Annotated in this window: 51 protein-coding genes, 1 pseudogene and 1 riboswitch (2 of these 53 running past the window's edge); of the genes and pseudogenes, 35 read left to right on the plus strand and 17 right to left on the minus strand. The window is 65.7% G+C overall.

What is annotated here, in order from left to right:
* Positions 1-113, plus strand: partial view of an adenosylmethionine decarboxylase gene (gene speD, locus LDL32_RS14410; RefSeq protein WP_233068034.1) — the 3' portion only. The gene continues 352 nt to the left of window position 1, outside the view; 113 of the gene's 465 nt are visible here — the last part of the coding sequence; its start codon lies off the left edge, out of view; the stop codon is at positions 111-113.
* A 130-nt stretch (positions 114-243) separates the two neighbouring features.
* Positions 244-1,104 (plus strand): polyamine aminopropyltransferase, encoded by an 861-nt coding sequence (gene speE / locus LDL32_RS14415; protein WP_233068035.1) that lies wholly within the window; start codon positions 244-246, stop codon positions 1,102-1,104.
* Between the two features lie 88 nt (positions 1,105-1,192).
* Here the strand turns inward: speE and LDL32_RS14420 are convergent, their stop codons facing one another.
* Complete coding sequence (locus tag LDL32_RS14420) at positions 1,193-1,504, minus strand: antibiotic biosynthesis monooxygenase family protein (RefSeq protein ID WP_233068037.1); 312 nt, start codon at positions 1,502-1,504, stop codon at positions 1,193-1,195.
* Positions 1,505-1,630: 126 nt separating this feature from the next.
* A riboswitch (glycine riboswitch) is annotated at positions 1,631-1,720 on the plus strand.
* Between the two features lie 262 nt (positions 1,721-1,982).
* On the opposite strand from LDL32_RS14420, the gene gcvT reads away from it, so the two are divergent.
* The 6 genes from gcvT to LDL32_RS14450 all read left to right on the plus strand — a co-directional run bounded on the left by gcvT (position 1,983) and on the right by LDL32_RS14450 (position 9,339).
* Positions 1,983-3,116 (plus strand): glycine cleavage system aminomethyltransferase GcvT, encoded by a 1,134-nt coding sequence (gene gcvT / locus LDL32_RS14425; protein ID WP_233068039.1) that lies wholly within the window; start codon positions 1,983-1,985, stop codon positions 3,114-3,116.
* A 48-nt stretch (positions 3,117-3,164) separates the two neighbouring features.
* Positions 3,165-3,530 (plus strand): glycine cleavage system protein GcvH, encoded by a 366-nt coding sequence (gene gcvH, locus LDL32_RS14430; protein WP_233068040.1) that lies wholly within the window; start codon positions 3,165-3,167, stop codon positions 3,528-3,530.
* A 30-nt stretch (positions 3,531-3,560) separates the two neighbouring features.
* A complete protein-coding gene (gene gcvP / locus LDL32_RS14435) occupies positions 3,561-6,455 on the plus strand; it encodes an aminomethyl-transferring glycine dehydrogenase (protein WP_233068042.1) in 2,895 nt (964 codons plus the stop codon).
* A 69-nt stretch (positions 6,456-6,524) separates the two neighbouring features.
* Positions 6,525-7,592 (plus strand): ABC transporter substrate-binding protein, encoded by a 1,068-nt coding sequence (locus LDL32_RS14440; protein ID WP_233068044.1) that lies wholly within the window; start codon positions 6,525-6,527, stop codon positions 7,590-7,592.
* Positions 7,593-7,645: 53 nt separating this feature from the next.
* The gene (locus LDL32_RS14445) at positions 7,646-8,611 is read left to right on the plus strand and encodes an iron ABC transporter permease (RefSeq protein ID WP_255673947.1); all 966 of its coding nucleotides are present in this window, start codon (positions 7,646-7,648) and stop codon (positions 8,609-8,611) included.
* A complete protein-coding gene (locus LDL32_RS14450; RefSeq protein ID WP_233068047.1) occupies positions 8,608-9,339 on the plus strand; it encodes an ABC transporter ATP-binding protein in 732 nt (243 codons plus the stop codon). Before LDL32_RS14445 ends, LDL32_RS14450 begins: the two co-directional genes overlap by 4 nt.
* Before the next feature lie 116 nt (positions 9,340-9,455).
* Here the strand turns inward: LDL32_RS14450 and LDL32_RS14455 are convergent, their stop codons facing one another.
* The 3 genes from LDL32_RS14455 to LDL32_RS14465 all read right to left on the minus strand — a co-directional run bounded on the left by LDL32_RS14455 (position 9,456) and on the right by LDL32_RS14465 (position 12,595).
* The gene (locus tag LDL32_RS14455; protein WP_233068944.1) at positions 9,456-9,803 is read right to left on the minus strand and encodes a hypothetical protein; all 348 of its coding nucleotides are present in this window, start codon (positions 9,801-9,803) and stop codon (positions 9,456-9,458) included.
* A gap of 111 nt (positions 9,804-9,914) precedes the next feature.
* Entirely contained in the window at positions 9,915-11,801 is a 1,887-nt protein-coding gene (locus LDL32_RS14460; protein WP_233068049.1) for a hypothetical protein, read from the minus strand.
* A gap of 149 nt (positions 11,802-11,950) precedes the next feature.
* Positions 11,951-12,595, minus strand: a complete 645-nt coding sequence (locus LDL32_RS14465) for a class I SAM-dependent methyltransferase (RefSeq protein WP_233068051.1) — start codon at positions 12,593-12,595, stop codon at positions 11,951-11,953.
* 90 nt (positions 12,596-12,685) lie between these two features.
* Between LDL32_RS14465 and LDL32_RS14470 the strand changes: the two genes are divergently transcribed.
* The 4 genes from LDL32_RS14470 to ftsY all read left to right on the plus strand — a co-directional run bounded on the left by LDL32_RS14470 (position 12,686) and on the right by ftsY (position 16,239).
* Positions 12,686-13,087 carry a VOC family protein gene (locus LDL32_RS14470; protein WP_233068053.1) on the plus strand — a complete coding sequence of 134 codons (402 nt, stop codon included), beginning with the start codon at positions 12,686-12,688 and terminating at the stop codon, positions 13,085-13,087.
* A gap of 74 nt (positions 13,088-13,161) precedes the next feature.
* Positions 13,162-13,986 carry a diaminopimelate epimerase gene (gene dapF / locus LDL32_RS14475; protein ID WP_233068954.1) on the plus strand — a complete coding sequence of 275 codons (825 nt, stop codon included), beginning with the start codon at positions 13,162-13,164 and terminating at the stop codon, positions 13,984-13,986.
* Positions 13,983-15,230 carry a tRNA (N(6)-L-threonylcarbamoyladenosine(37)-C(2))-methylthiotransferase MtaB gene (gene mtaB, locus LDL32_RS14480; protein WP_233068055.1) on the plus strand — a complete coding sequence of 416 codons (1,248 nt, stop codon included), beginning with the start codon at positions 13,983-13,985 and terminating at the stop codon, positions 15,228-15,230. The genes dapF and mtaB overlap by 4 nt, the downstream gene beginning before the upstream one ends.
* A gap of 1 nt (position 15,231) precedes the next feature.
* Positions 15,232-16,239, plus strand: a complete 1,008-nt coding sequence (gene ftsY / locus LDL32_RS14485; protein WP_233068057.1) for a signal recognition particle-docking protein FtsY — start codon at positions 15,232-15,234, stop codon at positions 16,237-16,239.
* 149 nt (positions 16,240-16,388) lie between these two features.
* Here ftsY and LDL32_RS14490 read toward each other — a convergent pair whose 3' ends face one another.
* From LDL32_RS14490 to LDL32_RS14500, 3 genes are read right to left on the minus strand one after another with little or no spacing between them, the layout of a single operon-like run.
* Positions 16,389-17,612 carry a phosphoglycerate kinase gene (locus tag LDL32_RS14490; protein ID WP_233068058.1) on the minus strand — a complete coding sequence of 408 codons (1,224 nt, stop codon included), beginning with the start codon at positions 17,610-17,612 and terminating at the stop codon, positions 16,389-16,391.
* A complete protein-coding gene (gene gap, locus LDL32_RS14495) occupies positions 17,612-18,634 on the minus strand; it encodes a type I glyceraldehyde-3-phosphate dehydrogenase (protein ID WP_233068060.1) in 1,023 nt (340 codons plus the stop codon). The genes LDL32_RS14490 and gap overlap by 1 nt, the downstream gene beginning before the upstream one ends.
* Positions 18,635-18,667: 33 nt before the next feature.
* Positions 18,668-20,599 carry a transketolase-like TK C-terminal-containing protein gene (locus LDL32_RS14500; protein WP_233068062.1) on the minus strand — a complete coding sequence of 644 codons (1,932 nt, stop codon included), beginning with the start codon at positions 20,597-20,599 and terminating at the stop codon, positions 18,668-18,670.
* A gap of 132 nt (positions 20,600-20,731) precedes the next feature.
* On the opposite strand from LDL32_RS14500, the gene LDL32_RS14505 reads away from it, so the two are divergent.
* Positions 20,732-21,196 (plus strand): hypothetical protein, encoded by a 465-nt coding sequence (locus tag LDL32_RS14505; protein ID WP_233068064.1) that lies wholly within the window; start codon positions 20,732-20,734, stop codon positions 21,194-21,196.
* 182 nt (positions 21,197-21,378) lie between these two features.
* Positions 21,379-22,665 carry a 5-aminolevulinate synthase gene (gene hemA, locus LDL32_RS14510; RefSeq protein WP_233068066.1) on the plus strand — a complete coding sequence of 429 codons (1,287 nt, stop codon included), beginning with the start codon at positions 21,379-21,381 and terminating at the stop codon, positions 22,663-22,665.
* A gap of 151 nt (positions 22,666-22,816) precedes the next feature.
* On the opposite strand, the gene LDL32_RS14515 is transcribed toward hemA, so the two are convergent.
* Positions 22,817-23,599, minus strand: a complete 783-nt coding sequence (locus LDL32_RS14515) for a DsbA family protein (RefSeq protein WP_233068068.1) — start codon at positions 23,597-23,599, stop codon at positions 22,817-22,819.
* Positions 23,600-23,845: 246 nt separating this feature from the next.
* Between LDL32_RS14515 and LDL32_RS14520 the strand changes: the two genes are divergently transcribed.
* From LDL32_RS14520 to LDL32_RS14530, 3 genes are all read left to right on the plus strand, one after another.
* Entirely contained in the window at positions 23,846-25,267 is a 1,422-nt protein-coding gene (locus tag LDL32_RS14520; protein ID WP_370636776.1) for a gamma-glutamyltransferase, read from the plus strand.
* A gap of 179 nt (positions 25,268-25,446) precedes the next feature.
* Positions 25,447-26,493, plus strand: a complete 1,047-nt coding sequence (gene recA / locus LDL32_RS14525) for a recombinase RecA (protein WP_233068072.1) — start codon at positions 25,447-25,449, stop codon at positions 26,491-26,493.
* A gap of 123 nt (positions 26,494-26,616) precedes the next feature.
* Positions 26,617-26,985, plus strand: a complete 369-nt coding sequence (locus tag LDL32_RS14530) for a hypothetical protein (RefSeq protein ID WP_370636777.1) — start codon at positions 26,617-26,619, stop codon at positions 26,983-26,985.
* Here LDL32_RS14530 and LDL32_RS14535 read toward each other — a convergent pair.
* Positions 26,982-28,304: a glycerate kinase gene (locus LDL32_RS14535; protein WP_233068077.1), complete on the minus strand. Its 1,323-nt coding sequence runs from the start codon at positions 28,302-28,304 to the stop codon at positions 26,982-26,984. The two genes, LDL32_RS14530 and LDL32_RS14535, sit on opposite strands and share 4 nt — an antisense overlap.
* Before the next feature lie 298 nt (positions 28,305-28,602).
* On the opposite strand from LDL32_RS14535, the gene coaA reads away from it, so the two are divergent.
* Complete coding sequence (gene coaA, locus LDL32_RS14540; RefSeq protein WP_233068079.1) at positions 28,603-29,580, plus strand: type I pantothenate kinase; 978 nt, start codon at positions 28,603-28,605, stop codon at positions 29,578-29,580.
* 240 nt (positions 29,581-29,820) lie between these two features.
* Here coaA and aldA read toward each other — a convergent pair whose 3' ends face one another.
* The 3 genes from aldA to LDL32_RS17885 all read right to left on the minus strand — a co-directional run bounded on the left by aldA (position 29,821) and on the right by LDL32_RS17885 (position 32,161).
* Positions 29,821-31,269, minus strand: coding sequence for an aldehyde dehydrogenase (gene aldA / locus LDL32_RS14545; protein WP_233068080.1), 1,449 nt, complete (start codon positions 31,267-31,269; stop codon positions 29,821-29,823).
* Positions 31,270-31,417: 148 nt separating this feature from the next.
* Positions 31,418-31,981 carry a bacterioferritin gene (locus tag LDL32_RS14550; protein ID WP_233068081.1) on the minus strand — a complete coding sequence of 188 codons (564 nt, stop codon included), beginning with the start codon at positions 31,979-31,981 and terminating at the stop codon, positions 31,418-31,420.
* Positions 31,982-32,035: 54 nt separating this feature from the next.
* Positions 32,036-32,161, minus strand: a complete 126-nt coding sequence (locus tag LDL32_RS17885) for a hypothetical protein (RefSeq protein WP_255673822.1) — start codon at positions 32,159-32,161, stop codon at positions 32,036-32,038.
* A gap of 65 nt (positions 32,162-32,226) precedes the next feature.
* Between LDL32_RS17885 and LDL32_RS14555 the strand changes: the two genes are divergently transcribed.
* Positions 32,227-32,901, plus strand: a complete 675-nt coding sequence (locus tag LDL32_RS14555) for a GntR family transcriptional regulator (protein WP_233068082.1) — start codon at positions 32,227-32,229, stop codon at positions 32,899-32,901.
* Between the two features lie 30 nt (positions 32,902-32,931).
* On the opposite strand, the gene minE is transcribed toward LDL32_RS14555, so the two are convergent.
* The 3 genes from minE to minC form a co-directional block, all read right to left on the minus strand.
* A complete protein-coding gene (minE, locus tag LDL32_RS14560) occupies positions 32,932-33,207 on the minus strand; it encodes a cell division topological specificity factor MinE (protein ID WP_233068083.1) in 276 nt (91 codons plus the stop codon).
* A complete protein-coding gene (gene minD, locus LDL32_RS14565; RefSeq protein ID WP_233068084.1) occupies positions 33,207-34,019 on the minus strand; it encodes a septum site-determining protein MinD in 813 nt (270 codons plus the stop codon). The genes minE and minD overlap by 1 nt, the downstream gene beginning before the upstream one ends.
* 107 nt (positions 34,020-34,126) lie before the next feature.
* Positions 34,127-34,861 (minus strand): septum site-determining protein MinC, encoded by a 735-nt coding sequence (gene minC, locus LDL32_RS14570; protein WP_233068085.1) that lies wholly within the window; start codon positions 34,859-34,861, stop codon positions 34,127-34,129.
* A 180-nt stretch (positions 34,862-35,041) separates the two neighbouring features.
* Between minC and LDL32_RS14575 the strand changes: the two genes are divergently transcribed.
* From LDL32_RS14575 to LDL32_RS14605, 7 genes and pseudogenes are all read left to right on the plus strand, one after another.
* Positions 35,042-35,710 (plus strand): glutathione S-transferase family protein, encoded by a 669-nt coding sequence (locus LDL32_RS14575; protein ID WP_233068086.1) that lies wholly within the window; start codon positions 35,042-35,044, stop codon positions 35,708-35,710.
* A 4-nt stretch (positions 35,711-35,714) separates the two neighbouring features.
* Positions 35,715-36,948: pseudogene (locus tag LDL32_RS14580) on the plus strand (NAD(P)/FAD-dependent oxidoreductase).
* Positions 36,948-38,321 (plus strand): MBOAT family protein, encoded by a 1,374-nt coding sequence (locus LDL32_RS14585; protein WP_233068088.1) that lies wholly within the window; start codon positions 36,948-36,950, stop codon positions 38,319-38,321. Before LDL32_RS14580 ends, LDL32_RS14585 begins: the two are co-directional and overlap by 1 nt.
* 274 nt (positions 38,322-38,595) lie before the next feature.
* Positions 38,596-39,984: a replication-associated recombination protein A gene (locus tag LDL32_RS14590; RefSeq protein ID WP_233068090.1), complete on the plus strand. Its 1,389-nt coding sequence runs from the start codon at positions 38,596-38,598 to the stop codon at positions 39,982-39,984.
* On the plus strand, positions 39,981-40,961 hold the full coding sequence (locus LDL32_RS14595; RefSeq protein ID WP_233068092.1) for an RluA family pseudouridine synthase: 981 nt from the start codon (positions 39,981-39,983) through the stop codon (positions 40,959-40,961). The genes LDL32_RS14590 and LDL32_RS14595 overlap by 4 nt, the downstream gene beginning before the upstream one ends.
* Positions 40,962-40,995: 34 nt before the next feature.
* On the plus strand, positions 40,996-43,488 hold the full coding sequence (locus tag LDL32_RS14600) for an AsmA family protein (RefSeq protein ID WP_233068093.1): 2,493 nt from the start codon (positions 40,996-40,998) through the stop codon (positions 43,486-43,488).
* Positions 43,485-44,252: an ATP12 family chaperone protein gene (locus tag LDL32_RS14605; RefSeq protein ID WP_233068094.1), complete on the plus strand. Its 768-nt coding sequence runs from the start codon at positions 43,485-43,487 to the stop codon at positions 44,250-44,252. The genes LDL32_RS14600 and LDL32_RS14605 overlap by 4 nt, the downstream gene beginning before the upstream one ends.
* Positions 44,253-44,401: 149 nt before the next feature.
* Here LDL32_RS14605 and ispF read toward each other — a convergent pair whose 3' ends face one another.
* Positions 44,402-45,571: a 2-C-methyl-D-erythritol 2,4-cyclodiphosphate synthase gene (gene ispF, locus LDL32_RS14610; protein ID WP_370636779.1), complete on the minus strand. Its 1,170-nt coding sequence runs from the start codon at positions 45,569-45,571 to the stop codon at positions 44,402-44,404.
* Positions 45,572-45,805: 234 nt separating this feature from the next.
* Between ispF and dusB the strand changes: the two genes are divergently transcribed.
* The 8 genes from dusB (at position 45,806) to LDL32_RS14650 (ending at position 55,819) form a co-directional block, all read left to right on the plus strand.
* Positions 45,806-46,882, plus strand: coding sequence for a tRNA dihydrouridine synthase DusB (dusB, locus tag LDL32_RS14615; RefSeq protein ID WP_233068096.1), 1,077 nt, complete (start codon positions 45,806-45,808; stop codon positions 46,880-46,882).
* Entirely contained in the window at positions 46,879-48,021 is a 1,143-nt protein-coding gene (locus LDL32_RS14620) for a nitrogen regulation protein NR(II) (RefSeq protein ID WP_233068097.1), read from the plus strand. Before dusB ends, LDL32_RS14620 begins: the two co-directional genes overlap by 4 nt.
* Before the next feature lie 33 nt (positions 48,022-48,054).
* Positions 48,055-49,503, plus strand: coding sequence for a nitrogen regulation protein NR(I) (gene ntrC, locus LDL32_RS14625; RefSeq protein WP_233068098.1), 1,449 nt, complete (start codon positions 48,055-48,057; stop codon positions 49,501-49,503).
* Positions 49,500-51,767, plus strand: a complete 2,268-nt coding sequence (locus tag LDL32_RS14630) for an ATP-binding protein (RefSeq protein ID WP_370636709.1) — start codon at positions 49,500-49,502, stop codon at positions 51,765-51,767. Before ntrC ends, LDL32_RS14630 begins: the two co-directional genes overlap by 4 nt.
* Positions 51,757-53,148 carry a sigma-54 dependent transcriptional regulator gene (locus LDL32_RS14635; protein ID WP_233068100.1) on the plus strand — a complete coding sequence of 464 codons (1,392 nt, stop codon included), beginning with the start codon at positions 51,757-51,759 and terminating at the stop codon, positions 53,146-53,148. Before LDL32_RS14630 ends, LDL32_RS14635 begins: the two co-directional genes overlap by 11 nt.
* 126 nt (positions 53,149-53,274) lie before the next feature.
* Positions 53,275-53,559, plus strand: coding sequence for an RNA chaperone Hfq (gene hfq / locus LDL32_RS14640; protein WP_233068101.1), 285 nt, complete (start codon positions 53,275-53,277; stop codon positions 53,557-53,559).
* Positions 53,556-54,866 carry a GTPase HflX gene (gene hflX, locus LDL32_RS14645; protein ID WP_233068104.1) on the plus strand — a complete coding sequence of 437 codons (1,311 nt, stop codon included), beginning with the start codon at positions 53,556-53,558 and terminating at the stop codon, positions 54,864-54,866. Before hfq ends, hflX begins: the two co-directional genes overlap by 4 nt.
* Positions 54,867-54,982: 116 nt before the next feature.
* A complete protein-coding gene (locus tag LDL32_RS14650) occupies positions 54,983-55,819 on the plus strand; it encodes an inositol monophosphatase family protein (protein ID WP_233068109.1) in 837 nt (278 codons plus the stop codon).
* Positions 55,820-55,948: 129 nt separating this feature from the next.
* Here the strand turns inward: LDL32_RS14650 and mazG are convergent, their stop codons facing one another.
* A complete protein-coding gene (gene mazG / locus LDL32_RS14655; RefSeq protein WP_233068112.1) occupies positions 55,949-56,737 on the minus strand; it encodes a nucleoside triphosphate pyrophosphohydrolase in 789 nt (262 codons plus the stop codon).
* A gap of 98 nt (positions 56,738-56,835) precedes the next feature.
* Between mazG and argC the strand changes: the two genes are divergently transcribed.
* On the plus strand, positions 56,836-56,849 hold the beginning of the coding sequence (gene argC, locus LDL32_RS14660) for an N-acetyl-gamma-glutamyl-phosphate reductase (RefSeq protein WP_233068114.1). 922 nt of this gene lie beyond the right edge of the window; only the first 14 of its 936 coding nucleotides appear in the window; it begins with the start codon at positions 56,836-56,838; its stop codon lies beyond the right edge, outside the window.

Below are 56,849 nucleotides of genomic sequence, written 5' to 3' on the forward strand. Positions count from 1 at the left end.
TCTTCATGTGTGGGGCATGTGATCCCCATCTCGCGATCCCGGTCATGCAGCGCCTGTTCCAGGCGGGCCGGATCGAGGTGGACGAGCAGCGTCGCGGGCGCGTGCAGCCCTGACGGGCTGTTGCCGGGGCGTGGCTGTGCGCGGCCCCGGCATGTCTTTTCAGAATTACGAAGTGCCGGGCCGGATTGATTTCCGGCCCGTGCTTTTTCATGTGCATTGATTAGGACGGAAAGGGAGATCGCAATGTCCCGTGAGTGGATCAGCGAGGGCCTGTACGAAGGCTGGCGGCAGGAACTGCGGGTGGACCGGATGCTGGCGCGCACCAAAAGCGCGTTCCAGGATATCGCCGTGTTCGAGAACGTCGATCTTGGCCGCGTGCTGATGCTTGATGGCGTGGTCCAGATCACGGAACGCGATGAATTCGTCTATCAGGAAATGCTGACCCATGTGCCGCTGCTGGAACATGGCGATGCGAAGCGCGTGCTGATCATCGGCGCGGGCGATGGCGGCGTGCTGCGTCGCGTGCTGGAACACGCCACGGTGGAAAAGGCCGTGATGGTCGAGATTGATGGCGATGTCATCGACCTGTCCAAAAAGTTCCTGCCCGGTATTGCGGGCGATGCCTGGACCAGTCCGCGTGCCGAGGTGATCGTGGGGGACGGGATCGAATATGTCACCAACGCTGCCGATGGGTCATTTGACGTGATCATTGTCGACAGCACCGACCCGATTGGCGTGGGCGAAGTGCTGTTTACCGATTCGTTCTACAAGCACTGCGCACGCATCCTCAGCGCCAGCGGCATTATCGTGAACCAGTGCGGCGTGCCGTTCATGCAGGCGGACGAACTGCGGGACACCAGCGCGCGCCGGGCGCAGTTTTTCGATCATGTCTCGGCCTATGTCGCGGCGGTGCCCACCTATGTCGGCGGGTTCATGACGCTGGGCGTCGCGGCAAAAGGCGGTGTTCCGGGCAGGCAGCCGGTGGACGTGATCCGCGCGCGCGCGCAGAAGGCGGGCATCAGGGACACGCGGTACTGGACACCGGAAATGCACGTCGCATCCTTTGTCCTGCCGCCCTATATCGCCAGCAACCTGCCGCGCTGAGCGCATGCGGGGGCGGACATGCGCATGAAAAAAGGCCGGGGGGCATCCGCTCCCCGGCCTTTTGCGTTATCCGGCGTGGGCCGCCCGTTCAGGCAACGGGGGCCATGCGCGCGGTCTTGCGCAGGCTGACCAGTTCCGCGCCCAGTTCCTTCACCCCGACTTCGAAGACCTTGAAATGGGGGGTGGAAAGATGGGATTCGAATGCGGCTTCATCATCATAGACTTCCAGCAGGATGATGGTCTGCGGGTCGTCCATCGGGCTTACGGCCTCAAAGCGCTGGCAGCCTCTTTCATCCGCCACGGAATGCGCGCTGTCATAGGCGCAGAGTTCAAGGAAGTGATCACGATTTTCCGCTGGAATGCGGAATTCGGCCACGATGGTCAGCGGGCTTGTGGTCATGGCTGGGCTTTCCCTTTCAGGGTGCGGTAACGGAACATATTGCCTGCATGGCATGGGCGGCGGCGCCCGTGCAGCAGGGGGTGATTTTCATGGATTGACTTGGCCTGTCGGGTCATGTCAAGTCGACAGTGTCGATACGGGAGAGACCAGTCTTGCGCTGGCGCCGAAGGAGCAACCGCCCCGGAAACTCTCAGGCCAAAGGACCGGTCGGCCAAGACTTCTGGAAAGAGGCATCCCGTACCGGATGCCCGCCGACGGGATAGCGATCTCAGGCACAGGCGACAGAAGGGGCACTTAAGGATCCATCCGGGTCTGACAGGAGTCCTGATATGTCCACACCGTTACCCGCACCCGTTCCGGTCTTGTCGCCATTTTCCCTTCCCCGTTCCGCTGGCGCGCATCGTGCCATGTTGCCCGCATGCCGCGCATGCGGGGCTGGCTGCGCGCATGCGGACCCGCACAACAAGGTCCTGCCCGCATGAACCAGCCATTGCTGCGCACCCCGCTCCATGACCTGCATCTTGAACTTGGTGCCCGCATGGTACCGTTTGCAGGCTATGACATGCCGGTGCAGTACCCCGCCGGTGTCATGGCCGAACACCTGCATACCCGGGCAAAGGCGGGGCTGTTCGATGTCTCGCACATGGGGCAGGTGCGCATCCGCGCGCGTTCGGGGCAGGTGGCGGATGCCGCCCGCGCGCTGGAAGCCCTGGTGCCTGCCGATGTCGTGGCCCTCAGGCCCGGCCGCCAGCGCTACGGCCTGTTCACCACGGCGGATGGTGGCATAAGCGATGACCTGATGATCACCCATATGGGTGAATGGCTGCTGCTGGTGGTCAATGCGGCGTGCAAGCAGGCGGATTTCGCCCATGTGCAGAAGGCCCTGGAGCAGACCTGCACGGTGGAGATGCTCGATGGCCGCGCGCTGATCGCACTCCAGGGACCGGCGGCGGAAGCGGCCCTTGCCAGCCTCGACCCCAGAGCTGCCGACATGCGCTTCATGGATGTGGCGGAACTGGACCTGGCGGGCGTGGCCTGCATCGTCTCGCGTTCCGGCTACACGGGTGAGGACGGCTATGAGATCGGCATGGCCGACAGGGATGCCGTAACGGTGGCCCGCGCCCTGCTGGCCTGCCCCGATGTTGCCCCTGCCGGGCTTGGTGCGCGCGACAGCCTGCGGCTGGAAGCCGGGCTGTGCCTGTATGGTTCCGATATCGACCTGACCACCACCCCGGTCGAGGCCGCCCTTGAATGGTCCATCCAGAAAAGCCGCAGGCCCGGTGGCGCGCGCGCGGGCGGCTATCCGGGTGCCGCGATCGTGGCTGACCAGCTGGCCGATGGCACCACGCGCCGCCGCGTCGGCCTGCGCGCCGAAGGCCGTGCGCCGGTGCGCGGCGGGACCGACCTGTTTGCCGACGAGACGGGTGTCACCCCTGTCGGCCACGTGACATCCGGCGCATTCGGCCCCAGTGCGGGTGGTCCCGTGGCCATGGGTTATGTCGCGGCCGACCATGCGGTGGTGGGCACGCGGCTTTTTGCTTCCGTGCGCGGGCGGCTGCTGCCGGTGCAGGTCAGCGCCCTGCCGTTCGTTGCCCCCACGTTCAAACGCTAGGGGCGCCGTTTTTCAGGACCGCAATTCAAGAGCAATGGAGTGATCGAGATGACTGTCTATTACACGAAGGAACATGAGTGGCTGCGCGTCGAGGGTAATGTCGCGGTGGTCGGCATCACCGCGCATGCGGCGGGCGAGCTGGGCGAACTGGTATTTGCCGAATCCCGTGATCCCGGCACCACGGTCGAGCAGGGCGACAGCGTGGCCGTGGTCGAGTCCGTCAAGGCGGCATCCGACATCTATGCGCCGGTCACGGGCGATGTGCTGGCCTTCAACGATGCGCTGACCGATGATGCCGCACTGGTCAACCGTGACCCCGAGGGCGAGGGCTGGATCGTACGCATGACCGTGGCCGATGCCTCCCAGCTCGAGGGCCTGCTGGACCACGCCACCTACACCGCGCTGGTTGGCTGACCCTTCCCCCCTTTACCCTCTTTACGGAGTATGCTGGCCGTGACGTCTTCCTCCCGTGGTTCTTCTTCCCTGTGGCATGGTCTGGGTGATGATGGCGGCGCGTTCTGCGCCCGCCATGTCGGGCCCGATGCACGTGACGTGGCCGACATGCTCCGCGTGGTGGGAGCCGACACGCTTGATACCCTGATCGAGCAGACGGTGCCGGGCAGCATCCGCCTGGATGGGGCGATGGGTCTTGGCGCGGGCCTGTCCGAACACGCGGCCCTTGCGCGCCTGCGTGCCATCGCGGGCGAGAACCGCGTGCTGACCTCGCTCATCGGGCAGGGCTATTACAACACGATCCTGCCCGGCGTGATCCAGCGCAACGTGCTGGAAAACCCGGCCTGGTACACGGCCTATACCCCCTACCAGCCCGAGATCAGCCAGGGGCGGCTGGAATCGCTGCTCAATTTCCAGACACTGGTCATCGAACTGACCGGGCTGGACGTGGCCAATGCCTCCCTGCTTGATGAAGGCACGGCCGCCGCCGAAGCCATGGCCATGGCGCGGCGCGTGGCGAAAAGCAGGGCAAACGCCTTTTTTGTCGATGCCGGCTGTCACCCGCAGACCATCGCGGTCATCCGTACCCGGGCCGAGCCGATGGGCTGGCAGGTCGTGGTGGGGGACCCCGCAACCGACCTGGATGCGGCGGCGGTATTTGGCGCGGTATTCCAGTATCCCGGGTCGACAGGGGAAATCCGTGACCCGCGCGCGTGGATCGAGGCGCTGCACGGTGCTGGTGCGGTCGCCGCCATGTGTGCCGACCCGCTGGCACTCATGCTGCTGCAGAGCCCCGGCGCGCTGGGGGCGGATATTGCCGTAGGCTCCATGCAGCGTTACGGCATGCCCATGGGGGCCGGTGGGCCGCATGCCGCGTACATGGCGGTGCGTGATGCATTCCGCCGCAACATTCCCGGCCGCATCGTGGGCGTGTCCATCGATGCGCGCGGCAGGCCCGCCTACCGTCTGGCGCTGCAGACGCGCGAGCAGCATATCAGGCGCGAGAAGGCGACCTCGAACATCTGCACCGCCCAGGCGCTGCCGGCCATCGTGTCCTCCATGTACGCGCTGTACCATGGGCCCGTGGGGCTGAAGGCCATTGCCACACGTGTGCACGGGCTTGCCGGCATCCTTGCCGCCGGGCTGCGCGCACTGGGCGCCGATGTGGTGACGCAGGCGTTCTTTGACACGGTCACGGTCCGCACGGGCAGCCAGACCGATGCCGTCATGGCGCGTGCGCTGGCGGCAGGCATGAACCTGCGCCGTGTTGATGATGCGCATGTGGGCATCAGCCTGGATGAAACCACCGTGCCCGAGACCGTGCGCGCCATCTGGACCAGCGTGAGCGGGAATGCCGCGCATGTGGCCGCCATGGAATCCGGCCTGGCGGATGTGCCCGACACCATTCCCGCAGGCCTTGCCCGCACGGGTGACCTGCTGGCCCAGCCGATCTTCTCCGCCTGCCGGTCCGAGACCGACATGCTGCGCTATCTGCGCCGCCTGGCGGACCGTGACCTGGCGCTGGACCGCTCCATGATCCCGCTTGGCTCGTGCACCATGAAGCTGAACGCCACGGCGGAAATGCTGCCGATCACATGGCCGGAATTCTGTGACATCCATCCCTTTGCACCAGCGGACCAGATGCGCGGCTATGCCTGCCTGTTTGCCGAACTGGAGCGCATGCTGTGCCAGATCAGCGGATATGCCGCCGTTTCGCTCCAGCCCAATTCCGGTGCGCAGGGTGAATTCGCGGGGCTCATGGCCATTCGTGGCTACCACCGCGCGCGGGGGGACGGGGCGCGCGATGTGTGCCTGATCCCGGCTTCCGCGCATGGCACCAACCCCGCCTCTGCCCAGATGGCGGGCATGAAGGTGGTGGTCGTGGCATGCGATGCGCAGGGCAACGTGGATATGACGGACCTGAAGGCCAAGGTCGCGAAACATGCCGACCAGCTTGCCGCGATCATGATCACCTATCCCTCCACCCATGGCGTGTTCGAGGAGAACGTGCGCGAGATCTGCCAGCAGGTCCATGCGGCGGGCGGGCAGGTTTATGTGGATGGCGCCAACCTGAACGCGCAGGTCGGCCTTGCGCAGCCGGGCGTGTATGGCGGGGATGTCAGCCATTTCAACCTGCACAAGACCTTCTGCATCCCGCATGGCGGTGGTGGCCCCGGCATGGGGCCGATCGGGGTGGGCGCGCATCTGGCGCCCTACCTGCCGGGCGTGCCGCAGCTTGGGGGTGCGAATGCCATTTCTGCAGCCCCCTTCGGTTCGGCCGATGTGCTGCCCATCTCATGGATGTACATGGTCATGATGGGGGATGCGGGGCTGAAGCGTGCGACCGAGGTTGCGATCCTGAACTCCAACTACATTGCCGCCAGGCTGTCGGATCATTATCCGGTGCTCTATCGCGGGGCGAACGGGCGGGTGGCGCATGAATGCATCATTGACCTGCGCCCGCTCAGGGATGCCACGGGCGTTACGGTGGATGACATTGCCAAACGCCTGATCGACCATGGCTTCCATGCGCCTACCGTCAGCTTCCCGGTGGCGGGGACGTTCATGATCGAACCCACGGAATCCGAAAGCCGGGCCGAACTGGATCGCTTCTGCGATGCGATGATCGCCATCCGCGCCGAAATCGGCGCGGTGGAAAAGGGCGCACTGGATATCGAACAGAGCCCGCTGCGCCATGCCCCGCACACCGTGCGTGACCTGACCGACCCGGACTGGGCGCGGGCCTATGACCGTGCGGCCGCCTGCCTGCCCGGCAACGTGCATCCGGCCAGCAAATACTGGTCGCCCGTCAACCGGCTGGATAACGCCTATGGGGATCGCAACCTGATCTGCTCATGCCCGGACATGAGCACCTATACCGACTAGGGGCTGATTGCGCCCCCGTGGTTCATGTATATATCTGACACGATATAATATGGACCATATGGGGGCAGCATGGTGAACAGGGTTGTGGGGCGTGTGGGGATCGGGGCGCTGGCCTGTGTCATGGCGGCCGGCCTGTCCGCCCGCCATCCCGCCATGGCGCGTGACGTGACCGACATGGCGGGCACGGCCCAGTCCGTGCCGGACCAGCCGGCACGGATTGCCGACCTGTGGTTTGCCCATAATGAACTGGTGCTCATGCTGGGTGGCGCACGGCAGATCGTCATGACCGTTGACCGCCCGCAGGCGCGGCCGTGGATGTACACCGTCTTTCCCGCGCTGTTCCAGGCGCGTGCCGTCAACGGCCCGCAGGTCAATGCGGAATCCCTGCTGCGTGACCATGTGGATCTTGTATTCGTGCCCGATGCCACGGCCACCATCGCGGCCTTCCGGGGGGTGGGGGTGCCGACGCTTGTGGCATCCTTCCGCGATGTGGCGGGGCTGCTGCGGGTGGTGGACATGACCGCGACGGCACTGGGCACGCCGCAGGCGCACGACACGGCCACACGTTACCGTCAGATGATGACGCAGACGGTCGATGACGTGCGCGACCGCCTGACGCATGTCACGGCAGCGGCAAGGCCGCGCGTGCTGCATGTGCAGTCGCTCCATCCGCTGCGGGTGGACGGGACGGACAGCATTGTCGATGAATGGATCACGCTTGCCGGTGGCCGCAACGCGGCGCAGGGCATAAGCGGGAACATGAAGCCCGTCTCCATCGAGCAGGTGGTGGCATGGGACCCGGATGTCATCATCCTCGGCCCCGATTGCGGCGCACTGGACACGGCGGCGGACGCTACATGGCGGCAGTTGCGGGCAGTACGCGCGGGGCAGGTGCACCAGAACCCCGCCGGTGTCTTCCCATGGGACCGGTACGGCAGTGAACTGCCGCTCCAGATCCGCTGGGCAGCGAAGATCCTGCATCCCGACCTGTTTGGCGATGTGGATCCGGTTGCCATGACACAGGAATTCTACCGTAACTGGTTTCATTATGACCTGGGCACGGCACAGGCGCGGCAGATCCTTGCGGCCGGACCACCACAACCCCTTCCGCAGGCACCGGATGGTCAGCACCCGTGAGCCTGCGCGCGCTGCTTGTGACGGGGCTGTGCAGTGGCGGGCTGCTTGTGCTGATGGTGGTGTCGGCCTGCGTCGGGCGGTTCCCGCTGCCCGTGGGGCAGGTACTGCACACGCTGCTGGCGGCGGCAGGCATGGTGCGGCATGCCACCGGCGGGCGTGCCGACATGGTGCATACCATCGTGTTTGGCGCGCGCCTGCCGCGTATTGGCGGGGCGGTGTGCGTGGGGGCCGCGCTGTCGGTGGCGGGGGCTGCGTATCAGGCCGTGTTCCGCAACCCGCTCGTCTCTCCCGGTCTGCTGGGGGTGCTGGCGGGGGCGGGTACCGGGGCGGCGCTGGGCATTGTCTGGAATCTGGGGCATGGGGGCGTGGCCGGGCTGTCCTTTCTTGGCGGTCTGGCTGCCGTGGGGTTCGGGGTTGGCATTGCGCAGGTGTTTGACGCCACATCCATGATGATGCTGGTCTTTGGCGGGCTGATCAGTTCGGCGCTGTTCACGGCGCTGCTGTCACTGCTCAAATATGTGGCGGACCCGCAGAACCAGTTGCCCGACATCGTATTCTGGCTGCTGGGCAGCCTGACGCAGGTCACGCCGGGGGCGCTGGGCGTGCTGGCCGGGCCGGTGGTGGCGGGGATCGTGCTGCTTTCCGCCTGCGGCCGTATGCTGGATGGGCTGGCCATGGGGGATGAGGAAGCGCGCACGCTGGGCATTCCGGTCGTGGCCCTGCGCTACGGGGTGATCGGTGCGGCCACGGTGCTGGCGGCGCTGACCGTATCGGTGGCGGGCATGATTGGCTGGGTTGGCCTGGTGGTGCCGCATGTGGCGCGTCTGCTGGTGGGGCCGTGCAACATGCGGGTGCTGCCGGTTAGCGCGTGTCTTGGCGCGATGTTCCTGCTGTCCTGTGATGACCTGGCGCGCACCCTGTCTGCCGAGGAGATACCCGTGGGCCTGATTGCCGACCTGCTGGGGGTCGTGGTGTTCATATCCGTGCTGCCGCTGCTGCGGCGGGGGTGGCGGGCATGAGCGGGGCCGATGTCCTGCTGCACATGGACCATGCGGGCTTTCACCGTGGCAGGCGTGGCGTGCTGCATGATCTCTCGTTTTCCATAAGGCGGGGCGAACTGGTGGCCCTGCTTGGGCCCAATGGTGCGGGCAAGACCACGCTCCTGCGCCTGCTGCTGGGCCTTGCACGGCCCGATGGCGGGCAGGTCTGGCTGGAGGGACGGCCGATGGCGGCCTGGTCACGGCGTGAGATCGCGCGCCGCATTGCCTATGTGCCGCAGGGACATGTGCCGCTGTTTCCCTACAGCGTGCGCGACATCGTGGGTATGGGGCGGCTGGCGGAAACACCGTTCGCCCCGCGCCTGCGTGATGCTGACCGTGATGCGGTAGCTCATGCGCTGGGTGAACTGGCCATCACCCATCTGGCGGACCGCGCCTATACCGACCTTTCGGGCGGCGAGCGGCAGGCCGTGCTGCTGGCGCGCGCGCTGGCGCAGGGGGCGGCCATGCTGGTGCTGGATGAGCCGGAAACCGGGCTGGATTACGGGCAGAAGCAGCGGCTGTATGCCCTGCTGCGCAGGCTGGCGGGGCAGGGGCATGCCATCATCGCCACCACGCATGACCCGATTCAGGCGGCCTGCGTGTTTGACCGTGCGCTGCTGCTGCGCCACGGCCGCCTGATGGCCGATGGTGTTGCAGCCGACCTGCTGGATCAAGCCATGCTGGCGCGCCTTTATGCCTCGGGCTGAACTGCGTTAGGGGAGAGCGGGGTTCAGGTAAGGCTTTTTTCAAAAAGCCTCGGAAGGACGCCGCCTTTTTGGGAAAAGGCGGTACCCGGAAATGCCTGTTATTTCAAAACGGCAAGTCAGCGATTATAGGGATTGGTATCGACCCGCACGGCCTTGCCCGTGCGGTCATAATACAGGATGGCCGTGCCGCGCTTTTCGGCATAGCCGTCCGGCTCCCCCGTAGGCGTCCAGAACAGCAGGCGGTTCACGTCCGGCTGTTCCTTTACCTTGTCGCCCTGCGGAATGTAGCGGTACTGGCTATAGTCCATGTGCAGCCGGGGCAGGGGCGGCTTCTTGGAAAGCTGGTGCATGGAGGCATGACGCTGCGAGGCTTCGCCGGGGTCTTCGTTGCCCGCGTCCGCGTGGCCGCCTTCAGCCAGCGCCGCAGTGGGCACAAGACTCACGCACAACCATCCCCATAGCATCCACCGCCGCAACCCGATTGACATGTGCGCAGGCCCTTCCCTCGTTCCCGATAGCGGGGCCACCATCCTCCTTTTCCATGCCGGACGCAATATCAGGCCGGCATGGTACCCTTACTGGAAAGGCAGGTAACGGAAATCGAAGAAGATCTCGCTCAGGCTGGTCGTGGGCGCGCCGCCCATGCCACCCCATGTATGCACGCGTGAATAGGCCAGCTGCGTGCCTGCCTGCACGGTGCCGTACTGGCCATGGATGAAGCGGTACCACGCACCGATGGTAAACTCCTCCACCGAACGGATATTGGCCGTGCAGCCACCAAGGGCCGCCGTGTTGAGGTCGGAGCCCTCCGTCATGCAGCCGGTATTGTCGGCCATGGGGTTGCCATAGCCGTAAGCCTGCCCATCCTCGCTGAAGTAGCTGCGGCCCGAACGCTGCATGCCGAAATAGCCATACACGTCGAGCACCTTGTTCGGATGCGCGATCACGCCCGCAGTCGTCTGCGCGGAGGACAGCAGCGCAGGCGCGCCATTGGCGTTCAGGGTCGCATCGGGCAGCAGCACGGAGCCGTAGCGGCCGATGCCGCGCCCCGTCAGCCCCGCCAGCCGGACTTCCAGCCGGTGCGGGATGACAGGCAGGATCATCGACCCGCCCACACCCCAGGCAATGGCGGTATGGTTCTCGCCCACGCCGTTTATGACCGAGCGGTCGTGCGGGAAATGGACCACGCCTTCCACTTCGTAATGGCCCCAGTGGGGGTCCCACGCCAGCTTGCCGATCACGTCGGGCGCGATTTCGTTGGAATAGTTGGTGCTGGCGCTGCTCAGCCCCACGCCGTCGGAACCGAGCTTGGCATAGCCGCCATGGGGCAGGGCGTACTGGCCGTTGCCAATGTCGTCGCCAAAGCCGGTGGTATCATAGATGGTGGCCGGGTTCTCGATCGAAAGACCCGTCCACAGCCGGTGCTGGAGGAAGTCCTTGACCACGCGCACCTGCCACTGCCGCGACCAGGTCTGGCCCGCCAGGATGGAGGATTCGATGGTTTCGGGCAGGCTTTCCTGTCGCGGCACGATGCCCACGCGGTCCGGTGTCAGCATGGTCCATGCCTGCCCGATCAGGAAATGCATGTTCGCGCGTGAATCATCCAGTGTCAGGTAGGCCTGCCGCAGGCGCGGCACGTAGGAATTGCTTTCATACGGATTGGTGGTTTCGGCACTGGCACCAAAATCGGTTTCCACAAAACCCGCCACGGTCAGATGCGGGTTGAGCTGCCCCCGCGCCATGAGCGAGAAGCGCGAATACCGCGCATCGCCATTGAAGTTGGTGGTGTGGAAGTTGGAACTGTTACGGAAGGGGATGGCATTCCAGTAGTTGAATATGCCCGAGGAAACCTGCCGGTTCTCCACCAGCGCCGCCGCATCGAAGAACCCGCCGAGGATGATGGAGACCGGGCCAAGGTGGAAGACCTTGCTGCCCAGCGCGCCAGCGGACTGCGCGCCCACCGTCTCACGGTTGTGGGGGCCGACATTGTTGTTGGCCATGTGGGAGATCAGGTCTTCCTCCCGGTGGGCCACGACGGTTTCCAGGGTTGGCGTGTCAACCGGTTCGAATGTGGCGGACGGCCCGCCGATATGCGGCGCGCGCCCGCGCGTTTCCTCTTCCGTGCCGGATGCCATGTGTGTGGTGGGGCCATGGCCTTCGCTGGGTACCCAGCCGCCGCGTACATGCCCGCCGGAGCCGGTGACCTGCAGCGAATGGCCCGCAGCCGTGCCGCTGCCCCCGGCCTGGGCGCGGTGGCGGGCGATCTGCTGGCGCATGGCCATGAGATCGTTCTGGAGCGCCATCTGCTGCTGTTGCAGGTGTTCCATCTGGCGTTCCATGATATCCAGCGATTCGGGATCATCATCGGCCCACGCGGCACAGACAGGCGCCAGGAACGAGCATACCATCAGCATGCCCGTAAGACGGGCACGCCGATTTATGGAGAAATACGGAATCCGCATATAAGGTCAGAGGGCCCCAAATTCAGGTTTCAGACTATATATGTCAAAACATTTCCGGATAAACAGTAAATAATAATTTCTTTTGAGAACGGGCGGATCGACGGGCGCCAGCCTGCATCATGCCTGCCCGAAGCGATCCGGGGGCGGTGTCAGACGATGTCCGGGCGGCGGGCCGTCATCGCGTGCACGGCATCCTTCCAGAACAGGTCCTCCGGCGCGGGGGTGACGGTGCCATTGTCTACCGGCCCGAATCCCGCGCGCGCCAGCAGCACCTCCAGCATGCGCGGGCGGTCCGCCCCGTCCAGCGCCTGCCACAGGGCGGTGGCCTTGTGCGGGATGAAGCGGGTACCGAATGTAATGATGACAAGCCCGCCGGGTTGCAGCACGCGTGCAATTTCACGAAACATCCGGACTGGCTGGCGCAGGTAGGGCACGACATCGCACAGCAGTGCCGCGTCCATGCTTTCATCGGCCAGTGGCAGGTCGGGGGTTTCGTTCAGGTCTTCCACCACGCGGTCGGTCAGGCGCGGATTGCCGTCCAGCGCCGTGGCGTTCACGTCGATGCCGATCACGCTGTCGAATTCCATGTCGGGCGGCAGGTGGCTGTCCGGTCCCGCCATGAGGTCAAGGATGGCCCCCCCTTCTGGCAGGAGCGTGCGGTACAGCGCGGTGATGGCCATCTGCGCGCCCTGGTCCAGCATGGGGCCGGCGGGACGGCGGGAATAGAATACCGTATCGGATTGCGGGGAAGCCGCGGTGAAGGATTGCGGGTGGAACCCGTGCAGGTCATTCATGGATGTGCCAGACAGTACAGATGTAACCAGAGCCCGATGTGGTGGGCGTATTATCATGCGCCCGGGCATGTGTGACAGGAGAAAAAACAGATGGCCCGCATGATCCATTCAATGATCCGCGTGCGTGATGAGGCGGCAAGCCTTGCATTCTATGAAACCGCCTTTGGCCTGAAAGTGGCCGACCGGCTTGTTTTTGACACCTTTACCCTTATCTACCTTTCGAATGACGAACAGGGCTTCGAGCTGGAACTGACCGTAAACCATGACCGGACCACGCCCTATGACCTGGGTGACGGGTATGGCCATCTTGCGGTGTCGGTGGCGGATGTGGATGCGGAACATGCCCGCCTTGCGGCGGCCGGCCTGTCACCGCTGGCGGTGAAGGACATGTCGTGTGGCGAGCGGTTCGTGGGCCGGTTCTTCTTCATTTCCGACCCCGATGGCTACAGGATCGAGGTCCTGCAGCGCGGCAGGCCGGGGCGTTTTGCCTGATCGGACTTGCAAGCGCGCGCGCGCGGTGCCATCCCGCTGGCACATGGGCGCGCGGTGGCCTTATGACAGGACGGATGATGACCGGTTTTCTCAAGATGCACGGGCTGGGCAATGATTTCGTGGTGGTGGATGAGCGCGTCCACCGCCATGACCTTACACCCGCGCGCATTGCCGCGCTGTGCGACCGGCATACGGGCATTGGCTGTGACCAGTTCGTGACGCTGCGCCCCGCCTGTGCCGAAGGGGCGGACGTGTTCGTGCGCTTCTTCAACGCCGACGGGTCGGAATCGGGTGCGTGCGGCAATGCCTCGCGCTGTGTTGCCGACCTGCTGGCACGGGAGACGGGGCGGTCGGATATCGGCCTGCAGACGCGCGCGGGCGTGCTGCAGGCCACCATCATCCGCCCCGGCCTGGTGACGGTGGACATGGGCACGCCCGCGCAGGGATGGGCGGATGTGCCGCTGGCGGAAGCAATGGATACGCTGCGCCTGCCCATTGCCGGTGATCCGGCGGCGGTGTCCATGGGCAACCCGCATGCGACCTTTTTCCTGTCCGGGGCCGATGCCATGGACCCGTGCGTGGCCGGGCCGGAACTGGAACGCCATCCGCTGTTTCCCGAACGTGCCAATATCGGTTTCGCCCATGTCACGGGGCACGACGCCATGCGGCTGCGGGTATGGGAACGCGGCAGCGGCCTGACGCGGGCCTGCGGGTCGGGCGCGTGCGCCGCCGTGGTCAACGCCGTGCGGCGCGGACTGGTGGAGCGGACCTGCACCGTGATGATGGATGGCGGCGAACTGACCATCACATGGCGCGAAAGCGACGGGCATGTGCTGATGACCGGCCCCGCGACAACCAGTTTCACCGGCACGTTCAGCCCCGAAGACTATCCCCGATGAAGAAGCCCGAAATCCTGACCTTCGGCTGCCGCCTCAACACGTATGAGAGCGAGGTGATGCGCAACCACGCAGCCGCGCTGGACAATGTGGTGATCGTGAATACCTGCGCGGTCACGGGCGAGGCCGAGCGGCAGGCCCGGCAGGCCGTGCGCCGCGCGCACCGCGCGCGACCCGATGCGCGCATCGTGGTGACCGGTTGCGCCGCCCAGATCGACCCCGACCGCTGGGCGGCCCTGCCCGGCGTGACCCGCGTGCTGGGCAACCGGGAAAAGCTGGATGCCGCAAGCTGGAGTGAAATGGCGCTGGGGCAGGGCAACGCCGTGTCCGACATCATGGCGGCGCGCGAGACGGCGCCGCATCTGGTGACCGAATTTGCCGGCCGCACCCGTGCGTTCGTGGAGGTGCAGCAGGGCTGTGACCACCGCTGCACCTTCTGCATCATTCCCTTCGGGCGCGGGCCGTCCCGCTCGGTGCCGGTGGGGGCCGTGGTGGAGCAGGTGCGCGCCCTTGTGCACTCGGGCTACCGCGAAGTGGTGCTGACGGGGGTGGACATCACCTCATGGGGGCATGACCTGCCGGGCAGGCCCCTGCTGGGGCAGTTGTGCCGCAGGCTGCTGGCCCTGGTGCCGGAACTGGAGCGGCTGCGCCTGTCCTCGGTCGATCCGGTGGAAATTGACGCGGACATATGGAAGCTGCTGGAAAACGAGCCGCGCTTCATGCCCTACCTGCATCTGTCGCTGCAGGCGGGGAGTGACATCATCCTCAAGCGCATGAAGCGCCGCCACCTGACAGCGGATGCGGCAGGCGTGGTGGCGCGGGCGCGGGCATTGCGGCCCGATATCGGCATCGGGGCGGACATCATCGCCGGTTTCCCGACCGAGGACGAGGACCTGTTTGAACAGACACTCGATTTTGTACGTGCCAATGCGCTGCCCTACCTGCATGTCTTCCCCTATAGTGAACGCCCGGGCACGCCGGCGGCCCGCATGCCCGCCATTGCGATTCCCGCACGCAGGGCACGCGCGGCCCGTCTGCGCGAAGCGGGGGCGCAGGCCGCGCGTGATTTTCATACACGCCTGCTGGGGCGTTCCCTGCGCGTGCTGATGGAAACGGACACGGCGGGTCATAGCGAGGAATTTGCCCCCGTCAGGCTGGCGGATGGCGCGGTGTCCGTGGCCGGGCGCATCGAAACGGTGCGGCCGGTGGCGGTTGACGATAACGGACTGGTTGCGGAAATTCTCTGATATGGCTCTTGGTTTCTTCTCACGGCTCAAGGCGGGGCTGTCGCGCTCCACCCAGAAACTCAGCGGTGGCATTACCGCCGTCTTCACCCGGCGCAAGCTGGATGACGAGGCGCTGGAGGAACTGGAGGACCTGCTGATCTCCGCCGATCTTGGCCCCAGTGTGGCGGAAAAGGTGATCGACTCCTTCCGCCGCGCCAAATTCGGCAAGGAAGTGACCGACGAGGAAGTCCGTCAGGCCCTGGCGGAAGAAATCGCCACCATCCTCCAGCCCGTCGCCATCCCGTTCGAGCCCGACCCGGAGCGCAAGCCGCATGTCGTGCTGGTTGTGGGCGTGAATGGCACGGGCAAGACCACCACCATCGGCAAGATGGCCCGCTTCTATGGCGAGCAGGGCAAGAAGGTGATGATGGTGGCGGGTGATACCTTCCGCGCCGCCGCTGTCGAGCAGTTGCAGGTGTGGGGCGAGCGCACGGGCGCGCCGGTCATTGCGGGCAAGCCCAATGCCGATGCGGCGGGCCTGGCGTTCGAGGCCCTCAAGCGCGCCACGGCGGAAAAGGCCGACCTGCTGCTGGTCGATACGGCAGGCCGCCTGCACAACAAGAGCGCGCTGATGGAGGAACTGGCCAAGATCATCCGCGTCATGCGCAAGTTTGACGAAACAGCCCCCCATTCCGTGCTGCTGGTGCTGGACGCCACTACCGGGCAGAACGCGGTGGAGCAGGTGCGGGTGTTCAGGGAACTGGTCAACGTGACCGGACTGGTCGTGACCAAGCTGGACGGTTCGGCCCGTGGCGGGATCGTGGTGGCGCTGGCCGATGCGTTCGGCCTGCCGGTGCATCTGGTGGGTGTGGGCGAACAGGCGGAGGACCTGCGGCCCTTCTCCGCCGAGGCCTTTGCGAAGGGACTGGTTGGTGATTCGATCAAGGTCATCGAGCGGGAGGACATACCTGCTGAAGGACAGGCGGAGGGGGGTGAAGCATCCCGGGCCGGGGAGGAACACCCGCAATAGCAGGGCTGCCCCCGCACGACCGTTCAGGCATAAAAAAAGGGACCATCCCGTGGAATGGTCCCTTTTTTAGTGAAACTTTTTTCAAAAGCCTCAGGGGAACGCCGCCTTTTTGAAAAAAGGCGGCACCCAAAAACTTTTATGACCTTTCTTCAGATCGGCATGGCGCGGTCGAATATGCTTTCCAGCGCCATGATGCCCGGCAGGGTCTTGCCTTCCAGCCATTCCAGGAAGGCACCGCCCGCGCTGGAGATGTAGGAGATATGTTTCTCCACCCCCGCATGACGCAGGGCGGAGACCGTATCCCCCCCGCCGGCGATGCTTTTCAGCGCGCCTGCATCGGTCAGTTTCGCCACTTCGTGCGCCACCGCATTGGTCGCGGCATCGAACGGCGTGATCTCGAACGCGCCCAGCGGGCCGTTCCAGACCAGTGTTTTCAGGGTGGCGATCTTCTGGTTGATCAGCATGACCGTCTCCGGCCCCACATCCAGCACCATCGCATCGGCCGGGATGGCGCTGACCGCCACGGTCTTGGTCGGCACATTGGCCTGGAAGTCGGTCGCGGTCACGGCATCGACCGGCAGCACGATCTCGCAGCCCTTGTCCTTCGCCTTGGCCATGATGGTGCGCGCGGTGTCGTGCATGTCCGCTTCCTGCAGCGACCGGCCGACATTCACGCCCTGTGCCGCAAGGAAGGTGTTGGCCATGGCGCCACCGATGATCAGCATGTCCACTTTCTCAAGCAGGTTGCCGATCAGGTCGAGCTTGGTGGAGATCTTGGCCCCCCCCACAATGGCGCCCACCGGGCGGGCTGGGTTTTCCAGCGCGATGTTGAGCGCGTTGAGCTCCGTCTCCATCAGCCGCCCGGCGAAGGAAGGCAGCAGGCGGGCCACCCCCTCGGTCGAGGCATGGGCGCGGTGCGCGGCCGAGAACGCATCATTCACGTAGTAGTCGGCCAGGGATGCGAATTCCTTGGCCAGTGCGGGGTCGTTCTGTTCCTCACCGGGGTAGAAGCGGGTATTTTCCAGTACCACCACATCGCCGTCCTGCATGGCGTCCACCGCCTGCTGCACCTTCGGGCCGATACAGTCATCGACAAAGGTGACCGGGCGGCCCAGCGCATCCCCCAGCGCATCGGCAATGGGGCCGAGCGACATGTCGGGCACGCGCTGGCCCTTCGGGCGGTCGAAGTGGCTGACCACGATCACCTTCGCACCCTTCTGCGCCAGTTCCTGTATGGTGGGCAGCAGGCGCATGATGCGGGTGGCATCGGTGATCTGGCGGTTGCGCACCGGAACGTTCAGGTCCGCGCGCAGGAGAACCTTCCTGCCAGCGGCATCAAGGCTGTCCAGTGTCTTGAATGATGTGGCGGCCATTACAGTGCCCCGAATACGGCGGCCGTGTCGGCCATGCGGTTGGAAAAGCCCCATTCATTGTCGTACCAGCTGCAGATGCGCACCAGCCTGCCGCCATCGATCACCGCCGTCTGGGTGGCATCGAACGTGGAGGACGCGATCGAGTGGTTGAAATCCGTGCTGACCAGGGGGGCGGTGTTGTAGGCAAGGATACCCTTGAGCGGTCCGGATTCGGACGCCTTCAGCACGGCTTCGTTCACGGCCTCGACGGAAGCCGGGGCCGTCCTGGGCACGAAGTCCAGCGAGACCAGTGAGACATTGGGGGTCGGCACGCGGATCGCGGTGCCATCCAGCTTGCCCTTGAGGTGCGGCAGCACCAGGCCCACGGCGCGCGCCGCGCCGGTGGAGGTCGGGATCATGTTCAGCGCCGCCCCGCGTGCGCGGCGCAGGTCCTTGTGCAGCGTGTCCACCGTGCGCTGGTCGCCGGTGTACGAATGGATGGTGACCATGTAGCCGCATTCGATGCCGAAAGCATCATCCAGCACCTTGGCCACGGGGGCCAGGCAGTTGGTGGTGCACGAGGCGTTGGAGATGACGGTCATGTCCGGGGTCAGCACGTCCTGGTTCACGCCGAACACGATGGTGGCATCCACGCCCGATGCCGGGGCGGACACGATCACCTTGCGCGCGCCCGCCTTGATGAGCTGGGCGGCCTTTTCCTTGTCGGTGAAGCGGCCGGTGCACTCCAGCGCCACATCCACCCCCTGGAAGGGAACCTTTGTCGGGTCGGCTTCGGCCGAGACGGTGATGGGGGCGTAGGTGCGGCCATTGGCGGTGATGGTGATCTGGTTGCCATTCACCGCCACATCGGCGGGGAACCGGCCATGTACGCTGTCATAGGACAGCAGGTGTGCGTTGTCTTCCACGCTGCCGAGGTCATTGATGGCAACGGGCACGACGTCCGTGCGCCCGCTTTCGATAATGCCACGCAGCACGAGGCGACCAATGCGACCAAAACCGTTTATTGCGACTTTAACAGCCATTTTCTTATTTTCTCCGTTAAGGGTCAGACATGTTCACACACTGGCATCGACCGATGCCATTCCGGGAGGTGGCACGCCGTTTCCTCCCGCTGTACCAGGTATGGTGTCGGACGGGGGAGCCACCAGCCGCATCGCATCGCGGCAGATCCGTTCGGGTGTGACGTCGGCCATGCCGCCGGGTTGCTCCGGTGCGGTGCCAAACCCGTCAATACCTACGAACACGCCGTCTGCGCCAATCCAGCGTTCCCATCCAAACCCCGATGCGGCCTCTATCCCGATGCGGGGTGCCGTTCCCAGCACGGCAGCACGATACGTCATTTTCTGGGCGGCGAACAGTTCCCAGCATGGAAGGGATACGACAGCCGCCGCAACCCCCGCTTCCTTCAACAGTTTGCGTGCGGCCAGCGCCACGATCGCCTCATGCCCCGTGGCGACCAGCGTCACCTGGCGCGGGCCTTCCGCTTCGGCCAGCACGTAGCCGCCCCGCGCGCACAGATTGGTCAGCCCGTGCAGTTCACGTTCGGGGGCGGGCGTGGTCAGGGTGGGGGCGGATTCCAGCATCAGCAGGCTTGGCCCCGTGGTGCGGCGAAGGGCAAGTTCCAGGCATTCCATGGTCTCGCGATGGTCAGCGGGACGGAAGACCGCCATGTTGGGCATGGCACGCAGGCTGGCCAGCTGTTCCACCGGGCGCCATCCCCCCGCATTGTCGCCGCTGAGCATGTCGTCATCGGTCAGCAGGTAGATCACCTGCAGGTCGGTCATGGCGGCGTAACGCAGGGCAGGGCGCATGCGGTCGACCGCGATGATGGTGGTGGCGCCAAAGGGCAGCAGCCCGCCATGCAGCGCGATGCCGTTGAGCAGGGCGGCCATGCCGTGCACCTGCGTGCCGCAGCTCAGATCCCCCTCGGTGCCGCCGCGCCGGCTGGCCGGAAGGCCGACCAGCATGCCCTGGCGTGAGCGCAGGCAGATCAGTTCGGGCAGGAGTTCATGCAGCGTCTCGAGGCCCCGCCGGGCGGCGAAAGCGGGGGAGACACGGGCGATCATGGTCCCTTCCTCCCGCCATGAGCGCTGCCAGTCGGGTTGCCAGAAGGCCGGGCGCTGGTTGCGGGCCATGCGTTCGAAATCCGCCTTCTGCCGGTCCTTGAGCAGCCTGCGCAGCCAGGAACGGCGTGCGCTGGCCCCCCGCCGCGCGGCACCTGCCCACAGGCCCGGGTCATCGACAAACGGGGTGGCGGGGCCTGTCTCGGGCGTTGCGATGCACGCGATCAGGCAGGGCTTGTGCGTGCGCTGGGATGACGCGATGACGGCTGCGATCTGCTCGGTATTGCCCGCATCCACCTTGCGCACGGACCAGCCCGATGCGCTGTAGCGCGGCAGGATGGCGTCCACCTGCTCGCGCTCGCTGGACCACAGGCCCACGACCAGCGTCACGCGGTCCAGTTCCATTTCCCCCGCCAGGGCCGCCGTTTCCAGCGCGACACCGGTGGACAGTTCCGTCCAGCACCCCAGTGCCCAGATGCGGTGATTGACCAGCGAGCGGCCGAAGCGGGCCGCCATTTTCTGTTCCGCCAGCGCCATGCCGATGGCTGCCCCCAGCCCCTGCCCGTTGGGGCCGCAGGCCTGACCCATATGTGGCGGGGTATCGGCGCGCGCGCCCTGCGGCGTCAGCGGGGCCTGCCCGGACAGTTCGGCCATGATGCCGGGCAGCACGCGGTAGCGCGGGGACGAGACGACAAAGCGGTCCCGGTCCGGCCATTCGGGGCTGGCGGGGTCGAAGCGCAGGAAGCGACTCCACAATACCGCGCAGAAACCGGCCATGACCCGTGCATGCGGTGCGTAGCGCCGGTCGGGTTCATGAATGCCCACGGCATGGGAGATCGCCGTTGTCAGGCGCGCGGGCATGGCCGGTGCCGACGGGGGTACGTCATCATCGGGCAGGGAGGCGCTGGCTTGGTCTTCTGGCATCGGCATCGTCCATGTGTGGGGCAGGATCGGTTGGAGCCGCCACGTCTGTACTACTGCGCCACGCCCGAGGCGGCAACATTGCAGCCATGCCCTACTTGCCCGGCAGGGTGGATACTGTATCTGTAGCAGGCCATGTCCCATCCCCGTGCCCGCCCTGTCCGCCGTGCCGTTCTTGCCGCCGCCATGTGCCTGCCGGTGCTGGGCGGCTGCGCGCTGGTCAGCCAGAAAACCTTCAACCGCCATGCGGGCGACCCGCCACGGCTGCCGCTGGCCCCCCCGCCGCCCGTGCCGGGCATGACGGGGCCTGCCCTCGTCACCATCGTGGCCAGTACGCCCGACAGCGAATGGCGCCCGGCGGTCCGGGCGGCGGTGGCCGATGCGCTGGCGCGCAAGCCCAATGCGCTGTTCACGGTCGTGGTCAGCGTGCCCGACAGGGCGGACGGCACGCCCGCGGACCTGCCCGCGGTGGTCGAGGCCAGCGGGCGGCCCGTGCTGCAGGCGGTCATGGATGCTGGCGCGGGGGCCGGGCAGACCGAAATGGACGCCCGCACCGTCACCCACGACAATGCAACGCAGGTCTGCATCTATGTCGAGTAATGGAATGCGGTTTTGCAATTGCGGCACCCGTCATGTCATAAAGGTGTGCAGGCCGATTGTTGACAGCCGGTGCCCGCGCAGCATGGGGGACCCTTCGTTCCCGCAGGCCGTACCGGTTCGTGGCCATATGTGAATGAAGCCCCCGCAGGCAGCCGCCGGGGTGTGCATGGAGAAAAGCAGCAGTGTCCGGTCATCATGTAAATGGGCATCCGTTCTTCCGGTTCTGCCGCACGGCACTGGAAAATATCCGCGCACAGGGCCGGTACAGGCAGTTTACCCCGCTGGCCCGCCAGGCCGAGCGTTACCCGCATTATGAACAGCCCGAGACGGCGGCAAGCGTCGCCACCCCCGCATGCCCGCGGGACCGTGACGTGGTGGTCTGGTCCTCCAACGACTATCTGGGCATGGGTGTCGACCCCGTCGTGGTCGAGGCCGCCATCCAGGCCATTCACGAGCATGGCGCGGGTGCAGGTGGCACGCGCAACATCGCGGGCACCAGCCCGGTCCATACCGCGCTGGAAGCGGAACTGGCCGACCTGCATGGCAAGGAGGCGGGCCTGCTGTTCGTGTCGGGCTACGTGTCCAACCAGGCATCGCTGCAGACCATCCTGTCCAGCATGCCCGGCTGGATCTGCTTCTCCGACCGGCTGAACCATGCCTCCATGATCGCGGGGATAAAGGGCGCGCGCGGGTCCAGCACGGTCATCTACGAACATAACGACCTGGCCGACCTGGAGGCCAAGCTGGCGGCGGCCCCCGCCGATGCACCCAAGCTGATCGCGTTCGAGAGCGTGTATTCCATGGATGGCGACATATCCGACATCGCCGCCACCTGTGCGCTCGCGCGCAAATACGGCGCCATGACCTATCTGGATGAAGTCCATGCCGTGGGCCTGTATGGCGCGCAGGGCGGTGGCGTGTCGCAGCGCGATGGCGTGGCCGATCAGGTGGACATCATCGAAGGCACGCTGGCCAAGGGCTTCGGGGTGCATGGCGGCTACATCACCGCGTCAAGCGACATCGTGGAATACCTGCGCCTGTCCGCCTCGGGCTTCATCTTCACCACGTCGCTGCCGCCTGCGGTGGTTGCGGCGGCACTGGCCAGCGTGCGGCAGGTGCGCAAGGATGGCTGGCGGCGCGAGCGCATGTTCGAGCGTGTGAACACCTTCCGCGACAAGCTGCGCCAGGCGGGGCTGCCCTTTACCATGACGCCCAGCCACATCGTGCCGATCCCGGTAGGCAATGCCGAGCGCTGCCGGGAACTGAGCGACAGGCTGCTCGACGATTACGGAATCTACGCGACCCCCATCAACTACCCCACCGTGCCGCGCGGCACGGAGCGCCTGCGGCTGACACCGGGGCCGTACCATACCGACGAGATGATGGATGACATGGTGACCGCGCTGGGTGATCTGCTCCGCCGCAACAACCTGACGGACACGCTGCCGCCCGTCGCCGCCATGGCCTGACCCTGCCGGGCAGGTCGACATGAACATGAAAGGCCGGGCGCGCCGTGCGTCCGGCCTGGAAGTATGGGCCGTTTCTGCCAGCCCGTTTCCTGCGGGCTGCAGGGAATGCTGCCCTGATCTGGAAAAAGGCGGCGGCCGGAACGGTTTTCCATCAACCGGTTTTCCCGGGCTTGTGGTCTAGCGGCTCTGGGCGATGGCTTTCTTCAGGTCGTCCGTTGAAGACGAAGGTCGGCGTACCATCCAGCCCGATGGCGCGGGCCAGTTCCATGTTGGCCTGCAGGATGGCGGTGACTTTCGCGCCATTCATGTCCGTGGCCAGGGTTGCGGCATTCAGGCCCGACTGGGTGGCCAGCGTGCGCATGCGTTCCACCGTGGGGGTGGCGGAATCTCCCATCACTGCCGCCTGCATGCGGAAATAGGCGGCCTGTCCCCCCTGCACGAAGGCCGCCACCAGTGCCTGTGAGGTAATCAGGCTGCCCTGGCCCAGTACGGGAATGACCTTCTCCACGATGCGCAGATCCCTGTCCTCACGCGTAAGGCGGTCAAGGTCGGGCAGTACCTTGCGGCAGTAGGGGCAGCGCGGGTCATAGAATTCGACCACCGTTGCATGCCCCTGCGGGTTGCCCAGCACGGCATCGCTGGCGGCGGGGGCAAGCAGGTCGGCGCGGTGACTTTCCAGCGCGGTGCGGGCTGCGTTCTGCTGGGCCGCGCTGGCGTTGCTGCGCAGCGCGGCAATGGCGTCGGACAGGATGGTGGGGTCGGTTTTCAGCGCATTGCGCATGATTTCCACGATTTCCTGCCGCTGGGCGGGCGTGAAGCCCGTGGCCGTATCGGCGGCGTGGCCCGCGCCGGGGCTGGCCGCCATCACTGCCCCCGTGGCCAGCAGGGCGTGCAGCAGGCGCGGACGGTACCGGCGGGGGGAGGTGAATGTCACGGGTTTGCTCCGTTGTCATGTCGCGATAGGGTGTTTGTGTAACGGATCGGGCACGGGAAAGGAATGGGCCATGGTGGCCCCGCATGGTGGCATGCCTGTTGCCCACGGCCCCCAAGGCCGCTAAGTCGTAACGGGTCTGCGGTGGTCGCGCGGTCGTGTGCCAGCCGTTCATGAATTTAAGCCGACCTGCCCATTGGAGAAGCGTGCGTGCCTGAGCATTCGATCACACCTGTCGCCCGCCGGTACGTGCGTACTGCGCTCTCGGCGGTTCTGGCCATATCGGTTACGGGGTGTTCCCTCAACAACTACTCCCCCGTGAAGATCGTGTCACACATGTTCGGCCCGTCGCCCGGTGCGCTGGTCGGCACCGTTTCCGCCGATGAACCGGAAGCGACGCTGGTGGGGCGTGACATCCTGCAACGCGGCGGCAACGCGGCGGATGCGGCTGCGGCCATGGGCATGGCGCTTTCGGTCACGCTGCCCTCGCGCGCCTCGCTTGGCGCGGGCGGGGCGTGCCTGGCCTACAGGCCGGGTGACCAGAATGGTGGCCGTGCGTTCATGTTCCTGCCTGTTGCCGGCACCGTGGCGGCCACCGGCATGCCCCGTGCCGACCGGCCCGCCGCCGTGCCCATGATGGCGCGCGGGCTGTATCTCATGCATCTGCAGTACGGGTCGGTTGCCTTTTCCGAACTGCTGCCCGGCGCGATTGCCCTGGCTGCCAATGGCATCAACGTAAGCCGCCAGCTTGCGGGTGACCTTGCGGCCGTGCAGGTGCCGCTGCTGGCCGATGCAGGCATCCGCGCCATCTTCAGCCGCTCGGATGGCAAGGCGCTGGCGGAGGGGGACGCCCTGGTGCAGACCCACCTGTCCGGCGCGCTGGACCAGATCCGCGGCATGGGCGTGGGCGATCTGTATAATGGTGCACTGGGTCAGTCCTTCATCGCGGGCAGCCAGGGTGCCGGGGGCGGGTTGCAGATGGCGGATCTGCGCGGGGCCGTGCCGTCGGAGCAGGTGCCCCTTACCCTGAGCAGTGGCGAGACGCAGGTCGCCTTCCTGCCGCCGCCCGCCGATGGCGGGCTGGGCAGCGCGGTCGCCTTCCGTAGTGCTGCGTCATCCGATGCCTCGACCCGTGCGCAGGCGGCCATCGCGGCATGGCGCGCGCAGAACGGCAATGCCACCGGCGGCACGGCGGACAGCCTGGCCGCCCGTGCGCAGGCCTTCGTCAACGGTGGTGGCGCAGCCGGAGGCGGCCTGCCTTCGCTGCCCGCGTCCACCTCGTTCACGGTGGTGGACCATGCGGGCATGGCCGTGGCGTGCAGCATGAGCATGGACAACCTGTTCGGCACGGGCCGCATGGCGGGCAACACGGGCATCGTGCTCGGGGCTTCCCCCGCACGCCTGCCGCAGCCGCTCTATACGGCGGCCATCGCCAGTCAGGGCCGGGCCTTCCGTGCCGTGGCGGCGGGGTCGGGGCAGAACGATGCCGCTGCTGCCGTTGGCATCACCATGCGCAATATCCTGGCGGGGCAGGTGCCTGACGCGCATCCCGTCACGGCACAGGGGCGTGTGAACGCCATATCATGCCCGCGCGGGCTGCCGGGGGATGGTGCGACCTGCATCGCCGCGACCGACCCGCGTGGCGCGGGTCTGGCCATGGGGCCGCGCTAGGCTGGTGTTTTTGCGCCGGTCGGGCATTATTAGCACGGTGCGGCAGGGCAGGGCCATTGTAAGTGGTCCTGTTTTGTTCCATATTGCAGTGCATGATGCATCGCCTGCCCAGCGCAGGTCGGGCCGGGCAGGCTGTCCGGGCCCGGTTTCATCTCCTCAAGCACCAGGATAGGCACGGAATGGCACAGGCTCCGGGTATCGACAAAAGCAAGGCCCTGGAAGGGGCATTGAGCCAGATCGAGCGCGCGTTCGGCAAGGGGTCGATCATGCGCATGGGCGAACGGCCCAGCGAACAGGTGGATGTGATCTCCACCGGCTCCCTTGGCCTTGATATCGCACTGGGCATTGGCGGCCTGCCGCGTGGCCGCATTGTCGAGATTTACGGCCCCGAAAGTTCGGGCAAGACCACCATGGCACTCCACGCCATTGCCGAAGCCCAGCGCAAGGGCGGCACCTGCGCCTTTATCGACGCGGAGCACGCACTTGACCCCGGCTATGCGCGCAAGCTGGGCGTGGATGTGGACAACCTGCTGATCAGCCAGCCCGACGCGGGTGAGCAGGCGCTGGAAATTGCCGATACGCTGGTCCGCTCCGGCGCGATCGACGTACTGGTAGTCGACAGTGTCGCAGCCCTGGTGCCGCGCGCCGAACTGGAGGGCGACATGGGCGACAGCCATGTCGGCCTGCATGCCCGGCTGATGAGCCAGGCGCTGCGCAAGCTGACGGGTTCCGTTTCACGCTCCAACACCATGCTGATCTTCCTTAACCAGATCCGGCTCAAGATCGGTGTGATGTTCGGCAGTCCCGAGACGACGACAGGTGGCAACGCACTGAAATTCTATGCTTCCGTGCGCATGGACATCCGCCGCATCGGCTCGATCAAGGACAAGGACGAGGTCACGGGCAACCAGACGCGCGTAAAAGTGGTCAAGAACAAGATGGCCCCCCCCTTCCGCCAGGTCGAATTCGATATCATGTATGGTGAAGGGATCAGCAAGGTCGGTGAACTGATCGACCTTGGGGTCAAGGCCGGCATTGTCGAGAAATCGGGTGCATGGTTCTCATGTGACAGCCAGCGCATCGGGCAGGGGCGCGAGAACGCCAAGCAGTTCCTGCGCGACCACCCGGAAATGGCGGCCGATATCGAACGCCGCGTGCGCGAACAGGCAGGTGTCGTGGCCGAAGCCATGCTGGTTGGCCCGGATGAGGAAGGTGGCGAGTCTTGATCCCCCCGGCCTGTCCGGTTAAGGCAGGCTGATAGTCGCCCCGTCTGGTCGGCGCGGACCGTGCGGGCGGGGCAGGGACTGGACAGAGGGGCAGGGGCTGCCGGAATGAAACCACGTCTTGCAATGGTCGGATTGCTGGTCTGCCTTGCGGCCTGTAGCGGGGGGCAGGACGACAATAACGACCCCGCCGATGTGGATGAGGCACCCCGCCCGTTGGGCCATCGTGTTGGTGGCCACAATGCCTCACGCGCGGAAAATGCGCTGCGGCCGATGTCCCGTCACCTGCCCAAACCCGCCGACTCTACGGATGAAGCCGGCACCGAAGCCTACCACACGCCCCCCGACGCGGCGGCGATGCAGATGATATCCTCGGGCTACGACCCCAATCAGGCCGGTGATGACGATGCCCCGTCCGACAGTGACGACGGCAAGCATTTTGTCGTGCCCGATACGCAGGTCAGCTACGGGCGCAAGGCCGGGCAGTCCAACTAGGGTACCAGCACGGCACGGATGTCGTTCACGTTGGTCAGCGTGGGGCCGGTCATGACCAGATCCCCCGTGCGCTGGAACAGTGTGTAGCTGTCATGCGCACGCAGGTGGGCGCGCGGGTCCAGGTTCCGCGCGCGGGCACGTGCCAGCGTATCCGGGGTGATGAGCGCGCCCGCCGCATCCTCCGTGCCGTCAATGCCATCACTATCCGCGGCAATGGCCCATATGCCCTCACGCCCCTGCAACGCCATGGCCATGGACAGCAGGAATTCCGTATTGCGCCCACCCCGGCCCGGTGGCGGCCCGGCCGGGTTGATGGTGACCGTTGTCTCGCCGCCGGACAGCAGCACGGCGGGGGCGGGTACCGGCAGGCCATGCAGGCGGGCGGACAGGGCGATCCCGGCCATGAGCGTGCCTGCGTCCCGGCTCTCGCCCTCCAGCGCATCACCCAGGATCAGGGGCGTCAGCCCGCAGTCACGGGCGGTGGCCGCCGCCGCCTTCAGCGCCATGAGCGGGGTGGAGATGAGGGTATAACGGTTGCGGGGGGAAAGCGCGCGGTCGGTGGGGGGCTGCATGAGCACCCTTTCCACCGCATCGGGCACGGTCATGCCGTAATGGCGCAGGATCGACAGGGCATCGGCCGCCGTGGTCGGGTCGGCCACGGTCGGGCCGCTGGCAATGGTCAGCGGATCATCCCCCGGCACATCACTGATCGCCAGCGTGACCACGCGCGCGGGGGCTGCCGCCTGCGCAAGGCCACCGCCCTTGATGGCGGACAGGTGGCGGCGCACCACGTTCATGTCGCGTATGCTGGCACCGCTGTGGAGCAGGACGTGGCTGACAGCACGGATGTCCTCCAGCACCAGGCCCGGCTTCGGCAGTTCCAGCAGCGCCGAGCCACCACCGGAAATCAGTGCGATGACCAGGTCATCCGGCCCCAGTCCGGTCACCGCCGCCATCATGGCGCGTCCTGCCGCCTCGCTGCGGCTGTCCGGCACGGGGTGGCTGGCCTCCAGCACGCGGATGCGCCGCGTGGGGGTCGAGTGGCCATCGCGCGTGACCACGCAGCCCGAAAGGGCAACGTCCGGCCACGCCTGCTCCAGCGCCGCCGCCATGGAAGCGGCCGCCTTGCCCGCGCCCACCACCACGCATCTGCCCTGTGGCGGCGGTGGCAGGTAACGGGCCAGCACCATTTCGGGCATGGCGCTGTGAATGGCGGCATCCAGGATGCGGCGCAGCACCGTGCGGGCACGCCCGTCCGTCCAGCCCGTTGTGGTCAGACCCGGTGCGGATGCCGGGCGGGAAAGGGTCTGCTCATTCATCGGGGTCTGTGCGTCCTGTCATGTGAACTGGCGGGGCAGGGTGCCATCACGGGGTATAACGTATGGTGGACGCGCGAGATGCACGAATATGCCCGCACGCCTGCCATGGCGCTCCCGCACGGGGTGGGCGTTGTGTCACAATTGTCACGTCTGTGTCAGGATACGGGCAGTTGGGCGAACTGTGGCCGTCGTACACGCTAAATTGGGGGCAGCCTGTCTGGATTGGTGCCAAGGATGGTGATACGCGCCAGATGGCCTGCGTTGCATGCGCGGGCGCCACAGCAGAAAGGACAAGGGCATGGAGAACTGTGTGCTGGACGCGCGTCCCGTCACCTCCCCGTACCCTCCCCGCGGCACGGTGCAGCCTTACATGATCTTTCCCCGTCCCGAATGGGCGGCATTGCGCGCGAACGTGCCGCAATCGCTGGGGGAGGGCGATATCGCGTCGCTGCGCGGGCATAACGAGCCGGTCTCGCTGGAGGACATAAGCGAGATCTACCTGCCGCTGTCGCGCCTGCTCAACCTGCATGTCATGGCGACCCGTGGCCTGAACAACATGGTCAAGAGCGCCTTCATGGGCGCACCCGCCGTGACCACGCCATTCGTGATCGGTATCGCGGGCAGCGTGGGGGTGGGCAAGAGCACTTTCGCGCGCCTGCTGCAGGCCGTCCTGTCGCGCTGGCCGGATCACCCCAATGTGGCGCTGGTCACCACCGATGGCTTCCTGCACTCCACGCGGGAACTGGAGGCGCGCAGGCTCATGCACCGCAAGGGCTTCCCCGAAAGTTATGACCTGCGGCAGATGATCGCGTTCCTCGGCGCGCTCAAGGCGGGGGAGCGCAACCTGAAGGTGCCGGTCTATTCGCATGAGGCCTACGATATCGTGCCCGGCCGCTACCAGGTGATCGACCAGCCCGATATCCTGATCTTCGAGGGGCTGAACGTGCTGCAGACAGTGTCCGAGCAGCCGTTCATGGCATCCGACTTCTTTGATTTCTCGATCTATCTCGATGCCGACACCCGGGTGATCGAGGACTGGTATGTCAGGCGCTTCCTGTCGCTGCAGCAGACAGCCTTCCGCAAGCCGACATCCTATTTCCACCATTATGCCGAACTTTCGGTGACCGAAGCCGAGCACAGGGCACGGGATATCTGGCGGCGGATCAACCTGCCCAACCTGCAGCAGAACATCCTGCCCACGCGTGAGCGTGCGCGCGTGATCATGCATAAAAGCCCGAGCCACGCGGTCGATACGGTGTGGATGCGCCAGATCTGAACATGCCGCGGATGGCGATGCATTCCTGAACGCGCCGCGCTGCGTCCCGTGCCCGGACCCCGCAGGGCCGTGCAGGTTTTTCCCCTGCAATCCGCTCATTCACCACGGACCGGCACCACAGGGCCGGATCACGCCCGTTTTGTGCACGGTGCACGATTGCGGCGTGGATGAACGATGACCATGAAAAAAGCGGCCCGGATGGTTCCGGGCCGCTCTGGCAGGGCATGGATGCCCGTGGCTTCATGCGTTCAGGTAGACGGTCTTGGTATCGACATAGGCTTCAAGCCCGTACTGGCCGTCCTCGCCGCCAATGCCGCTATCGCCATAACCGTGGTGGAAGCCCTGGGCGGCCTCGCCCCCTTCGCGGTTGACGTAGATTTCGCCGAAGTTGAGTTCGTTGGTCATCCGCATGATGTTCTTCAGGTTCTGCGTGAACATGTAGGCGGACAGGCCATAGCGGGAATTGTTGGCCTGTGCGATGGCGTCATCAAAGTCCCTGACCCGGATCAGCGACAGCACGGGGCCGAACACCTCGTTCTGCACGATGTCCATGCTGCTGTTCACTCCGGTCAGCAGCGTGGGGGCGTAGAAGTTGCCCCTGTCATACGCACCACCGGTCAGGCGCTTGCCACCCAGTTCCACACTGGCGCCCTGCTCGACCGCCTTGCGGACCATGTCATCCACTTTTTTCAGCTCGTCGGCGCTGATCTTGGGGCCCATGTCAGTGTTTTCATCCAGCGGGTTGCCGGTTTTCAGTGCTTCGATCCTGGTGCGCAGGCGCCTGAGGAATTCATCATATATGGCGGTATGCACATAGGTGCGCTCGTTGGCGGTGCAGACCTGGCCGCAGTTCATGAAGCGCGCGGCCACGGCGGCGTTCACCGCCGCATCGATATCCGCATCTTCCATCACGATGAACGGCGCCTTGCCACCCAGTTCCAGCCGGACTTCCTTCAGTCCTTCGGATGCGGCGGCCATGATCTTGCGCCCCGCGGGCGTGCTGCCGGTCATGGTGATGAGCTTGGTGACGGGATTGACCACCAGCGCATTGCCCACCGTCACGCCGCCACCCGTCACGACATTGAACACACCCTTGGGGAAGCCGGCCTCGACCGTCAGTTCCGCCAGCGCCAGGGTGGCGAGCGGGGTGAGTTCATGCGGCTTGATGACAAAGGTATTGCCCGCCGCAACTGCCGGGCCCAGCTTGCGCGCGGTCAGCGCCAGCGGGAAGTTCCATGCCGAGATGCCTGCCACCACGCCGTGGGGGATCTTCTCGATCAGGATCTTTTCCCCCGGCCTGCTGCCGGGAATGATGTTGCCTTCCAGCCTGCGGACATTCTCCGCGGCGAAGCGGATGAGCTGGATGGCGAAGCTGACTTCCACCCGGGCTTCCTTCAGCGGCTTGCCGTTTTCGGAAGTGATGATGCGGGCCAGCTTTTCCGTATCCCGTCTGATCAGTTCGATCAGGCGGTACAGGTAATCCGCCCGCTCGGTCGCCACCAGCCGGCTCCAGGCGGGAAAGGCATCCTGTGCGGTACGCAGCGCACGGTTTACGTCCGCTTCCCCCGCAACGGCCACTCTGGCCAGCACGTCTCCGGTTGCGGGATTCTTGATGGTGTCGTGATCGGTGTTGTCGGCTTTTGTCCATTCACCACCGATGAACAGGTCATAGGTTTTCGGCTCGGTCATTCCTGGAAATCTCCGTTGGGTTGGGGGCGCGCCCTGCCGCTGCCGGACGGAAGACGTGCGGGCGCCACCCGCTCCGGTATGCCGGGGCAGGGCGGGGCTGCGCGGTAGAAGGGGTAAGGGGCAGGAAGTGCGGGAATCCGGATGCGGATCAGGACAGGAAGGGGCGACCTTCATGGGCGACCAGCAGGTCGTGCATGTCGGTTGCGTGGTCTTCCTCTTCCGCCAGGATTTTCTCAAGCATGATGCGCGTGGTGGGATCATGGTCGGCAAAATAGCGGATCAGTTCACGGTAATGCTCGATCACCAGCCGCTCGGCCACCAGGTTCTGGCGCACCATCTCGACCAGGTTGCCACCATTGCCGTATTCGCTGGCGGAACGCGTGGCCAGCCCTTCGGGCGAGAGGTTGGGCACACCCCCAAGCTGGTCGATGCGCTCGGCCGCCCACATCATGTGGGCGCGCTCTTCCTTTGCATGGGCCGCGAATTCGGCACCAACGCTTTCGCTGGTGATTCCCTCGACGGAAATGGAATGCATGGTATAGCGCAGGACACAGACCAGTTCGGTCGCCACGACGGTCTGCAGCAGGTCGATCGCCGTCTTGACATCACCCTGGTAGGCAGGGGTCACCGCACCTTTTTCGATTGATTTTTTCGCGCGTTCACGCAGTGTCTGCACATCGGTCAGGAAGGTGTTTTCACCGGCATCGGCCATGGTGGTCTCCTTGTTGGCTCCATGGCACGCAATGGCGTGCGTGCCTGTTACGGATCATTGCCGGAATAACGGCATGGCCGGGAACAGGTTCCCGAAAACCACGTTTTTCATGACAAAACGGCCATGAAATGCATGGAAATCTGGCAAAATCAGGTTTTTCCCCGTTTCAGGCGTTGCCATTCACGGCCAGATGATTATTGATCCGTATTAATAAGACCTATTTGCATTAAGGATTACTGAACGGCATGGTAGCATTCACGTCAGCCCAGTCTGGAAAGCTCCCGCGCCGCGCCCTGAGCGAGGAAGCGTACGAGCACGTACGCCGTGGGCTTATCCGCAGCCGCTACCGTTCGGGGGAGCGGCTGGTCCTGCGGCCGCTGGCGGCCGAACTGGGGCTGAGCCCGACCCCGGTGCGCGAGGCGCTGCTGCGCCTGGTGTCCGAGCATGCGCTGGAACTCAATGACCGCAACACCGCCGTGGTGCCCGCCATGACCCAGCGCAGCTTTGCCGAGATCCATGACCTGCGTGTTGACCTTGAAATGCGCCTTGCCGCCGCCGCCGCCCAGCGCGCCACCGAACATGGCATCGAGGCGCTGGTCATCCTCCAGCACCAGTTCATGGATGCGTCACGCATGCGCGATGACGGGGGTATGGCCGCCTTCAATGCCGATTTCCACACAACGGTGGCCACGATTGCCGAACTGCCGCTTACGGCCAATATCCTGCGCAACCTGTGGATGCGGATCGGCCCGCTCTATGCGCTGTCCCGCCCCATGGTCCAGGCCGCGCATGATGGGCGGAGCCACCCGCATGACGACCTGATCACCGCCCTGCGCCAGCGCGACGTGGCTGCGGCCCAGGTTGCTGTCACGCGTGATTTCGAACACGCGCGCCGCTGGATCGAACCCCGCCTGTCCTGACGGGGTTCACCCGGGCGCGCCCCGCCGCCGTTACCGGTGGCGGGGGGAGCGGATCTGCGGAACCTCGATGTCGATCTCGAGCATCGAGACGGAATTTCCCCGGTCCAGCTTGACCTGCACCTTGTCCTGGTCAACGGGAATATGCCGCTTGATCACTTCCAGTATCTCGGTATGCAGCTTGTTGAGCAGGTCGGATTCATCTCCGTTGCCCGTGCGCTCGTGTGCCAGCAGGATCTGCAGGCGGTCACGGGCCACCGGTGCGGATGTTTTCGTGCTGCGCCCGAAAAAGGAGCCAAACAAGCTCATCAGCTTTTCCCCTTGAACAGGCGTGCAAACAGGCCCTTGCGCTCCACGGGTATGGACACTTCCAGCTTTTCGCCTTCCAGCCTGCGTGCGGCTTCCATGTAGGCACGTGCAGGCGGGCTGTCGGGGCTGCACATCGTGACCGGTGCGCCCAGGTTGGATGCGCGCAGCACTTCCTCGCTTTCGGGGATGATGCCCAGCAGCGGGATCGACAGGATCTCCAGCACGTCCTCGATACGCAGCATCTCGCCCCGGGCGGCGCGGGCCGGGTCGTAGCGGGTCAGCAGCAGGTGCTTTTCGATCTTGCCGCCGCCTTTTGCTTTCTCGGTCGTGCTGTCGAGCATGCCGATGATGCGGTCGCTGTCACGCACGGAGGAGACTTCGGGGTTCGTCACCACGATGGCGTGGTCGGCATGGTACATGGCCAGCTGCGCGCCACGCTCGATTCCGGCCGGGCTGTCACAGATCACCCAGTCGAACTTCTCGCGCAGTTCCTGCATCACCCTGGCCACGCCCTCGGTGGTCAGGGCATCCTTGTCGCGGGTCTGCGATGCGGGGAGGATGGACAGCGTCTCGATCCGCTTGTCGCGGATCAGCGCCTGGGAGAGCTTGGCATCGCCCTGGATCACGTTGATCAGGTCGAACACGACCCGTCGTTCGGCGCCCATGACCAGATCGAGGTTGCGCAGGCCGACGTCAAAGTCAACGACCACGACATTCTGCCCGGTCTGTGCCAGCGCCACGCCCAGTGCCGCGGTGGATGTTGTCTTTCCAACGCCACCCTTGCCGGATGTGACAACCAGCACTTTTGCCATGGGGGTAGTTCCTTGTCCGCTTTTTGTGGGTGTTTTCTTGTTCATGACCTGATGGATACGGTTTTTGGGGTTGGCACGCGCGGGGCGCGACGGGGGAAGGTGCTGCCTCAGGTTTTCCGTCCGGGGAATGCAGGCGGTACAAGCGGCTGCACGACAAGTGTGTCATTAGTGAGAATGATCTGCGCGGGTTTTTCGACATAGCGCGGATCGATTTCCTCGGCGGTGATGTAATATCCGTCGATGGCAAGGAGTTCGGCCTGCATGGAATGGGCGAAGATGCGGGCATCGGGCTGCCCGTTCATGCCCGCGATCGCGCGCCCGCGCAGCGGGCCGTACACATGGATCGACCCGCCAGCGGTCACCTCCGCCCCCGACCCCACGGAGCCGAGGATGATGATGTCGCCTTCGGGGTTCATGATCACCTGCCCCGAACGGATCGGCTGCTCGATGATCATGGATGACGCGCGTGGCACCTCCACCCGCGGGGGGGCGGCATCATCGGGAATGTCCACGGCGCCGGATGCCCGGCCGCCCATGAAGCCGGCAGGCCAGTCCCACCGCGCGCAGGCGGGCCATGCGGGGTCGCCCCCTTCTATGCCGATGATCCGGATACCGCGCGCGCACAGCGCCGGATAGAGTTCGGCCAGCCCTTCGGTGTCCGCGTCCAGCAGGGAGAGGTCAAGGATGACGGGCTTGCCCGCGAAAAACGTGCTTGAGCGGGCAATCTGTGCGTCAAGTCCGGCCAGCCAGTCGGCCAGGACCGGCTCGGGCGAGAGCACCAGCGCGAGGAAAGACCGGCCACGTGCGCGGATTTTCGGTGTGGGACGCAGTTCGTCTGGCAACGTGATCCTGTCCTGTGTGATCGGTGGGTGTGTCGTTTCCAGCTACCGTGCCATGCCGGAACTGTCGAGGGAAGGATACCTTATTCCTGCACGGAAGAGACATGTTTTTGCATTCATGCGTGCGAATGATGTGCAGTATGGGCTTGGCGAAAGGCGCCCCGATGCAATAATAGCGGGATCATGCGCATCCTGTATCATCTTCCCCTTTCGCCCTATTCCCGCAAGGTCCGCCTCGTGCTGGGTGAAAAACGGCTGCCGTTCGAGCTCAAGACCGAGCGCGTGTGGGAACGCCGTCCGGATTACCTGGACCGCAACCCCGCCGGCACGGTGCCCATGCTACAGGAAGAAAATGGTCTGTGCATTCCGGATTCGTGGGTGATCTGTGAATACCTGGAAGAAGCCTATGCCGATACCCCGCTGCTGGGCCGCACGCTGGCCGAACGGGTGGAGGTGCGCAGGCTTGTGGTCTGGTTCGATGAAAAATTCGGCCATGAGGTTTCATGCAAGCTGCTCAATGAAAAGGTGATGAAGCGCATTTCTGGCCGGGGCAATCCCGATGGGGGTGCCCTGCGCGCGGGGTATGCCAGTATCCGTACCCACCTGTCCTATATCGACTGGCTGGCGGAAACCCGGCAGTGGCTGGCGGGCAACATGCTGTCCCTGGCGGATTTTGCCGCCGCCGCCCATCTGTCATGCCTTGATTTTCTGGATGATGTGGACTGGACGCGCGTACCCGCGGCAAAAGACTGGTACGCGCGCATGAAAAGCCGCCCGTGCTTCCGCTCGATCCTGCAGGACCGCATGACCGGCTTCAATCCGCCCGCCCATTACGCGGGCCTGGATTTCTAGCGTCATGACAGTGCAGGCCGCCGGGTTTGACGCCATCGTGCTCGGGGCGGGTGCGGCAGGGCTCATGGCGGCGGCCACGGCGGGGCAGGGTGGCGCGCGCGTGGTGGTGGTGGACCATGCGCAGCATGCCGGGCGCAAGATCCTTATCTCCGGCGGGGGGCGGTGCAATTTCACCAACATGGATGCGGGGGCGGGGCAGTTCATTTCCGCCAACCCGCATTTTGCCAAATCGGCGCTGGCGCGCTTTACCCCGGCCGATTTCGTAGCCCTTGTGCAGCGCCACCGCATTCCCTGGCACGAGAAGGCGGCGGGCCAGCTGTTCTGTGACCGTTCGGCGCGCGATATCGTGGACATGCTGCTGCGTGAATGCCTGACGGGCCACGTAACCATGCGGCTGTCGCACCGTATCATCGATGTGGGGCGTAATGCCGCGGGGCAGTACCGGGTCGAGACGGATCACGGCGTGTTCCATGCCCCCCAGCCTGATCGTGGCCACGGGCGGGCTGTCGATTCCAAAGCTGGGGGCCACGGGGCTGGCGCATGACCTGGCCCGCCGCTTCGGGCTGCGCGTGATTGCACCCGCCCCGGCACTGGTGCCGCTGACCTTTGGCGCGCAGGACCGCGAATGGATGGAGCCGCTGGCCGGCCTGTCCGCCACCGTGGGCATCACATGCCAGGCGGGGGAGGGGCGGCAGGCCAGGCAGGTCACGTTCCGCGATGGCATGGTCTTTACCCATCGCGGCCTGTCGGGGCCGGTTATCCTGCAGGCATCATCCTACTGGCAGCCGGGGCAGGCGGTTGATATCGACCTGCTGCCCGGCGTGGATGCGGCGGCCCGCCTGCTGGAAATCAAGCGTGACCGCCCGCGTGCGGGCGGAGTTGCCATGCTGTCCATGCTGCTGCCACAGCGCCTGGCCCAGCTTTTCGCGGGCCTGCATTTGCCCGAAGGGCAGCTTGCGGGCATGCCGGATTCGGTTCTGGTCAACGTGGCGCGGGTGCTGTCCGCCTGGCGGCTCAACCCCCATGGTACCGAAGGCTACGTCAAGGCCGAGGTGACGCGTGGCGGGGTGGATACGGACTGCCTGTCCTCACGCGATATGGAAGCACGCGACGTGCCGGGCCTGTTCATGGTGGGCGAGGCGGTGGACGTGACCGGCTGGCTGGGCGGCTACAATTTCCAGTGGGCATGGGCCAGTGGCCGTGCGGCGGGGCAGGCGGTGGCGGAACGCTGCGGCTGATGCTGTTTGCCTCCCAGCCTTTCCTTCTGGTGTTCCTGCCGGTTGTGCTGGGGCTTTATTACGCCGTGGCCGCAAGCCGGGCGGCGCGGCAGGGGGTGGTCATTGGGGCCTCCCTTGTATTCTACGGATTGTGGGACTGGCGGTTCGTACCCTTCCTGCTGGGCCTGACCGGTTTCAACCAGATGATGGCCATGGCATGGGGGCGCAGCCGGTGGCGGGGCTGGCTGTGGGGCGGCGTGGTGTGCAACCTGCTGGTGCTGTTCGGCTTCAAATACATGGACTGGGTGGTCGGGGGCGTGCTGCATGCGCTGGGCTGGGCCCATGCGCCGTGGCCCGTTATCCTGCCACTCGGGCTGTCATTTTTCGTGTTCCAGAAAATCTCCTACCTTGTCGATCTGGGACGTGGGCAGGCGCGGGTCTACCGGCTGGCGGATTTTGTAGAGTTCGTGACGTTTTTCCCCCAGCTCGTGGCCGGGCCCATCGTGCGGCATAACGAACTGATCCCGCAGTTCGACGCCAGCCCGCGCAATGGCCACATGTGGGCCAATCTGGGTCAGGGCGGGCTGCTTGTGCTGGTGGGGCTGGGCAAGAAGGCGGGGCTGGCGGACACGCTGGGCGGCATCTGCGCGCCGGTATTTGCCGCGGCGGCCAGTGGTCATGCGCCGGGGCTGGCGGCGGCATGGCTGGCGGCGGTGGCCTACATGCTGCAGATCTATTTCGATTTTTCCGGCTATTCGGACATGGCCATCGGCATGGCACTGATGATGGGCATCCGCCTGCCCTTCAATTTCAATGCACCCTATGCCGCCGGTTCAATACGTGACTTCTGGCGGCGGTGGCACATGACACTGTCGCGCTTCCTGCGTGATTACCTCTACATTCCGCTGGGGGGCAACCGCTGCGCGCCCGCGCGCCAGGCGTTCAATGTGGTGGTGACCATGGCGCTGGCGGGCGTGTGGCACGGGGCAGGGTGGACGTTCATGCTGTGGGGGGTGCTGCATGGCGTGGCGCTGGCGGTGGCCCACGCATGGGACCGGGCGGGCCTGCGGATCAATCGTGTTGCCGGGCATGTGCTGACCCTGCTTTTCGTGCTGCTGACATGGGTGGTGTTCCGTGCCGACAGCCTGCCCGCGGCGGGCAGGATGCTGGCGGGCATGGCGGGCATGGGCGGTGGCGGGGCACCTGGCCGGCATCCGTTCGTACTGGGGCTGGCGGCCGTGGTGGCGCTGGTGGGCCCCGCGTCGCAGCAGGTGGTGCTGGAGCGCGTGCGGCCCGCGCCATGGCTGGCCGTGGGGGCGGGCATCGCCTTTGTGCTGCTGGTGTTCCTGATAGGTGGCCGCCCGCCGGAGCCGTTCATCTATTTCCAGTTTTAAGAGACTGCTTCAGATGGTTCATTGATGAAAAGACGGAAGTTTCCGGGCGCCGTCTCTCTCTGAATTCAAGGCAGGTTCTTCGAGGCCTTTTGAAAAAAGCTTTACCGGAAACCCTGTCCTGACCGGCAGGGTGTCCCAAGGGCGGTCTTCACGCGCGCGGTGGTGATACGGCGTGTATTGTAACCGCAAGGCTGGTATTGGGATGTGATACATTCCACCTAAGATTGGTTGGCCCCATATGGGGCCAGATCTGGCACGGCACGGGCAGGAGCACATGGCAGGCAGGCGCGACAGCATGGATGATGGCCCGGCGGACCTGTTTGGCGCGCCCCCGCCACAGCAGGCGGGACGGGGGCCGGTGCCCTTTCCCGCGGCATCCCGCGCTGCCCCCGCGCGCACCCAGCCGCTGGCCGACCGCCTGCGCCCGGCCACGCTGGATGACGTGGTGGGGCAGGACCATCTGCTCGGGCCGCAGGGCAGCCTGCGGCAGATGCTGGCGCGTGGTTCACTGGCCAGCCTGATCCTGTGGGGCGGACCCGGCGTGGGCAAGACCACCATCGCCCGCCTGCTGGCCGATGCTGCGGGGTTGCGTTTTGTCCAGCTTTCCGCCGTGTTTTCCGGCGTGGCCGACCTCAAGCGCGCGTTCGAGGACGCACGGCGCACCAGCGCGCAGGGCGGCGGCACGCTCCTGTTCGTTGATGAGATCCACCGCTTCAACCGCGCCCAGCAGGATGGCTTCCTGCCGGTGGTGGAGGATGGTACCGTGGTGCTGGTGGGTGCGACGACGGAAAACCCGTCCTTTGCGCTCAACAGCGCGCTGCTGTCACGCTGCCAGGTGCTGGTGCTGCACCGGCTGGATGATGCGGCGATGGAAAAGCTGCTTGAACGTGCGGAGGAGACGACCGGCACCGCCCTGCCACTGACACCGGAAGCCCGCGCCACCCTGCGCGCCATGGCCGATGGTGACGGGCGCTACCTGCTGAACATGGTCGAGCAGCTGCTTGCCCTGCCACCGCAAAAGGCACCGCTGGACCCTGCCGCCCTGTCCAGCCTGCTCGCCCGCCGCGCGGCACTGTATGACAAGGACCGCGAGGAACATTACAACCTGATCTCGGCGCTGCATAAATCCATGCGTGGTTCCGACCCCGATGCGGCGCTGTACTGGTTTGCCCGCATGCTCGAAGGTGGCGAGGACCCGCGCTACATCGCCCGCAGGCTGACCCGCTTCGCCGCCGAAGACGTGGGCATGGCCGACCCGCACGCCCTGCCGCTGGCGGTGGCGGCGTGGGAGACGTTCGAGCGCCTGGGCTCGCCCGAGGGGGAACTCGCACTGGCGCAGCTTGTGGTGCATCTGGCCACGGCGCCGAAGTCCAATGCGGTGTACAAGGGCTACAACATGGCCCGCAGGGCCGCGCGCGCCACCGGCAGCCTGATGCCGCCCGCCCATATCCTCAATGCACCCACTACGCTCATGAAGGATATCGGCTACGGCAAGGGGTATGAATACGACCATGATGCGGAGGGTGGCGTATCGGGCCAGAACTACTTCCCCGATGGCATGCGCCGGCCAAAACTGTACCAGCCCACCGACCGGGGATATGAACGTGAAGTGGCGCGACGACTGGACAGTTGGAACAGAGTGCGCGAAAGCCGTGGGTCATGAGTGTCGTTACCCTTACCGTCAGCGATGACGAAGCCGATATCCGCCTCGACCGCTGGTTCCGCAGGCATTACCCCCACCTGACGCAGGGGGCGCTGCAGAAGCTGTGCCGCACGGGGCAGGTACGCGTGGATGGCAGACGTGCCACCGCCGCCACCCGGCTGGAACCGGGGCAGGTGGTGCGCGTGCCGCCCATACCCAATGCAAACCGCCCGCCGCCGCTGGCGGTCAAGCCGCTGGATGAGCGGCAGGTGCGCGAAATCAATAAAATGGTCATCTACCGCGATGATCATGTGATCGTGCTCAACAAGCCCGCGGGCATTGCAGTGCAGGGCGGACCGGGCATCACGCACCATATCGACGCGCTGCTTGATGGCCTGCGGGACAGCCCCGATGACCCGCGCCCCCGGCTTGTCCACCGCATCGACCGCGATACGTCCGGCCTGCTGCTGGTGGCGCGCACGCCCGGGGTTGCGGCAAAGCTTGCGGCAGCTTTCCGTGGCCGTGACGTGCACAAGGTGTACTGGGCCGTGGTGGTGGGCCGCCCCAGCCCGGCCACGGGCATCATTGACCAGCCGCTGACCAAGCTGGGGGCTGGTGCTGGCGCCATCAGCGTGGTGGCCGAGCGCGGTGATGCGGATGCGGTGCATGCCCTGTCGGAATACGAGGTGCTCGATGCGGCGGCGCGCAAGATGTCATGGCTTGCCCTCTCGCCCCTGACCGGGCGCACCCATCAGCTGCGCGTGCATTGCGAGGCACTGGGCAACCCCATACTGGGTGACCCCAAATATGGGGGCGACGTGGCGCACGTGGCGGGCTTCGCCGACAGGCTGCACCTGCATGCCCGCAGGCTGGAACTGCCCCACCCCGCGGGCGGCACGCTGGTGGTGGAAGCCGACCTGCCGCCGCACATGCGCGAGACATTCCGGCAGATCGGCTTTGACACACCCGCGGCCCAACCCCCGCGCCGCCGCAGCTAGAACACGGCCACAACGCGACAGGACAGGAACTGAAATGGCACAGAACGGAAATGCACGGCGGATCCTCCTGGGGTCCGTGGCCGCACTGGTGGTCGTGGCGGGCGCGGGCGGGCTTGTGGTCCGATCCATGCTGGACCCGGACAGCCTGCGCACGAAGGCGATCGCCGCAATCGAGAAGCAGACCGGGCGGCAGGTACGCCTGGGCGCGCTGGATATCCACCTCCTGCCCAGCCCGTCGCTGTCCGTGCGTGACGTGGGGCTGTCGGACATGGCGGGCGGTGCCTATACCGACATGCTTACGGCGGAGCAGCTGCAGGCCAGCATCGGCTTCATGGCGCTGCTGCATCATGAACTGCGGCTGGAGAATGTCAGCCTGACCCACCCCGTGCTGCATCTTGAGCGCACGCAGGCGGGGGAAGCCAACTGGCGTCTTTCCCCCACCGGCGCGCAGGCCACCGCCAGGCCCGATGCCGCGACCACGCAGGCGGCATCCGACTGGAAGGTACAGGTCGGCAGCGTGCGCGTGAGTAATGCCGACCTCGACTGGGATGATCGCCTGTCCGGCAGCAGGGGCAGGGTGGTGCTGGACCATATCAACCTGTCGGGCGTGGACGGGGCGCAGCCGCAGCTTGACGTGACGGGTCATGATGATGGCGGCAGCTTTACGCTGGCGGGCCATACGGGGGCGATCAACCTTGCCTCCACCGCGCGGGCAGGCTGGCCGGTGGCGCTTAAGGCCACCTTCCTGTCCGGCGGGCAGCAGGCGGGGCAGCTTGCGGTGGATGGCACCGTGGCCGACCCGGACCACATGAAGGGCTATGACGTCACGCTCGACGGGAATGTGGCCAGCCTGAAAACTGTCGAGTCGCTGGTGCCGGGGCTGACGCTGCCCGATGTGCGCCGCCTGTCGTTCAGGGCGAATGTGGTGGATGGCAGTGCGGCAGGCAGCACGGGCAGCACGCCGCTGCTGAACAGCCTGCATCTGGATACCGGGGCGGTGGATGCGGGACAGTACCTGTCCGGGCTGACATTGCAGGGGCTTTCGATTGATGCGCCGGGGCCGAAGGATGCGGTGAACATCCGCAGCCAGGGCCAGTGGCAGGGACAGGCGCTGAAACTGTCCGGCACGCTGGGTTCGCTCCAGCAGGTCGATGCGGCTGTCACCTCCCATCTGGCCGACCCGCTGCCGCTCTCGCTTGACCTGTCGGGGGATCCGGGTGCGCTGCGGGTGGCGGGCACGCTGGGTGGTGGCCATGCGGTGGTGAATGTCGATGCCTCCGCCAGCACCCTGGCGCTGCCCGGTGGCGGGGTGATCGATCACCTGACGGCGTCGAGCCATCTGGTCAGCGAGGATAATGGCGCGCATTTCCAGCTGTCGGATATCGTGGTCAAGAGCACGCAGGTTTCGCTTACGGGATCGCTGGACCTGTCCATGCATGGCGGTGCTGGCGGCGTACCGCTGGCCAGTGGCGCGCTTGCGGCAAGCTGGCTGAATGTTGATGCCCTGATGGGCAGCACCACCACGGGCAAAGCCGATGCGAAAGGCGTGACCGCCCCCGCGCAGCCTGCCGCCAGCAGTGACAGCCTGCCCTTTGACCGGCTGCGCAGGATGGATGCCGACCTGAAGCTGAGCGCCGACCAGATGGAATTCGAGGGCGATGAATACCACAACGCCCTGACCCATATCAGCCTGCGTGGTGGCCGGCTTGTGGTTGACCCGCTGCAGGCGCAGGGCACCGGGCGCAGCGTGTCGGGGCAGTTCGTGGTGGATGCATCGGGCAGCGTGCCCATCATCTCGGGCACGATCGGTACGCTGGTACTGCCCGCCGCGTGGGTGGAAAGCCGTGCCGGGCTGTCCAACCTGGTACAGGGCGCGCTGCAGGTGGTCGGCACGGTCCATACGCAGGGCACGACCCGCACCGAACTGCGTAACGGCATGACCGGGCATATGGGCGTGTCCATGGTCAATGGCACGATCAGTGGCAGCGCGCTGGGTGCAATGCTGGGCGATGCGGCGCGTGGCACGCTGGGTTCCGGCCCGATCCCGCTGCGCTGCTTCGGCATTCACATGAGCATGGCGGACGGACAGGCCAATGTGGACACCATCGGCATGCAGACCAGCGGGTTGAGCGTGACCGGCCATGGCACCGTGGGCATGGTTTCGCAGGCGCTGGACCTGCATCTCGTGCCGCAGGTCATGATCAGTGGTACCGGCGCCAGCGTGCCGCTGCGCGTGGGCGGCACGCTGGGGGCACCCCGGCCCAGGATGGATGCGGGCTCCGATGGCCGTTACGCCATCGGGCTGCTACTGGGTGGCAGTTCTGGCGGCAATGCCGCGACCGACCCCTGTCCCGCGGCGCTCAGGGCCGCGCGTGAGGGGCAGGCCGGTCCCCAGCCCTCCGCCGCTGCTCCGGCGGTCGAGAACAGCAGGAACGCGGATGCCAACAAACTGATGGAAAAGGCCAAGGCGTCGCCTGATGTGAAGAAGGTGGGCAACCTGCTCAAGGGCCTGGGAATCCTGAAATGATGAAGGACGGCGTACGTCCCCCCACCCCGCAGGTGGCAGCACGGCGCAAACGCTTCTGGGCGCAGGCGCGTGTCGCGCCCGTGGCGGATGGCGGTTTTGCGGTGGAACTGGATGGCCGGGGCATCCGCCTGCCTGGCGGCGCGGCACTTGTGGTGCAGTCCGGAGCGCTGGCCCGTGCGATTGCAGGGGAATGGGCAGCGGCCGGTGGGGAAAAAGGCGGGCATTTTACCCCCGATGACCTGCCCATGACCCGCATCACCGGCACCATGATCGAACGCGTGGCCCCGGACCCGGCGGCACAGGTGACGGCACTGTTGCAGTATGTGGATGGGGAACTGCTGTGCTACCGCGCCGACCATCCCGCCATGCTCTGTGCGCGCCAGCATGAACAGTGGGACCCGCAGCTTGCCTGGCTGCGTGCGCGCCACGGCATCGACATGGCGGTGACGACGGGCATCATGCCGCTTGTGCAGGCGGCAGGCGTGCATGCGGCGTGGCGCACCATCGTGCAGGCGCAGGATAACGCAACCCTTGCGGCGCTGGGTGTGATGGTGCCTGCCATGAAAAGCATCGTGCTGGGGCTTGCGGTGGTGACCGGTGCGCTATCGTGTGCAGGGGCTGCGGAAATCGCCACGGTGGATGAACGCACCCAGATGGAGATATGGGGGCGTGACGCCAGACAGGTTGCGGCTCTTGAGGCACTGGCGGCGGAAGTGGCGGACGCCGCCCGTTTCCTGCAACTGTGCCACGAGGGAAATGGATGAACCGAACAGAAGTCTACAGGTGCCGCCTTTTTTCAAAGAAGCGGCGTTCTCTGAAGCTTTTTGAAAAAGGCTTCATCAAAACTTTTTCCGGTTTGAACGCAAAACGGCCCGGTATCATACCGGGCCGTTTTTTGTAGCAGCCGGGCCGCTCAGGGCACCAGCACTGTAGCACTCGCCAGGCAGGCAATACCTTCCTCGCGCCCGGTAAAGCCAAGGCGTTCGGACGTGGTGGCCTTGACCGAGATGCGGTCGACATCGACCTTGAGCAGTTCGGCAAGGCGCGCACGCATGGCTTCGGAATGCGGGCCGATCTTGGGGCGTTCGCAGATCAGCGTCACATCGGCATTGACCAGCATGCCGCCGCGCTGGCGGATGCGCTCGCCCGCATGGATCAGGAAGCGCGCGCTGTCGGCATCCTTCCACTCGTTCTGGCTGGGGGGGAAATGGCGGCCGATATCGCCTTCGGCCAGCGCGCCGTAAATGGCGTCGCACAGCGCGTGGATGCCCACATCCGCATCCGAATGCCCGGCAAGGCCGCGCGTGTGGGGCACGGTGATGCCGCACATGATCAGGGGCCGGTTCTCGGCAAAGGCATGCACGTCATAGCCCGTGCCGGTGCGCGGCAGCAGCGTCGGGCCGATCAGGCGTTCCAGGCGCACCAGATCCTCCTTGTAGGTCAGTTTGATGTTGTCTTCCGAACCGGGAACGATGGCAACGTGGTGGCCGGCCTGTTCCAGCAGGGCGGCGTCATCGGTGGCGTCGGCGGCGGAGGCCGCGCGGTGCAGGTCGCGCAGCAGGGCAAAGCGGAAGCCCTGTGGCGTCTGGGCGCGGAACAGGTCGGTGCGCGGCACGGTATCGGTAATGATGCCGTCCTTTGCACGCTTGATGGTGTCGGCCACCGGCACGGCGGGGATGACGCCTGCGTGCCTTTCCAGCGCCGCGATCACGCCCTGTGTCACGCTGCCGGGCACGTAGGGGCGCGCGCCGTCATGGATCAGCACCAGTTCGGGCCGTTCGTTTTCAGGCAGGCGGTCAAGGGCGTCCAGCCCGGCGCGCACGCTGGCCTGGCGCGTATCGCCACCGGGCACGACCGGCAGGACCGTGCAGCCGGCGGGCGCGAAGCCGTCCAGTGCACCGCCCAGCAGCGCCGGGTCGCCCACTGGCTGGATGACGCCCACATGGGGGGCAAGGGCATCCGCCGCATGGCGGATGACGGGCCGTCCGCCCAGCGTGACATACTGCTTGGCGACGGGGGTCGCGGTCTGGGCGCTGTACCGGCTGCCCTGGCCCGCGGCGAGAAGAATGGCTGCAACACGCATGATGCGGAGCAATGCGGCCATGTGGCCGCCGCGTCAAGCATTCTGCGTGTGGCAGATGGCATACACCTGTGTGGTAAAATGTTGCCGCCATGCACCGAACCTGATTGCACGCGGCGGCATGAGGGGGTATTCTGCCTAAATCATAAGCATTACTGGCATATAGTATCAGGAGCCGGCACATTCCCGCGCGCGCCATGCACGCGGCTGAAGGGACCCGGCGGGGAAGCGGGGTCCATGTCATCTCAACTGCTGTCGCCTATTGATCTGGGTGGTGGGGTCGTGCTGCGCGCGCCTGTCATACTGGCCCCCATGGCCGGGGTAACGGACCTGCCGTTCCGCAAGCTGGCGCGCAGGCTGGGGGCGGGGCTGGTGGTTTCGGAAATGATCGCGTCCTGGGCCATGGTGCGGGAAAACCAGAACACGCTGCGCATGGCCGAAGTGGCGGATGATGGCCCCAATTCCGTCCAGCTTGCAGGCTGCGACCCCGATGCGATGGGGCAGGCCGCGCGCATTGCGGTTGATCGCGGGGCGGATATCATCGACATCAATTTCGGCTGCCCGGTCAAGAAGGTGGCGGTGGGCCAGCTTGCCGGCTCAGCCCTGATGCGTGACGAGGTGCAGGCCGGCCGCCTGCTCGAAGGCGTGGTGCGCGCCGTTGATGTGCCGGTCACGCTGAAGATGCGCATGGGCTGGGACCATGACCACCTCAATGCCCCGCGTCTGGCCCGTATTGCACAGGAATCGGGCATACGCATGGTGACGGTGCATGGCCGTACCCGCCAGCAGTTCTACAACGGCACGGCGGACTGGTATTTCGTGCGCAATGTGGTGGATGCGGTGGACCTGCCGGTCATTGTCAATGGCGATATCCTGACGGTGGAGGACGCGCGCGTGGCGCTTGAGCGTTCGGGCGCACGCGGCGTGATGATCGGGCGCGGCTGCTATGGACGCCCGTGGTTCCTGGCCCAGGTCGCGCGCGCGCTGATGGATGGCATGCATGTGGCGGAACCCGACCTTGCGGCGGAAAAATCCATCGTGCTGGAGCATTACGGCATGATGATCGATCATTTTGGCGCCCATCCCGGGCTGCGCCTCGCACGCAAGCATGTGTCATGGTATTCGGCCGGGCTGCCGGACTCGGCGGGTTTCCGCGCCGCCGTGAACCGGGTCGATACGGTCGATGCCGCCATCGGCATGATCCATGAATTCTATGACCGCCAGATCGCGGCGGGCAACGTACGCGGGCCACGTCCCTCCACCGTGGAGGCGGAAAGGGCCGCCGGACGGACAGCCACCGTACAGGCCGCATGAGCGAAGGCACGCCCCCTGCATCCGTCCACCAGCCCTGTGCGCCGGACAACATAACGGGCAACGGCCGGATCGTGCTCGATTCGCTCGCGCTGCCGGTGGTGGTGGTGCGGGCGGATGATGCCATCGGGTATGTGAACAGTGCCGCGGAGCCGTTTTTCGGCATGTCGCGTGCGCATCTGGTGCAGATGCGCCTGACCGACATCCTGCCCGGTGACAGTCCGCTCTTCCTGCTGGTGGAGCAGGTGCGCGCGCAGGACCACACCGTGGTCGAGCACGAGGTCACGCTGGAAAGCCCGCGCCTGCGCCACGAGGGGGTGACGGTGCAGGGCGCGCCGGTCATGGAGGAACCCGGCTCGGTCGTGCTGACATTCCATGATTTCTCGGCCGTGCGCGTGCTGGACCGGCAGCTGACCTTCCGCTCCGCAGCACGCAGCGTGGCGGGCATGGCGGCCATTCTGGCGCATGAGGTGAAGAACCCGCTCTCGGGCATACGGGGGGCGGCGCAGCTGCTGGAAACATCGGTGGGTGAATCCGACCGCGAGCTTGCGGTCCTGATCCAGGACGAGGTCAACCGCATCCGTGACCTGGTGGACCGGATGGACATGTTCAGCGACCGCCCGATCGAGCGCAGGCCGGTGAACATCCACCGCGTGCTGGAGCATGTGCGCCGTCTGGCGCAGCAGGGCTTCGGGGCGGATATCGGCTTCGAGGAAATGTACGATCCCTCCCTGCCGCCGGTATGGGGCAACCGCGACCAGCTGGTGCAGGTCCTGCTCAACCTGGTCAAGAATGCTGCCGAGGCGCTCGACACCCGCCCCGAAGGGGGCGAACCGCCCCGGATCACACTCACCACCAGCTACCGCCCCGGCATATGGGTGTCCACCGGTGGTGGCCAGCGCGTGCAGCTGCCTCTGCTGGTCTCTGTGCGTGACAACGGGCCGGGGATTCCCGAGAACATCCGTCCACATCTGTTCGAGCCGTTCCTGACCACCAAGACCACCGGCAGCGGGCTGGGTCTGGCGCTGGCGGGCAAGATCGTGGGGGACCATGGCGGCGTGATCGAGGTGGAAAGCCAGCCCGGCGGGACGGAGGTCCTGCTGCACCTGCCCGTTGTGACCGAAGAGCGGGGCGCGCCGTAAGGCCCCCGACCGTATCCGAGAGATAGAGAGCGAATGTCGCTGCCCACCATTCTAGTTGCCGATGATGACCGTTCGATCCGCACCGTGCTCAGCCAGGCACTGGGGCGCGGGGGCTACCAGGTCCGTGCCACGGGGCAGGCCGCCACCCTGTGGCAGTGGGTGGAGGAGGGGGAAGGCGATCTCGTCATCACCGATGTCGTCATGCCCGACGAGAACGGGCTGGACCTGATCCCGCGCATCCGCCGCATCCGCCCCGACCTGCGGGTCGTGGTGATGAGTGCCCAGTCCACGCTGATGACGGCGGTCAAGGCAACCCAGCGCGGCGCGTTCGAATACCTGCCCAAGCCATTTGACCTCAAGGAAGTGCTGGCGGTGGTCGCGCGCGCGCTGGCCACCCCCGCCGTGCCGGTGCAGGCCGCACCGGCCCCCCCGCCAGAGGAACAGATGTCGCTCATTGGCCGGTCGGTGGTGATGCAGGACATCTACCGCATCATCGCCAGGCTTACGACATCGGACCTGACCGTCATGATCAATGGCGAAAGCGGGACGGGCAAGGAACTGGTGGCGCGCGCGCTGCATGAATACGGGCGCAGGCGTTCCGGGCCGTTCGTGGCCATCAACATGGCCGCCATTCCGCGCAACCTGATCGAAAGCGAACTGTTCGGCCATGAACGTGGCGCCTTTACCGGGGCCACGTCACGCGTGGCGGGCCGCTTCGAGCAGGCGGCCGGCGGCACGCTGTTCCTGGACGAGATTGGCGACATGCCGCCCGAGGCCCAGACCCGCCTTCTGCGCGTGCTGCAGGATGGCGAGTTCACGACCGTGGGCGGCACGCTGCCCATCCGCGCCAATGTCCGCATCATTGCCGCAACCCACAGGGACCTGCGGCAGGCGATCCGGGCCGGTACGTTCCGCGAGGATCTGTACTACCGTCTGAACGTGGTGCCCATGCGCCTGCCGCCACTGCGCGAGCGGGTGGAGGACATACCCCTGCTGGCACGGCATTTCCTGAACGAGAACGCCGATGGCGCGGGTCCCGTGCGCGTACTGGATGACGAGGCGATGGCCCGGCTGCAGGCCCATCGCTGGCCCGGCAACGTGCGTGAGCTTGAAAACCTGATGCGCCGCATTACCGCGCTGCACCCGCAGGAAAGCATCGGGGCGGATATCATAGCCGCGGAACTGGCGGAGGCCAGCAGCCTTGCCCCGCAGGGCGAGGGCACCGGCACCCAGCCGGAAACCCTGGCCGGGGCGGTGGAGCGGCACCTGCGCCGCTTCCTGGCATCGGGACAGGAGGGCATGCCGATGAGCGATATTTATGACAAGGTGATTGCGGAGGTCGAACGCCCGCTGATTTCCATGACGCTGGCGGCAACGCGGGGCAACCAGATCCGGGCGGCGGCCATGCTGGGGCTGAACCGCAACACCCTGCGCAAGAAGATCCGCGACCTCGATATTCCCGTCGTGCGCGGCGGCGCATGAGCAGCACCCCCACGGCCCGCCCCGGCGCCGCCTACCGGCTGGCGCGGCGCATGCTGGACATGCTTGTGCGCCGCAATGTGGCGCTGGTCCTGGTACTGCTGGCGCTGGTGCTGGGTGTCGCGACCTTCGTTGTGCTGTCGGGGGGCAAGTCACTGGCGCACCATCCGCAGATTCAGGCGCTGGTCTTCATCCTCAATTTCCTCGTGCTGCTGCTGCTGGCCACGTCGCTGACCGAAAAGGTGGGCCGCGTGCTGGCCGAACGCCGCAGCGGGCTGGCGGGCGCCAGGCTGCATGTGCGGCTGGTCACGCTGTTCGGCATCGTGGCGGTGGCGCCGACCATCGTGGTGGGCACGTTTGCCGCCGTGTTTTTCCATTACGGCATCCAGATCTGGTTCAGTGACCGGGTGAACACGGCAATGAACGAGGCGCTGGAAACGTCACGCGGCTACCTGCAGGAACATAACGCCAATATCCGCACCGAGGCATTCTCGCTCGCCAACTACCTTGTCAGCGCCCAGACCGCGCTGGCGGGTTCGGGCAACGACCTGCTGCACAACCCCGATGCGCTCTCGCAGGTGCTGGATTCACAGGCGACACTGCGCGGGCTGGATGTGGCGGTGGTGTATGATCCCTTCACCAACACGGTCGTGGCCTCGGGCGGGCTCATGGGGCGGACCGCCAATCTCAAGGACCTGCCGCCGCCTGCCGCCACGCTGATGGCGCGCACGAACGAGATCGCGATCCTTGACTCACCCGATGAAAAGACGGTCCGCGCGGTGGTGACGCTGGGGGATACGCCGCCGCTCATGCTCATGATCGCCCGCCCCGTGGACCCCGATATCCTCGAACACATGCACCGCACCGAACAGGTGGTGGCCGACTACCAGCGCCTGAACGGCAACCGTGGCAAGATCCAGTTCACCTTCGTGCTGATCTTTGCACTTGTGGCGGTGCTGGTGCTGGGAGCGGCCATCCTGATCGGGCTCATGCTCGCCAACCAGATCGTGCGCCCGCTGGGGCTGCTCATCCTGGCGTCCGAACGGGTGAGCAAGGGCAATCTGGACAGCAACGTGCCCGAAGGCGACCGCGATGACGAAGTCTCAAGCCTGTCGCGCGCCTTCAACCGCATGACATCCCAGCTGGCCAGCCAGCGTGCGGAACTGGTCAACGCCACCAACCAGATCAATGAACGCCGCAGGTTTACCGAAGCCGTGCTGTCCGGCGTGTCCGCCGGCGTGATCGGGCTGGATGCGCAACGCGTGATCGAACTGCCCAACCGGGCGGCCAGCGTGCTGCTGCACCGGGACATGGAAAGCTGCATCGGCCAGCCGCTGGTCCAGGTGGTGCCGGAACTGGCCGACATGCTGGAACGCGTTGCCCATGATGGCGCGCGCGAACTGACGGGGGAGGTACAGGTGCTGGCCGACGGGCGCGCCTGTACCCTGCTGGTCCGAATCGGTGCCGAAATGCAGGCGAGCCTGAATGGCGACATCGCGGGGGGGTATGTGGTTACATTTGATGACATAACAGCCCTGCAGGTCGCGCAGCGCAAGGCGGCATGGGCGGATGTGGCGCGGCGCATCGCGCACGAGATCAAGAACCCGCTCACCCCCATCCAGCTGGGTGCCGAACGGCTCAAGCGCCGCTTCCTGCGCGAGATCACATCCGACCCCGACACCTTCGTGCAGTGCGTGGACACGATCATCCGCCATGTGAGCGATATCGGGCGCATGGTGGATGAATTTTCCGCCTTCGCGCGCATGCCCCAGCCCGTCATGCGCATGGAGGATCTCTCCCGCATCGTGCGCGAGACGCTGATCCTGCAGCGCAACGCGCACCCTGAACTGCTGTATGAGGTCAACCTGCCCGACCGGGGGCCGCAGGTGCGCTGCGACCGCAGGCTGGTGGGCCAGGCGCTGACCAACCTGTTGCAGAACGCCGCCGACGCCATAGCCATGCGCCGCCCGCAGCAGGAGGCGGGCGGGGATGGCGTGATCGGCACGATCCGTATTACATTGCGCCAGGCTGATCCGGACGTGCTCCTGATCGTGGAGGATGACGGAATCGGGTTGCCAGTTGAGGATCGTGCCCGGCTGACCGAGCCCTATGTGACCCACAAGCCCAAGGGAACCGGCCTTGGCCTTGCGATCGTCAAGAAGATTCTTGAAGATCATGGCGGAAGCATCGGGCTGGAGGACCGCGCCGGGGGCAGGGGAGCTGTATCGACGTTGATTTTGCCGATAAAGGACGACCATGGGCCATGAAATCCTGATCGTCGATGACGAGCCGGATATACGGCTTCTTATCGAGGGTATTCTGTCAGATGAAGGATACGAGACCCGGCTGGCCGCGGATTCCGATTCCGCCATCGCCGCGTTCAGGGAGCGCAGGCCCTCGCTTGTGGTACTGGATGTATGGCTGCAGGGCTCGCGGCTTGACGGGCTTGGTATCCTCAACGTCCTTCACAAGGAAGAGCCGTCCGTCCCGGTCATCATGATATCGGGCCACGGCACGATCGAGACCGCCGTCGCCGCCCTGCAGCACGGGGCGTATGACTTCATCGAAAAACCCTTCCAGGCGGACCGGCTGCTGGTGGTGGTCCGCCGCGCACTCGAGGCCTCGCGCCTTGCGCGTGAAAATGCGGAACTGCGCCTGCTGGCGGGCTCCGGCACCGTGCTGGAGGGGCGCAGTGCCGCCATTGTCGCCGTGCGCAACCAGATCGACCGCGTGGCGCCCACCGGCTCGCGCGTGCTGATATCGGGGGCGGCGGGTACCGGCAAGGAAGTGGCGGCGCGGATGGTCCATGCCAGTTCCCGCCGGGCGGAGGGGCCGTTCATCGCGCTGAACTGCGCAACCCTGGCGCCCGGCCGGTTCGAGGAGGAACTGTTCGGCACGGAAGGTGGCGATGATGGCACGGGCCGGCGTACCGGCGTGCTGGAGCGCGCCCACGGCGGCACGCTGGTGCTTGATGAAGTATCCGACATGCCGCTGGAGACACAGGGCAAGATCGTGCGCGCGCTGCAGGACCAGACATTCGAGCGGCTGGGCGGTGCGCGGCGGGTCAAGGTGGATGTGCGCGTGCTGGCCACCACCAACCGCGACCTGCAGTCCGAGATCGCGCTGGGCCGCTTCCGTGAGGACCTGTACTACCGCCTGGCGGTTGTGCCGCTGCGCATTCCCAGCCTGCGCGAACGGCGCGAGGACATACCCGAACTGGCCCGCATGTTCCTGGACCGCGCGGCCGAGACCGCGGGCCTGCCGCTGCGCGAACTGTCGGGTGATGCGATTGCGGCCCTGCAGAGCTATGAGTGGCCGGGCAACGTGCGGGAACTGCGCAACCTGATGGAGCGGCTGCTGATCATGATGCCGGGCAACAGCACGGACCCGATCCGCGCCGACATGCTGCCCTCCACCGTGGGGGAAGGGGCGCCGGCACTGCTCAAGTTCGATTCTGACGAGGATGTGATGAGCCTGCCGCTGCGTGAGGCCCGCGACCTGTTCGAGACCCAGTACCTTCAGGCACAGCTATTACGCTTTGGAGGGAACATCAGCCGTACGGCGGGGTTTGTGGGCATGGAGCGCAGTGCGTTGCATCGCAAGCTCAAGCAGCTGGGCGTCACGTCCGAGGATCGCAACACGGGATGAGCTTTTGCCCGCTGGGCGCATGCCTGCTAGACAACGAACTGTGATACGGACGGTGGCAACGCCGTAGCATGACACGAGAACTGTGCCGTGTACCCCCGCCCAACAAGCAACAAGTAAGGCCCTGCCGTGGCAAAAGAACCTTCACAGAATGTACAGGACGTGTTCCTCAACCACGTCCGCCGGTCCAAGACGCCGGTCACCATCTTCCTCGTCAACGGGGTCAAGCTTCAGGGCATCATCACCTGGTTTGACAATTTCTCCGTCCTGCTGCGGCGCGACGGGCATACCCAGCTAGTCTACAAGCATGCGATCAGCACGGTCATGCCCGCCACGCCGGTCAGCCTGTTCGAACCACCCGCCGAGGCCGAGGCGACAGAGGACCGCACGGCCACGGATGGCAGTCTGTCGTGACGGTGGGGCAGCCTTCCTCTGCCACCCGCGCGGCCGTTATCCTGCCGTGGGAACGCCCCGACCGTCATGACGATGCCCGCGCCGCCGAGGCCCGGCTGGAGGAGGCCGTTGGCCTTGCCGCTTCCATCGGGCTGGTGGTGGTGTGCCAGGCGGTGCTTCTGCTGCGCGCCCGCAGGCCGGCCACCCTGCTTGGTGGTGGCCAAGTTGATTCGCTCAAGGAAACGGTCAAGGCCGACAACATCACCGTTGTCATCATCGATTCCCGCCTGACCCCGGTACAGCAGCGTAACCTGGAGCGCGCCCTGGGCTGCAAGGTGATCGACCGGACCGCGCTGATCCTGGACATATTTGGCGAGCGCGCCGCCACGCGTGAAGGCACGCTGCAGGTCGAACTGGCCCATCTGGAATGCCAGCGCAGCCGCCTTGTGCGCACATGGACCCATCTTGAACGCCAGCGCGGTGGCTTCGGCTTCCTTGGTGGCCCCGGTGAAACCCAGATCGAGGCCGACCGCCGCATGATCGGGGACCGGATCGTCCGCCTCAAGCGTGAACTGGAACAGGTGCGCCGTACCCGTGGCCTGCACCGGCAGGCGCGCCGTCGCGTGCCGTTCCCCATCGTGGCGCTGGTGGGTTACACCAATGCGGGCAAGTCCACCCTGTTCAATGCCCTGACCGGGGCCAGCGTGTATGCGCAGGACCAGCTGTTCGCCACGCTGGACCCCACCATGCGCGGCATCCGGCTGCCATCGGGGCGGCGGGTGATCCTGTCGGACACGGTGGGGTTCATCAGTGACCTGCCGACCGAGCTCATCGCCGCCTTCCGTGCAACGCTGGAAGAAGTGGCGGAGGCCGACATCATCCTGCATGTGCGCGATGTCTCGCACCCCGACAGCGCATCGCAGCGCACGGACGTGATCGAGGTGCTGGAAGGCATGGCCCGCAACGGCACGATTGAGGAAGACTGGCAGGGCCGTGTCATCGAGGTGCTGAACAAGGCCGATCTGGTCGGCGGGCGGGAAGCGGTGGGCGCGCGGCCGGGCAACGTGGTCATTTCCGCCATTACCGGCGATGGCCTGCCCGACCTGCTGGCTGCGATTGACGAGCGCATGACGCGGGCGATGGAAGTCGCGCTGTACCGTGTGCCCCTGGCCGAAGGGGCGGCCATGGCGTGGCTGTATGAGCATGGGGAAGTAACCGGGCGCGAGGACGGGGAGGATGGGGCGCAGATGACCGTGCGCCTCTCTCCCGCCAACCGGGCGCGCTTCGAGATGCAGTTCGGCCGTGTCGTGACCTGCCTGGACGTCTAGGACCGCTGCCATGCCGTGCTGACCGGGGCGTGACCGGGGCAGGGGTGGAAAACGGGTGCGTGCTGGCGCACGATTGCACACCGGACAGAGGACTGACACGCAACGCGGAGGCTGCAATGACGGAACGGATCACACTGGCGGACATGCACGCGGTGGTGGGAATGATGCGTGGGGCGGCGAAACGCCACGTCATGCCGTCCTTCCGCTGCCTTGACCGTGCTGATATCCGCGCCAAGAGCGGCCCGCTGGATATCGTGACCGTGGCGGATGAAGCCACCGAGCGCGACCTGACAGCAGCCCTGCAGGCCGCATGGCCGCAGGCGCTGGTGGTGGGGGAGGAAGCGGTGGCGGCCAACCCCGCCATTGTGGACGGTCTTGCAACGGCCGACCTGGCCTTCGTGATCGACCCCATTGATGGCACGGCCAACTATGCGGCGGGCGTGCCGCTGTTCGGCGTCATGGTCTCGGCTGTCATGGATGGGGAAGTGGCTGGCGGGGCAATCCTTGATCCGGTCTGTAACGTCGCGGCTTTTGCCGCACGCGGGCAGGGCGCATGGCTGGAGGACGGCACGGGGGCCAGGCGCGCCCTGCATGTCGCCCCGCCCGTGCCTGCGCGCGAAATGGCGGGCAATGCCTCATGGCGCTACCTGCCGCCCGACCTGCGTGACGTGGTGACGCGTAACCTGCCCAAGGTGGCGGGATCATGGGATTTCCGTTGTGCGGCACATGAATACCTGATGCTGGTGGACGGGCGCTGCCACTTCCTGCTGTTCAACCGCACCCTGCCGTGGGACCATCTGGCGGGCTGGCTGATCCATGCGGAAGCTGGTGGCTACAGCGCGCATTTCGATGGCAGTCCCTACCGCGTGACCGACCGCACCGGCGGCCTGCTCTATGCGCCCGACCGTGCAAGCTGGCAGGCGCTGCATGATCTGCTGCTGACGCCAGACTGAAAACCCCGGCAAACAGGAAGACGTGTTTGGTGAAGCTTTTTTCAAAAAACTTCGAAGAATGCCGTCTTTTTGAAAAAAGGCGGCACCCGTAAACTTCTGTTCGACAAATATCTGAAGTTACTGCGGGGTTCAGTCCTGGTCGGCGCGCTCGCGGCGTTTGACCGCCTGCCAGCCTTCCTCCATCGTCTTCACGTCCACATCCGCAAGCGCCAGGCCACGGTCGGCCAGATCGTGTTCGACGGCGGTAAAGCGGCGGGTGAACTTGGCATTGGCCTGACGCAGGCAGGCTTCGGGGTCCATGTCCAGCTTGCGGGCAAGGGTCGCCAGCGTGAACAGCACGTCCCCCAGTTCATCGAATATCTTCTCGCGGTCGCCACTTTCCAGTTCGACCTTCAGTTCATCAAGTTCCTCGTCCACCTTGGCCGCGACTTCCCCCACCGTATCCCAGTCAAAGCCGGTGCGGGCGGCGCGGGCGGACAGCTTGCGCGCGCGCAGCAGGGCGGGCAGGCCAACGGGTACGTCATCCAGCGTGCCGCCCCGGTTGCGGGCCATGCGTTCCTGTGCCTTGCCACTTTCCCACTGGCCCGGCGCGGCCTGCGCATCACCAAATACATGCGGGTGGCGGCGGACCATCTTGTCACCGATCACGGTGGCTACGGTGGCGAAGTCGAACAGCCCTTTCTCATCGGCCATCTGGGCGTGGTAGACGACCTGCAGCAGAAGGTCGCCCAGTTCATCGGGCAGGCTGTCCCAGTCGCTGCGTGCTATGGTGTCGGCCACCTCATGGGCTTCTTCAATGCTGTAGGGCGCGATGGAGGCGAAGTCCTGCTCCCGGTCCCACGGGCAGCCGGTCTGCGGGTCGCGCAGGCGGGCCATGATGTCCAGCAGGCGTTGCACGGCGGGGGCTGGGTCTTGCATGGGGCGGGTTTCCTGCCATGTTCATGTTGCGGTCGGGCACGGCTTTTGTATAGATCGCACGCCCCGGGGCGGGAAGTTTTTATCAGGACAGGCGGAACATGAGCAGCAGCGC

Origin of the sequence: Komagataeibacter sp. FNDCF1 (genome assembly GCF_021295335.1) — a bacterium.
In the GTDB taxonomy this organism is placed as follows: Bacteria; Pseudomonadota; Alphaproteobacteria; order Acetobacterales; family Acetobacteraceae; genus Komagataeibacter.

Excerpts from the sequence above, each read along its gene's own strand:
- speE (WP_233068035.1), top strand. The coding sequence starts at position 244 with ATGTCCCGTGAGTGGATCAGCGAGGGCCTGTACGAAGGCTGGCGGCAG.
- LDL32_RS14420 (WP_233068037.1), bottom strand. The coding sequence starts at position 1,504 with ATGACCACAAGCCCGCTGACCATCGTGGCCGAATTCCGCATTCCAGCG.
- gcvT (WP_233068039.1), top strand. The coding sequence starts at position 1,983 with ATGAACCAGCCATTGCTGCGCACCCCGCTCCATGACCTGCATCTTGAA.
- gcvH (WP_233068040.1), top strand. The coding sequence starts at position 3,165 with ATGACTGTCTATTACACGAAGGAACATGAGTGGCTGCGCGTCGAGGGT.
- gcvP (WP_233068042.1), top strand. The coding sequence starts at position 3,561 with ATGCTGGCCGTGACGTCTTCCTCCCGTGGTTCTTCTTCCCTGTGGCAT.
- LDL32_RS14440 (WP_233068044.1), top strand. The coding sequence starts at position 6,525 with ATGGTGAACAGGGTTGTGGGGCGTGTGGGGATCGGGGCGCTGGCCTGT.
- LDL32_RS14445 (WP_255673947.1), top strand. The coding sequence starts at position 7,646 with ATGGTGGTGTCGGCCTGCGTCGGGCGGTTCCCGCTGCCCGTGGGGCAG.
- LDL32_RS14450 (WP_233068047.1), top strand. The coding sequence starts at position 8,608 with ATGAGCGGGGCCGATGTCCTGCTGCACATGGACCATGCGGGCTTTCAC.
- LDL32_RS14455 (WP_233068944.1), bottom strand. The coding sequence starts at position 9,803 with ATGCTATGGGGATGGTTGTGCGTGAGTCTTGTGCCCACTGCGGCGCTG.
- LDL32_RS14460 (WP_233068049.1), bottom strand. The coding sequence starts at position 11,801 with ATGCGGATTCCGTATTTCTCCATAAATCGGCGTGCCCGTCTTACGGGC.
- LDL32_RS14465 (WP_233068051.1), bottom strand. The coding sequence starts at position 12,595 with ATGAATGACCTGCACGGGTTCCACCCGCAATCCTTCACCGCGGCTTCC.
- LDL32_RS14470 (WP_233068053.1), top strand. The coding sequence starts at position 12,686 with ATGGCCCGCATGATCCATTCAATGATCCGCGTGCGTGATGAGGCGGCA.
- dapF (WP_233068954.1), top strand. The coding sequence starts at position 13,162 with ATGATGACCGGTTTTCTCAAGATGCACGGGCTGGGCAATGATTTCGTG.
- mtaB (WP_233068055.1), top strand. The coding sequence starts at position 13,983 with ATGAAGAAGCCCGAAATCCTGACCTTCGGCTGCCGCCTCAACACGTAT.
- ftsY (WP_233068057.1), top strand. The coding sequence starts at position 15,232 with ATGGCTCTTGGTTTCTTCTCACGGCTCAAGGCGGGGCTGTCGCGCTCC.
- LDL32_RS14490 (WP_233068058.1), bottom strand. The coding sequence starts at position 17,612 with ATGGCCGCCACATCATTCAAGACACTGGACAGCCTTGATGCCGCTGGC.
- gap (WP_233068060.1), bottom strand. The coding sequence starts at position 18,634 with ATGGCTGTTAAAGTCGCAATAAACGGTTTTGGTCGCATTGGTCGCCTC.
- LDL32_RS14500 (WP_233068062.1), bottom strand. The coding sequence starts at position 20,599 with ATGCCAGAAGACCAAGCCAGCGCCTCCCTGCCCGATGATGACGTACCC.
- LDL32_RS14505 (WP_233068064.1), top strand. The coding sequence starts at position 20,732 with ATGTCCCATCCCCGTGCCCGCCCTGTCCGCCGTGCCGTTCTTGCCGCC.
- recA (WP_233068072.1), top strand. The coding sequence starts at position 25,447 with ATGGCACAGGCTCCGGGTATCGACAAAAGCAAGGCCCTGGAAGGGGCA.
- LDL32_RS14530 (WP_370636777.1), top strand. The coding sequence starts at position 26,617 with ATGGTCGGATTGCTGGTCTGCCTTGCGGCCTGTAGCGGGGGGCAGGAC.
- LDL32_RS14535 (WP_233068077.1), bottom strand. The coding sequence starts at position 28,304 with ATGAATGAGCAGACCCTTTCCCGCCCGGCATCCGCACCGGGTCTGACC.
- coaA (WP_233068079.1), top strand. The coding sequence starts at position 28,603 with ATGGAGAACTGTGTGCTGGACGCGCGTCCCGTCACCTCCCCGTACCCT.
- aldA (WP_233068080.1), bottom strand. The coding sequence starts at position 31,269 with ATGACCGAGCCGAAAACCTATGACCTGTTCATCGGTGGTGAATGGACA.
- LDL32_RS14550 (WP_233068081.1), bottom strand. The coding sequence starts at position 31,981 with ATGGCCGATGCCGGTGAAAACACCTTCCTGACCGATGTGCAGACACTG.
- LDL32_RS17885 (WP_255673822.1), bottom strand. The coding sequence starts at position 32,161 with ATGGCAACGCCTGAAACGGGGAAAAACCTGATTTTGCCAGATTTCCAT.
- LDL32_RS14555 (WP_233068082.1), top strand. The coding sequence starts at position 32,227 with ATGGTAGCATTCACGTCAGCCCAGTCTGGAAAGCTCCCGCGCCGCGCC.
- minE (WP_233068083.1), bottom strand. The coding sequence starts at position 33,207 with ATGAGCTTGTTTGGCTCCTTTTTCGGGCGCAGCACGAAAACATCCGCA.
- minD (WP_233068084.1), bottom strand. The coding sequence starts at position 34,019 with ATGGCAAAAGTGCTGGTTGTCACATCCGGCAAGGGTGGCGTTGGAAAG.
- LDL32_RS14575 (WP_233068086.1), top strand. The coding sequence starts at position 35,042 with ATGCGCATCCTGTATCATCTTCCCCTTTCGCCCTATTCCCGCAAGGTC.
- LDL32_RS14585 (WP_233068088.1), top strand. The coding sequence starts at position 36,948 with ATGCTGTTTGCCTCCCAGCCTTTCCTTCTGGTGTTCCTGCCGGTTGTG.
- LDL32_RS14590 (WP_233068090.1), top strand. The coding sequence starts at position 38,596 with ATGGCAGGCAGGCGCGACAGCATGGATGATGGCCCGGCGGACCTGTTT.
- LDL32_RS14595 (WP_233068092.1), top strand. The coding sequence starts at position 39,981 with ATGAGTGTCGTTACCCTTACCGTCAGCGATGACGAAGCCGATATCCGC.
- LDL32_RS14600 (WP_233068093.1), top strand. The coding sequence starts at position 40,996 with ATGGCACAGAACGGAAATGCACGGCGGATCCTCCTGGGGTCCGTGGCC.
- LDL32_RS14605 (WP_233068094.1), top strand. The coding sequence starts at position 43,485 with ATGATGAAGGACGGCGTACGTCCCCCCACCCCGCAGGTGGCAGCACGG.
- ispF (WP_370636779.1), bottom strand. The coding sequence starts at position 45,571 with ATGCGTGTTGCAGCCATTCTTCTCGCCGCGGGCCAGGGCAGCCGGTAC.
- dusB (WP_233068096.1), top strand. The coding sequence starts at position 45,806 with ATGTCATCTCAACTGCTGTCGCCTATTGATCTGGGTGGTGGGGTCGTG.
- LDL32_RS14620 (WP_233068097.1), top strand. The coding sequence starts at position 46,879 with ATGAGCGAAGGCACGCCCCCTGCATCCGTCCACCAGCCCTGTGCGCCG.
- ntrC (WP_233068098.1), top strand. The coding sequence starts at position 48,055 with ATGTCGCTGCCCACCATTCTAGTTGCCGATGATGACCGTTCGATCCGC.
- LDL32_RS14630 (WP_370636709.1), top strand. The coding sequence starts at position 49,500 with ATGAGCAGCACCCCCACGGCCCGCCCCGGCGCCGCCTACCGGCTGGCG.
- LDL32_RS14635 (WP_233068100.1), top strand. The coding sequence starts at position 51,757 with ATGGGCCATGAAATCCTGATCGTCGATGACGAGCCGGATATACGGCTT.
- LDL32_RS14650 (WP_233068109.1), top strand. The coding sequence starts at position 54,983 with ATGACGGAACGGATCACACTGGCGGACATGCACGCGGTGGTGGGAATG.
- mazG (WP_233068112.1), bottom strand. The coding sequence starts at position 56,737 with ATGCAAGACCCAGCCCCCGCCGTGCAACGCCTGCTGGACATCATGGCC.